Origin of the sequence: Variovorax sp. Sphag1AA (genome assembly GCF_014192575.1) — a bacterium.
Taxonomy (GTDB): domain Bacteria; phylum Pseudomonadota; class Gammaproteobacteria; order Burkholderiales; family Burkholderiaceae_C; genus Variovorax.
In genome coordinates this window covers 1-57,671 of the sequence record NZ_JACHYC010000008.1, presented here as the reverse complement: position 1 = coordinate 57,671, position 57,671 = coordinate 1, and the positions used below count along the sequence as shown (strand labels likewise).

Genomic DNA, 57,671 nt, shown 5'->3' with positions numbered 1-57,671 from the left:
GGGAAGGGGCGAATATTAAATCGTATGCGATGTGGTCGCAAACGATTTGATGCAAATTTCCGAAACCAACCAGTTGACCTGGTCTCTTTCGCTCCCTACCATTCAATACATCGTATGCGATCTAATCGAATGCGATGCACAGCCAACCTATCCATCGGAACTTCACATGACCACCACCAAGATCGAAAAAGTCCTTCTGACCGGCAAGACCCGCACCACGGTCAATCGCACCAAGGCGCGTCCCGCCGGCGAAAACCACCTGGACATTCAGCTGAGCACACCCAACTTTCCCAAGTTGGTCCATTCGTTCCAGGACATCCAGCCGCACCCCACCGCCGAGCAACTCTTCGCGGGTGCTTGGTCCGCCTGTTACATCAGCGCCTTGGCACTCGTGGCCAAGCAGCACAAGATCGAATTGCCGACCTCGACGGCGGTCGACATCGAGGTTGACCTGGGTGTGTCCGGAAGCGCCTACCTGCTCCAGGCGCGGCTCAATGCGTTCCTGCCCGGTCTGGATCAGGCGCTGGCGGAGCAGATCGCTCACGCAGCGGATGAAATCTGCCCTTACTCGAAGGCGACGCGAGGCAATATCGACGTCGCCCTGAACGTCTTGACCTCCTGAGCCTGAGAGGCCGCAGCCGGGGGCGTTCTGCGCTACCCTTTGGCTGCGGCGATCGCGGCTGCAGCCGCAGCAGTGGAGTGAGTCATGGCACAGTCCCCGGGCATTTCCAACGTTCTCTTCTTCATTCCCGACATCGGCGGGTTCACCCGGTTTGTCACAGAGACCGAGATCAGCCACAGCCAGCACATCATTAGCGAACTGCTCGAGTTGCTGGTGGATTCCAACGAGATCGGCCTGGAGGTTTCCGAGTTCGAAGGCGATGCGGTGCTCTTTTTCTGCACTGCGCCTCACACCTTGCAAGAGCTACTGGCGCAGGCCAAGAGGATGTACCTGAACTTTCACATGCATCTGAGAGAGCGTGAAAAGGGGAGGGTCTGCCAATGCGGCGCGTGTACCCGTATGCACCAGCTGACCCTCAAGTTCATCGCGCACAGCGGACCAGCCAGCACCATGGACGTCAAGGGGCATTCGAAATTCATCGGCAGGAGTGTCATCGTCGCGCATCGACTGCTGAAGAACTCGGTATCTGTACCCGAGTACCTGCTGGTCACGCAGGAAGCGCTGGATCAACTGGGCGGCAAGCTTCCGACGCCCGTGACGTTCGAGAGCGGCAGCAATCGCTACGATGATCTCGGTGAGGTCGCGTACCGCCATCATTCGATGACCAGCTATCTGGATGAGTTGACGGCTCCATAGCAGGGCTCAGTTCACTCAGGCACGCTCGAGCAAGTCGGAGTCGACCGGCAGTTTTCGAATCCTGCGACCGGTGGCCGCAAAGATTGTCGCGGCTCTTTGCCCGCAGGCCCGCGCAGATGAACGAGCGCGCCAGGTTGGCTCATTGTTTCTCATCGATCAATGCCGCGTTGTCGGCGAGTGTCTTGGCCCGCAAGGCGCTCTTGCCTACAGTTTCTACATCGGCTTTCATCAGTACGGAGAGGGCAATGTCTGTATCTACCCGGTTCGAGTTGAGGTTTTCATCGCTATTCAACTCAGGCCGCGCCTTCGCATTCGCATGCGACTCGGCAGGCCATGTTGATCTGGATCGACTCTCGGAGCAGGGCCGCCGCAACTACATGTTCGCCACGGAGATGGTGGGCAGGGAGTTCGCGGTCCCGACCGTGCGCGTGGCCTCACCGTCGTGAATCTCTTTCAATCTACAGCTCATCACTATCATGAAACTCGCAGCCCTGTCTGACCAGCGCCCTGACGGCGCACTCGTGGATCTTGCCTCTGTCCCATGCGCCGATCGTGCGGCTTCGTTCGAGGAGGCCGAATCGCATCGCACTTCCGATGAAGATACCGCTTGGGACAATTGGAAGTCTGTGCGCGATCTGGGGGGCTGAGAAACGGCGCCTTCGATAAGGCCACCGCGAATTCGCGCGTTGCGCCATGAACGTGGCGAGGAGGACGCGCGGACCGTGGTGCAGGCCGTTTCAGACTGATTGGGGGAGGGCGGTCAGTCCAGGGTGCATGATGCGCGCATGATCGTCCGACCGCGCCCGAACTGGTTTCGCATGCTCTTTGTCTGGCGGGGCTCGGTGCTGCCGGTGATCCTGCCGCAGTTGATTGCGACCACTGCGTTCGCGATCCTGGTCACGGTGCTGCACGGTGTCGTGTTCGCATGGAAGATCCCGCTCAACTTCGTGCCGTTCTCGCTGATCGGCTTGACGCTCGCCATCTTCCTGGGCTTTCGCAACAGCACGAGCTATGCGCGCTACTGGGAGGCACGCACGCTCTGGGGCACGCTGCTCAACGAAACGCGCGCGCTCGTGCGGCAGGCGCTGACGTTGGTCGATCCACCGTCGGACGTGCCCGTGCTCACTGCGCGGCTGATGGCCTTCGTGCACGCGCTGCGGCACCAGTTGCGCATGACCGATGCGAAGGCCGACTTGGAGCGATTGCTTGCGCCGCAGGACTGCGCCCGCGTGCAGGCTGCACGCTACAAGCCGGCGATCCTGCTGCTCATGACGGGCGAGTGGCTGGCCGAGCGGCTCCGGGCGGGGCAGGTCTCACCTGCGCTCGTGCAGGCCATGGAAGTACCGCTTGGCCGTTTGACCGAAGCCCTGGGCGGCTGCGAGCGCATCGCAAGCACGCCGATCCCGTTCACGTACTCGGTGATCATCCACCGCACGATCTACCTGTATTGCGTGCTGCTGCCGTTCGGGCTGGTCGACGCGATCGGGCCGATGACGCCGGTGATCGTCGCCTTCATTGCTTACACCTTCTTCGCGCTCGAGGCCTTGAGTGCCGAGATCGAGGAGCCCTTCGGCACCGAGCCGAACGACCTCGCGCTCGACGCGATGTCGGCCATGATCGAATCGACGCTGCGCGAGATGATGGGCGAGGCGCTCCCGCCGCGAACCGGGCTGGCGCCCGGCGAGTTCATCCAGACCTAGCGTTTGCCGGCGACGAGACGCAGGCCTGGCATCAGCTCCGCGGCGATCTCGGGGCGATCGAGTGCGTAGTCGAGATTCATGCGCGCGATCTCGACATGCTCTTCGCCCAAGGCTTGTGCGCGAGACCCCTGGCCCCGCTCGATCGCCTGCACCAGCGCGTGGTGTTGGCGATGAGCCTGCTGCATCCACTGCTGGCCTTCTTCCATCGACGACTGCATCGGCAGCATCGCGCTCGGTGACGCGAAGGGCTGCCCCACCAGCAGCTCCATGATTCGCTTGAGCGTCGAGTTGCCGCAGCCGTCGATGATGAGCCGATGGAAGTTGTCGTTCATCTCGACATAGGCCGCGTAGTCGTCCAGCTCCATCTGGGGCTTGTTCACCGCCTTGTCACCGGCATCGAGGCAGTCGTTCAGGTCGCGCAGCAATTGGCGCGGCGCGCCCTCTTCGGCGAGCAGCCGGGCCGCAAAGCCCTCGATGACGCCGCGGACTCGGATCGCGTCGGCGATCTCGCGTGATGTGAAGCGGCGCATCTGGTAGCCGCCGGCGGGCGAGGGCTCGATCAGCCCTTCATGTTCCAGGCTGCCAAGGGCAAGCCGAACCGGCGTGCGTGACGCGCCCATTCGTTCGGCAAGAGGGATCTCTGCAAGACGTTCCCCTGGGACGAACTCGCCCTTGAGGATCATGTCGCGCAGCTGTACCAAGACGCGGGATTGTTGAGAGTCCATGGCTGGGATTGCATGCAATCAAGACGGCTGATTCTAGTCCTGTGGCCGAGGTCGCACGCAAGAAGTCGTTTCTGGCCCGTTTAATGCATGCACATGGACACATGACTAAAGAAAGCGGGTCTGTGCATCAAGAAAGATCGGCCGAAACGTAGGTATTTACCCGCGAAATTGGACGTTTCACCTGCTCAATCCATTGACCTTCATCAACCTTCGGGCGAACAATGAGTACCATTGCATGCAATCGCGTGCAGTCCCCACCAATTTCAGGAGTCCCACATGATCAGCGCTGAAAAGAATGACCTGATGACCCGCGTCGGGCCCGACATGCCGGCGGGCAAGCTGCTTCGCCGCTACTGGCAACCCGTGGCCTTGACCGAAGAGTTGAAGGGTCCGCGCCCCCTCAAGCCGGTGAAGCTCATGGGCCAGGACTTCGTCCTCTTCCGTGACCAGCAAGGCAAGCTCGGCATGCTGGATCGCGACTGTCCCCACCGTGGTGCCGACCTCGCATTCGGCCGTCTCGAAGCCGGTGGTCTGCGTTGCGCGTTCCACGGCTGGCTGTTCGATGCCAGCGGCCAGTGCCTCGAGACGCCGGCTGAACCTGCGGGCAGCAAGCTCTGCACGCGCATTCAGCAGTCGGCCTACCCGGTCGTCGAGAAGAGCGGTGTCATCTTTGCGTACATCGGCGAAGGCGAGCCCCCGGCCTTCCCGGACTTCGACTGCTTCGTCGCGCCCGACAGCCACACCTTTGCATTCAAGGGCCTGTGGGAGTGCAACTGGCTGCAGGCGCTCGAAGTGGGGATGGACCCCGCGCACGCCTCGTTCCTGCACCGCTTCTTTGAAGACGAGGACACCTCCGAGAGCTACGGCAAGCAGTTCCGGGGTGCCTCTGCCGATTCCGAGATGGCGATCACGCAGGTGCTTCGCGAATACGACTGCCCCGAGATCCGAGTCGCGCCTGCACCTTTCGGCATGCAGCTCACCACGCTGCGCAAGCTCTCCGAAGAGCAGACGCATGTGCGCGTCACCAACGTCGTCTTCCCGCAGGCCTTCGTCATTCCGATGAGCAGCGAGATGACCATCTCCCAATGGCATGTGCCCGTGGACGACACGCACTGCTACTGGTATGCGATCTTCACCAGCTTCACCGGTCCGGTCGACAAGCAGCAGATGCGCGAGCAGCGCCTCGGCACGATCGAGTTGCCCGAATACACCTCGCGCAAGAACAAGCGCAACAACTACGGCTACAGCGTCGAGGAGCAGCTGAAGCAGACCTACACCGGCATGGGCGAGGACATCAACGTGCACGACCAATGGGCGTGCGAGTCCATGGGGCCGATCCAGAACCGCACGCGCGAACACCTCGGCACGACGGACAAGGGCATCGTTGCCTACCGCCGCATGCTGCTGGAAGCCATCGACAGCACGATGGCCGGCGACAAGCCGCCGATGCAGCCCAACGCCGAGCAGGCCACCGCGCTCACTGGTCCGCCCTCCATCGATGGCGTGGCGAATGCCGCCAATGTCGAGACGTACTGCAAGGACGCCGACCTCGCGCGGCGCCAGAGCAGCGACTGGGCTTCTGCACGTCTGTCTGCCTGAGCACGACGATCATGGAAAGCTTTGTTGAACACTTCGGCCTCTGGTCCGGCGACCAGCGCAAGCAGGCGAACGAGGTCATCGCGCGCCTCAAGTCAGGGGAGGTGGACGTGGTCCGCTTCGTCTGGCCCGATCAGCACGGCATGCTGCGCGGCAAGACACTGGTCGCGCATGCGGCCCAGGACGCACTGCTGGAAGGGGTCAACCTCACATCGACCCTGCTCGCGAAGGACACATCGCACAAGACCGTCTTTCCGGTGTTCACCGCCGGCGGCGGCTTCGACAACCCCGGTATGCAAGGCGGGGCCGATTTCAAGATCGTGCCGGACCCGGGCACCTATCGTGTGCTTCCGTGGTCGCCGCGCACCGGCTGGGTGCTTTGCGATGCCTTCACCACGGACGGCAAGCCGTGCGTATTCGGCACTCGCCAGATCCTGCAGCGTGCGGTGGGCGAACTTGACGAGCTGGGCCTGGAGTTCGTCGCTGGCCTCGAAGTCGAGTTCCATGTGTTCAAGCTCGACGACCCGAGCCTGCGCCTCGAACATGCAGGACAGCCGGGCGAGCCGCCGCGCGTCTCGTTGCTGACGCAGGGCCATCAGTACCTGACCGAGCTGCGCTATGACCGCGTCGAGCCGCTCATGGAGCTGTTGCGATCGCAACTGATGGCGCTGGGCCTTCCGCTGCTTTCGCTGGAAATCGAGTTCGGCCCCAGCCAGTTCGAGCTGGTGTTCGGTCCGACGGCGGGGCTGGTGCCGGCCGACACGATGGTGTTGCTGCGCAGCGCGATCAAGCAGATCTGCCAGCGCCATGGCTACCACGCGACCTTCATGTGCCGGCCGCGCATCCCCAATGTGATGTCGAGCGGATGGCATTTGCATCAGTCGCTGCGCAACAAGGCGGATGGCCGCAACGCCTTCGTGCCGCAGAACGACGACACGGCGCTGAGCCCGTTGGGCATGCACTACCTGGCAGGCCTCAAGGCGCATGCACGCGGCTCGGCACCGCTGGCCAGTCCCACCATCAATGGGTATCGCCGCTACCGTCCCTTCTCGCTGGCGCCTGATCGCGCCATCTGGGCCCGCGACAACCGTGGCGCGATGCTGCGTGTGCTCGGTGGTGCAGGCCAGAACGCGACGCGCATCGAGAACCGCGTGGGCGAGCCGACGGCCAATCCGTACCTGTACCTCGCCTCGCAGATCTTCTCGGGTCTCGACGGAATGCGAAGGCAGCTCGATCCGGGTCCCTCGGCGGACGCCCCATACGAAACCACTGCCGACCAGCTCCCACGTTCGCTCGCCGACGCGCTCGCCGCACTGCGCGCCGACACCGTGCTGAAGGAGCAACTCGGCACGCGCTTCGTCGACTACTACTGCCACATCAAGGAGGCAGAGATCGCCCGCTTCAACCTCGAAGTCAGCGAGTGGGAACACCGCGAGTACTTCGACATGTTCTGAGTTCGTCATGCCCACGATCAACTACATCCTCAAGGACGGCAGCACGCGCAGCATCGACGCCAAAGTCGGTACCAGCGTGATGGAAACCGCCATCCACCACAACGTGCGCGGCATCGATGCCGAGTGCGGCGGGTGCTGTTCCTGCGCGACCTGCCATGTCTACGTCGAAGACGCGTTCATGGACCGGCTGCCCGCGCCCGATGACATGGAGAACGAGCTGCTCGACGGCGTCGCGTCCGATCGTCTTCCCGGCAGTCGTCTGGGTTGCCAGATCGTCATCACACCGGCGCTCGAAGGGCTCACCGTGCGCATTCCAGAGAGCCAGGTGTGATGAACGCTTCTCCGCTCGTCATCGTCGGGGCGTCCTATGCCGGCACGCAACTGGCTGCCAGCGCACGCGAGCTGGGCTTCGACGCGCCCATCGTGATGCTGGGCGATGAACGTCACGCACCGTATCAGCGTCCGCCGTTGTCCAAGGGGGTGCTAACCGGGAAGACCACCCTTGACTCGCTGCCGCTGCGAGGCGCTGACTTCTTTGACGTCCAGGGTATTGATCTTCGTCTTGGGCATCGGGCGACTGCGTTGAACACCGGGGCGCAGACCCTGACACTCGACGACGGGAGCATCCTGAAATACGGCACGCTCGCCTTGGCGACCGGCGCGCGTTGCAGGCCGCTGCCAGTCACCGGCAGTGACCTTGAAGGTGTATTCAACCTTCGAACGCTGGATGACGCCTTGCGCGTATCCGATGCGCTGTCCAAGGCCACACGGGCCTGCGTGATCGGTGGTGGATTCATCGGCCTCGAAGTCGCGTCGGCACTGGCAGCACGAGGCGCCTCTGTCACCGTTGTCGAAAGCCAGCCACGATTGCTCGCGCGCAGCTTTCCGCCATTGATGTCGGAGTACCTCGCCAACGCGCATCGCCAACGCAATGTCGAACTCGTCCTCGGCCGTGGTGTGCGTGCGTTGTCCGGCGCGTCGGGTCGGGTCGAGCATGTTGAGTTGGACGATGGCCGCCGGATCGACTGCGACATGGTCGTGCTGGGCATCGGCGTTCAGCCCAATGTCGAGTTGGCGCAGCAGGCGGGTGTCGCGTGCGACAACGGCATCCTGACCGACGCGCTGGGTCGCACCAGTGCGCCGAACGTCATCGCTGTGGGCGATGTCGCGAACACTGAAGCACCCACGACCCCGGGAGGCCCCGCGCGCATGCGGCTGGAGTCCATCCAGGCGGCTAACGATGGCGCGCGCGCAGCAGCCAGTGCACTCGCGGGCAAGCCTCAACCTTTCGAAGGCGTGCCGTGGTTCTGGAGCGACCAGCACAACCTCAAGCTGCAGATGGCCGGATTGGCAATGCCCGGCGACGAGGTGATCGCGCGTGGCGACATGCAGACGGACCGCTTCAGTCTTTTCTACCTGCGCGAAGGCGCGGTCGTGGCCGCGCACTCGGTGAACCGGCCGGCGGAACACATGCTGAGCCGAAAGCTGATCGCGCGTCGCGTGCGGATCGATCCGCAGCAACTGAGCGACGAGTCCTTCGACCTCAAGACCCTTTAGAACGATTTCCACCGGCTTGCCGGTCAACCCCCAGGAGTTCCTCGATGAAGATGACCAAGAGAACATTGTTGGGCGCAGCCATCATGGCTTGCGCCGCTGCACACGTCCCCGCCTTTGCGCAGGACGCGCTGCGTATCGGTTTGATCGCCACCTACTCCGGCCCCTATGCCGACTACGGCCGCCAGTTCGACGCGGGCGTTGCTCTGTACCTCAAGGAGCATGGCGGCAAGATCGCAGGCCGGCCCGTCGAGATCATCAAGAAGGACACTGCAGGCCCCGCGCCCGACGCCGCCAAGCGCATCGCGCAGGAGCTGATCGTGCGCGACAAGGTCAGCGTGCTCACGGGTCTGGACTTCAGCCCGAACGCTTATGCCGTCGGCGCGATCGCGACGCAGGCCAAGATCCCGACGATCGTGATGAATGCGGCGTCTTCCGCCATCACGGGCAGCTCGCCGTACATCGCGCGCTTGTCCTTCACGGTGCAACAGGTGACCGATCCGATGGCGCGCTACATGCTCAAGCAGAACGTCAAGGAGGCCTACACGGTGGTGGCCGACTACGCGTCGGGCCAGGATGCAGAGACTGCGTTCAAGAAGGCCTTCACCGCCGGCGGCGGCAAGGTGGTCGGCGAAGTGCGCACGCCGATGAACAACCCCGACTTCTCTGCCTACGTGCAGCGCATCAAGGATGCGAAGCCGCAGGCGGTGTTCTTCTTCTTTCCCTCGGGCGTGATGCCGCCGGCTTTCCTCAAGGTGTGGAAGGAACGCGGCATGGAAGATGCCGGCATCAAGCTCTTCGCGACCGGCGAGGCCACCGACGACAGCTTCATGGAAGTCACGGGCGACGTGGCGCTGGGCCTCGTCACCAGCCACCACTACTCCTATGCGCATCCGAGCGCCAAGAACCAGAAGTTCGTGAAGGACTTCGAGGCGCAGTTTGGTACTTCGCTGCGGCCGAACTACTTCGCGGTGACGGCCTATGACGCCATGGCGGCCATCGACCTGGCGCTCGCCAAGACCAAGGGCGACGTCTCGGGCGACAAGGTGATGCAGGCACTCAAGGGCCTGACGTTCGAGAGCCCGCGCGGCCCCATCGAGATTGATGCCGCCACGCGCGACATCGTTCAGACGGTCTACATCCGCAAGGTCGAGAAGGTGGGCGGCAAACTGGTCAACGTGGAGTTCGACAAGTTCGATCGCGTGAAGGACCCGGCGAAGGAAGCCCAGTAAGTGTCTCGGTAGGCCACGCCATGGGAATTGTTCTGTTCGACGGAGTGGCCTACGGGATGCTCCTGTTTCTGATCGGGGTGGGCTTGTCCATCACGATGGGGCTGATGAACTTCGTCAACCTCGCGCATGGCAGCTTCGCCATGGTGGGCGGCTATGCGGCCAGCGCACTCATGAGCCGCCTGGGGTTGGGCTTCTTCCCCGCGCTGGTTGCTGCCTTCGTGGCGGCGGCCCTTGTAGGTGCGGTGCTGGAGTTCGTCTTCTATCGGCGCCTGTACCGGGCCCATCCGCTGGACCAGGTGCTGCTGTCCATCGGATTGGTGTTCGTCTCCATCGCCGCCTTCACCTGGGGTTTCGGTCCGACGATGCAACCGTTCTCGCTTCCTTCCTACCTGGAAGGGCAACTGGCGATCGGCAGCTTCGCCGTGGGACGCTATCGGCTGTTCCTCATCGTGGCTGGCGTGCTGGTTCTCGCAGGCCTGCTTCTGGGTCTGGGCAAGACACGCTATGGCGCGATGGTGCGCGCGGCGGTGGACAACCAGCGGGTTGCCGGCGGCACGGGCATCCATGTGCAGCGATTGTTCTTTCTCACCTTCTCGCTGGGCTGCGGCCTCGCGGGCCTGGGCGGCGCACTGAGCCTGGGGATGCTGGGCCTGGAGCCGAGCTTTCCGCTCAAGTACCTCGTGTACTTCCTGATCGTGGTGTGCGTCGGCGGTGCGGGGACTATCGCGGGGCCGTTCATCGCGGCACTGCTGGTGGGCATCGTGGACGTCGCAGGCAAGTACTACCTGCCCGAAGCCGGCGCCTTTCTCATCTACGTATTCATGATCGCCATGCTGCTGCTGCGGCCCAACGGCATCGTGCCTCGCAAGGGACTCACGTGAAGAACACATTGACGCTCACGCCGCAACGGCTGCGCACCGTCGAGATCGCCTTCTGGCTTGCGCTGGGCTGCAGCTTCTTCGTGCTGCCCGACCAACTCACGCTGATGAGCCAGATCCTGATCTTCGGCCTGTTCGCGGTCTCTCTGGACATGGCCCTGGGCTACGCGGGCATCCTGACTGTCGGCCATGCGGCGTTCTTCGGCGCGGGTGCCTACGTGGCGGGGCTGCTGGCCAAGCACGGGTGGGGCGAACCGATCAGCGGCTTGCTAGTGGCCCTGCTTGTGTGCGCCGCGCTCGGCTATGCACTCAGCTACCTCGTGGTGCGCGGCGCCGACCTCACGCGGCTGATGATCACCATCGGCGTGTGCGTGCTGCTGGCCGAGCTCGCCAATCGGTTGTCGGGCATTACCGGTGGCACCGATGGGTTGCAGGGCATGGTGGTGTGGCCGGTGCTGGGTCTGTTCGAGTTCGATCTGTTCGGCAAGACCGCATTCGGGTATGCCTTCGTGGCAGTGCTGGTCATGTTCCTCCTGGTGCGCCTCGTCCTGCGATCGCCGTTCGGCCTGGCGCTGCGCGGCATTCACGACAGTCGCAAGCGCATGCTGGCGATCGGCTCACCGGTGGAGGCGCGCCTTCGCATGGCCTATGCCTTCTCTGCAGCCGTGGCCGGTGTCGCCGGCGCATTGCTGGCGCAGACCACGCAGTTCGTCGGCATCGAATCGATCGGCTTCAATCGCTCGGCCGAGGTGCTGATCATCCTGGTGCTCGGCGGAACGGGGCGCCTCTATGGCGGCATGGTCGGGGCCATCGTCTACATGCTGGTGCACGACTGGTTCGCCGACATGAACCCGCAGTACTGGATGTTCTGGCTCGGCATCTTCCTGATCGCCGCGGTCATGCTCGGACGCGGCGGCATCATGGGCGCACTGTCGCGTCGCTTTCGCACCGAGGAGTCCGCACGATGAGCGCCGCGCACGCATTGCAGACGAGTGGCCTGGGCATCAGCTTCGGCGCCTTCCAGGCGGTGGCGGACGTGAACCTCACGCTGGAGCCGGGTGCACGTCAGGCGCTCATCGGCCCCAACGGCGCGGGCAAGACCACGCTGATCAATCTGCTCACGGGCGTGTACCGGCCGACGGCGGGGACGATCCGCATGGGCGACCAGGACATCACCGCGCTGACCTGCGACCAGCGGGCCCGCATGGGACTGGCGCGAACCTTCCAGATCAACACGCTCTTTCCGAGCCTCACGCCGCTGCTGTCGGTGGTGCTGGCCATCAGCGAGCGGGAAGGGCTGGCCGCGACATGGTGGCGGCCCTTGAAGCGCTGCACGCATGTGTTCGACGAAGCGCATGCGCTGCTCGGGCGCCTGCGGCTTGACGATCTGGCGAACGTGCCGGTGGCACAGCTCGCGTATGGCAAACAGCGATTGCTGGAGATCGCACTGGCACTCGCTGCGCGACCTCGCATCCTTCTCCTCGACGAGCCCGCCGCGGGTGTTCCGGAGGACGAGAGCGGTGAACTCTTCGAGGTCATCGCGGACTTGCCGCAAGACATCAGCATCCTCTTCATCGAGCACGACATGAACCTCGTCTTTCGCTTCTCGCGCCGGATCTCGGTGCTGGTGGCCGGCCGCATCCTCACCGAGGGCACGCCGGCCGAGATCGGCAGCGACCCGCGCGTGCGCGAGGTCTACCTGGGCAACACGCATGTCGCCGCGCATGCGCCCGTCGCGAGGGTGGCCTATGCCTGAGATGCTCGACTTCGATCAAGTCACTGCAGGGTACGGAAACGCGGTGGTGCTCGACCGTCTGTGCTTCTCGATCGCACAGGGCCAGAGTCTTGCCGTCCTCGGTCGTAACGGCGTGGGAAAGACCACGTTGCTCGAAACGCTCATGGGCAACACCCGCGTGATGAGCGGCACGATCCGCTGGCGCGGCGATGACATCACGCGCCGGCCTGCGCATCTGCGCGTGCGCGCAGGCCTCGGCTGGGTGCCGCAGGAGCGCGAAGTGTTCCCGTCGCTCACGGTCGAAGAGAACCTCACTGTCGTCGCGCGACCGGGCCCGTGGAACCTCGACCGCGTCTACGACTTCTTCCCGCGCCTGCGCGAGCGCCGCGCTAACTACGGCAACCAGCTCTCCGGCGGCGAGCAGCAGATGCTCGCCATCGGCCGGGCGTTGATGACCAACCCCGCGCTGCTGCTGCTCGATGAACCGATGGAAGGGCTCGCGCCGATCATCGTGGAGGAGCTGGCCCGATCCATCCGGCGCCTCTGCGAAAGCGAAGGTCTGGCATCGATCGTGGTCGAGCAGCATCCGGTGCTGGCGCTGGAGATGACTCATCAGGCGATCGTGCTGGAGCGAGGGACCGTGGTGCATTCGGGGCCGAGTGCCGACCTTGCCGCCGACGTCGCGCTGCTCGATCGACTGCTGGGCGTTGGCATCGAAGAGTTCGCGAGTTGATGCACATGAAGCCGATCGCCGTTTTTCAGCACACCGAAGTCGGGGCGCCAGGCAGCGTGGTCCCCATCCTGCAATCGCTCGGCCACGCGGTGCGCGTGATCCGCATCGTCGACGGTGAACCCGTTCCGGAGAGTGCCGATGACTTCTGTGGCCTTGTCTTCATGGGCGGCTACATGGGCGTTCATGACGACCTGCCGTGGATACCGCGCGAACTGGCGCTGATTCGCGACGCCGATGCGCGTGGCCTGCCCGTGGCCGGGCATTGCCTCGGAAGCCAGCTTGTCGCGCAGGCGCTCGGCGGCAGCGTCGCGCGCCATACCGCGCCCGAGATCGGGTGGCAGCCGTTGAAGACGGGAAGCGATGCGCTCGCACACGAGTGGTGGGGTGAATTCGCTGCGCGTGATGTGCAGACGTTCCAGTGGCACGGCGACACGTTCCAGCCGCCACCGGGGGCACAGCAGATCGCCCGCAGCGATCACTGTTCGAACCAGGCATTCATTCTTCGCGACCGGCACCTGCTGCTGCAGTCGCACTTGGAGATGACGCCCCAGCTCGTCGAGCTTTCACTCGAGCGAAACGGCGAGCAACTCAAGCGGCAGTTCGCCGCGGGCAATCCAGCCGTGAGCGATCCCGTGGATGCGACCAACGATCTCGAGGCTAGGACCGCACGCATGCGAGCGGTTCTCACACGCCTGTACGCGCGCTGGGTTCGCGGCTGCAGCTAGATCGAAGACGCCCGACCTGGTTCGGCCGCGGCGCTGCGCGAAAGTCCGTTGGGCAGGGGCACGGCGCCCAGGCACTCCACAAAGCACTTGGTGGCCGGCGTCAGTCGGGCATTTCGAAGCGTCACGACGCTGACCTCCACCGTAGGCAGACCTTCCTTGAGCTTGAGAGGCTCGAGGTTCCGCGGGCGCAACTCCGGCTCGTACGCTGGTGTGGATGCCAGCATCAGCAGATCCATCTTGCTGGCCAGGTGAATCGCGATGCCGAAGGATTCGCAACCCAGGATTGCGGCCGGCGGCTCCAGCTCGTGCGAGGTGAACAGGCGATGGAACGGCATGCGGTTGAGCGAAGGTACGACCCATCGCTGTCCCTGCAGTTCGCGCAGCGATCGGGCGCCTCTCGCAGGGTGGCCTGCACGGGCCACGATCATGAGTTGCATGACGAAGAGCGGATGCTGCACGAACTCAGCCGGCAGATCGTCGGCCAGCGTGTTGGTCACGATGAAGTCCAGCGTGCCGTTGCGCAACTTCTCCAGGGCAATGGGCGGTGCGTCTTCGGTCAGGCTGATGCGGGCCTCCGGCATTCGCCGCATGAAGGACTCCAGGGCATCGGGCAGCACCGTGAGGCCGATGGTGCTGGTCACGGCCGCCGAGACCTGACCGCCGCGCCCCTCCTTCATGAACGCAAGCTCCTCGCGAGTGCGCCGGATGTCTTGCAGCAGTAGCCGCGCCCGCACCTGCAGCGCCGCGCCCGCCTCGGTCAGTTCCACGCCTTCGACGCTGCGACGCAGCAGCAGGATGTCCAGGTCGTGCTCCAGCTCGCGGATCGTGCGTGTGACCGCCGGTTGGGAGACGAAGAGCGCGCGCGCCGCGGCACGGATGCTCCGATGCTCGGCAACGGCCACGAAGGTGCGTAACTGGTGGAGCTTCATGGGCGCGGAGGGGATAACCAAATAACATCATTGTGCTTGAAATGTTGTCTTTTCCTGATCGATAGAGCCTTCTAGCATCCCCGCACCCCGCTGACCCTTTGCCACCGATCCACACACCGAAGCACCACCATGAGACTGACCAAATTTCTTGCTGCCGTCTTCACCGGCTTGCTGGTGACCTGCAGCGCTGCAGCCGCCGATACGTACCCCTCCCGGACCGTGAGCCTGGTGGTCCCGTATCCCCCCGGAGGCTCTTCCGATGTGATCGCGAGGGTGATCAACGAGCCGCTGTCCAGGCTGCTCGGGCAACCCGTGATCGTCGACAACATCGGGGGCGCGGCAGGCGCGATCGGCGCCCAGAAGATGCTCAACGCGAAGCCCGATGGCTACAGCGTCTTCCAGGGTTCCGTGACGGAGACCATCCTCGTGCCCTTGGCCAATGCAGCCGTGAAGTTCAAGAGCGACGAATTCCGGCCCGTGCAGATGATCGGCGTGGCCCCGATGGTGCTGGTTGCAAGAGCCGACCTGCAGGCCAACGACATGGACGAGTTGATCGCGTTGGCGCGCCGCCAGGCCGCTGCCGGTGCCCCGCTGACCTACGGAAGCACCGGCTTCGGCTCCCTGTTCCATGTGTTGGGCGAGAAGCTTTCCGTTTCGGCCGGCGCGCCGATGGTCCATGTGCCCTACAAGGGTGGCGCTCCTCTCATGCAGGATCTGGCGTCCGGCCAGGTCGATTTCATGCTGGCACCGATCCAGCAGCAGATCCTGGGCATGACCGATGCCGGCCGGATGAAGATCCTCGGCACTCTGGAGCCGCGCGGCACCAAGGGCGCACCGCTTCTCAAGAAATATCCTAGCGTCAACGACGGCGCGCTCGTCAAGGACTTCAGCTACCAGTTCTGGCACGGCTACTTCGTTCGCAAGGACACGCCTGAAGCCATCGTGGAGCGGCTGAACAAGGCGCTCGGCACCGTGCTGCAGGACCCGAAGGTCAGGGCGCAGCTCGAAGAACAGGGGCTCACCGTGGCAGCGCCCGGCACCACCGCGGAAGCGGCGCGTGCCTACGAGGCCGAGATCGCCCGCTACCGGGACATCGCCAAGGTGGTCAAGCTGCAACCGCAGTGAGTACGAAGGCCATGCTGCAGCCCTTTTCCGCGAGCTATGCGATGGCCCGGCATCGCTTTCTCGAAGCCGCACGCGCTCGCCTCGGGGAAGTGCAGAGCTTCGCCATCGACGCCCCGGGCAGCGAGGACGAGGCGCTTTCGCTGGACGCTGCGATCATTCGTCCGGCCGACGCGCGCGCGTTGCTCGTGATCACCTCGGCCACGCATGGCGTCGAGGGCTATTGCGGCTCGGGTTGCCAACTGGCGTTGCTGGGAGATGACGGACTGCTTGCCCACGCGCTGCGGGCCAAGGTCGCTCTCCTGCTGGTGCATGCGCTCAATCCGTACGGGTTCTCGTGGCACAGCCGGACGAACGAAGACAACATCGACCTGAACCGGAATGCGCGCGCATTCGACGCGGCACCACCGCCCAACGAAGGCTACGCGCAGCTGCATCCGCACCTCGTTCCACCGCAATGGCCGCCGGGTGCGCAGCAGCGCGAAGCGGTTGCTGCCTTCATCAGCGCCCATGGGTTCCCCGCCTATCAGGACGCAGTGTCGCGCGGGCAGTACACGCATCCCGACGGCGTGTTCTTCGGCGGCAAAGCGCGTAGCGCGTCACTGAGGCATTTCAGGTCGTTGCTCGAATCGCATGGCCGAGGATTTGCAGACATCGGATGGATCGACATCCATACCGGTCTGGGGCCGTGGGGTCATGGGGAGAAGATCTTCGCCGGTCGAAACGACCTCGAGGAGATCGAGCGCGCACGCCGATGGTGGGGCCTGGACCTGGCGGTGCCTTTCGCCGGCACCTCGGCCTCCGTCGCGATCACCGGCCAGGTTGCATCGCTCATCTACGAAGCCTGTCCCGAGGCGCGCCCGACCTCCATCGCCCTCGAGTTCGGCACCGTGGCGCTCGACGCCATGTTCGAGGCGGTCTGCGGTGAAGCGTGGCTGCGCTCGTACCCGCACGCGCCGACCGAACAAGCCGAGCGCATCCGCGAGGCCATGCGCGCCGCATTCTTCAGCGACAGTCCGATCTGGCAAGGCATGGTGCTCGGCCAGTTCAGGACCACCTTCGTTCAAGCCCTTCAAGGCTTGAGCTTCGCGCCGCGTCAGTAGCGGTATGGGTTGTCCGGGCGGCGGTCGTAGCGGTCCGGCACGCCATCGCGGTCGTAGTCGCGGCGCGCGCCTGGTGGCGGCGGAGCGGGGCGGCTGTAGTAGGCGCCCGGCGGCGGGCCCGCGTCGTAGGGAACAGCCACGCAACCCGAAAGCGCGGTCACGGCGGCAGCGGCGAAGAGGAGTGGTACGAGGACTTTCATGTGCCCAAGGTGCCCTGATCCGCGGCAAGTGGCACTGCCGCGTCCACCCGTCTCCAAGTAGGCGCATGTCGCTAGTTCGGCGGCGCGTGACCGAGCTTCGCGCTCGTCGCTTCGGCCTCGCGCCGTAGCGCCGTCGCGATCACGCCATCGGCCGAGGGATCGAAGCCGCCGGTCGCGCCGAGCGCGGTGATCACCGCGCACACGCGCCCGGTGAAGTCGTAGACCGGCGCAGCGACCGCGCTGATGCCGCGCAGGTAGACATCCCGCACGATCGCGCATCCTGCCGCGCGGACTTCCTTCTGCAACTGTGCGATCGGGTCCGGCGTCGGCAGCATCGCGAGCATCTCGGGCGTTGCTGCCGCGAGTTCTTCTTCGGCGAGCGTCCGCACGCGGGCTTCGTCGAGCAGCCCGAGAAAGACGCGGCCGGTGGCCGACCACACCAGCGACATCACGCTGCCCGCGCGCACATTGACCGTCACCGGCAGGCCGGGCTCTTCGAATCGCATGATGGTCGGCCCCTTGTTGCCCATCAGCGCGACGAAGCAGGTGACTTCGAGTTGCTCGCGCAGGCGCACCAACGCCGGTTCGACGAGACGGATGGGCTCGGCCTGACGCATCGCGGTGAGGCCGATGCGAATGAGTTCGGGGCCGAGGAAGTAGCGCTGCGAGCCGGCGTCCTGATCGACCAGCCCTTCCTGGATCAGGCTCGCGAGATAGCGATGGACCTTGGCCGGACTTTCGTCGAGCTGCGCCGCCAGGGCGCTCAGGCTGGCGCTGCCACCCATGGCCGAGAGGGTCTTCAGAACCGCCATGCCGGTCTCGGCGGACTGCACGCGCTGCCGGCGCTCCAGCACGCGCGGCGGCGCGCTCGTTTCGGTGGATGCGTCGGTCTTGCGGGTCTTTCTCATGGCGCTGGATCGTACTCAGGGGGCAGGGGTCGGTAGAAACCCCAAGTGGTGAATTACGCATAGCGTAGAACAATTACGCAAATTATTCCAAAGGATTCAACCCGATGAAGAAGCTGCTTGTCGCCGCGCTCCTGGCGCTGCCTGTCCTGCCGATGTCCGCCTTCGCCCAGCAGGCGTTCCCGACCAAGTCGGTGCGTTGGGTCGTGCCCTATGCGGCGGGCGGTGGTTCGGACTTCCTTGCGCGAACCATCGGCCAGACATGGTCGACGCAGGCGGGCCAACCGGTGCTGGTGGACAACAAGCCGGGCGGCAACACGGCGCTCGGCGCCTCCGAAGTCGCACGCGCCGCGGCCGACGGCTACACGGTGCTGTCGGCGGACAACGGCACGCTGGTGTTCAACCCGGTGCTCTACAAGTCGCTGAGCTACAACCCGACCAAGGACCTCGCGCCGGTCACGCTGATGGGCCGCTTCCCGATGATCCTGGTCGTCGGCCCCGGCATCCAGGTGAAGGACGCCAAGGACTTCATCGCGCAGGCGAAGGCCAAGTCCGGCGGCTTCAACTACGGCTCGGCCGGCGCGGGCAGCCCGCATCACCTCGCGATGGAATTGCTGAAGTCCGAAGCCGGCATCGAGATGACCCACGCACCCTACCGTGGCGCCGCACCGGCACTGGCCGACGTGGCCGGCGGCCAGATTCCCGCCATGATGGTCGACCTCGCGGCGGGCGCGGCCTTCATCAAGGGCGGCAAGGTCAAGGCGCTCGCGGTGGCGAACGCAACGCGCTTGCCACAGCTGCCGGATGTGCCGACCTTCGCGGAGCTGGGCTACAAGAACGTCGAAGCCGCAGCGCTCGTCGGCATGGTGGTGCCGGCCGGCACGCCGCCCGCGACGATCGCTGCCATCAACAAGCAGGTGGTCGCGGCGATCAACGATCCGGCGGTGCGCAAGCGCCTAATCGACTTCGGCGTCGAGCCGGTCGGCGACACGCCGGCGCAGTTCGCGGCGCTGCTCAAGACCGAATCCGACAAGTGGCAGAAGCTCATCCGCGACTTGAAGATCACGCTGGATTGAGGTGCGCGCGATGAGCTCTGTTGATGTCCCTCGCCGAGCCACCGGCTGTCCTGTGGCGCATGGTGCGCTCTCCGCCGAGCGCACGCCGACCGGCTGCCCGGTGAGTCAGCGCGCGGCCGACTTCGACCCTTTCGAAGATGGCTACCAGCAGGACCCGCCCGAGTACGTGCGCTGGGCGCGCGAGAAGGAGCCGATCTTCTGGAGCCCGAAGCTGGGCTACTGGGTGGTCACGCGCTACGACGACATCAAGGCGATCTTCCGCGACAACATCACCTTCAGCCCCGCCATCGCGCTCGAGAAGATCACGCCGACCGGCGATGAGGCGAACGCGGTGTTGGCTTCCTACGGCTTTGCGTTGAATCGCACGCTGGTCAACGAGGACGAACCCGCGCACATGCCGCGCCGCCGTGCGCTGATGGACCCGTTCACGCCCGAGGAGCTCAAGCACCACGAGCCGATGGTCCGGCAGCTCGCGCGCGAGTATGTCGACCGCTTCATCGAAGACGGCCGCGCGGATCTCGTCGATCAGATGCTGTGGGAAGTCCCGCTCACTGTCGCCCTGCATTTCCTCGGCGTGCCCGAGGAGGACATGGACACGCTGCGCAAGTATTCGATCGCGCACACGGTCAACACCTGGGGTCGGCCGAAACCGGAAGAGCAGGTCGCGGTCGCGCATGCGGTCGGCAACTTCTGGCAGTTCGCCGGCAAGGTTCTCGACAAGATGCGCGAGAACCCGGAAGGCGGCGGCTGGATGCAGTACGGCCTTCGCAAGCAGCGCGAGCTGCCCGAGGTCGTCACCGATTCGTACCTGCACTCGATGATGATGGCCGGCATCGTCGCCGCTCACGAGACCACCGCGAACGCGACTGCGAATGCGATGAAGCTGCTGCTGCAGCACCCCGACGTATGGCGCGAGGTCTGTGAAGACCCGAGCCTGATTCCCAATGCGGTCGAGGAATGCCTGCGACACAACGGCTCGGTGGCCGCATGGCGTCGCATCGTCACGGCCGATACGCAGGTGGGCGGCGTCGATCTGCCGAAGGGATCGAAGCTGCTGATCGTCACCTCGTCGGCCAACCACGACCAGGCGCACTTCGCGGATGCGGACTTCTTCGACATCCGCCGTGACAACGCTAGCGACCATCTCACCTTTGGTTACGGTTCGCACCAGTGCATGGGCAAGAACCTCGCGCGCATGGAGATGCAGATCTTCCTGGAAGAGTTCGCGCGCCGGCTGCCGCACATGCGGCTTGCGGAGCAGCAGTTCAGCTATGTGCCCAATACCTCATTCCGCGGACCCGAGCACCTATGGGTCGAATGGGACGCGGCGCTGAATCCCGAACGCGCGCAGCCTGCGTTGCGAGAACCGGAAGTCCCGGTGCCGGTGCGCGTCGGCGAACCGTCGAAGGGCGCGATCACGCGGCCCGTGGTGGTCGAGCGCGTCACACGAGCGGCCGACGGCATCGTGAGGCTGCGCCTCGTCGCGCCAGACGGCCGGCCGATGCCGCGCTGGACGCCGGGGTCGCACATCGACATCGAATGCGGGCATCCGGATCTGTCGCGGCAGTACTCGCTGTGCGGTGATCCCGACGACGCGAATGCCCTCGAGATCGCGGTGCTGCACGAGCCCGAGGGACGCGGCGGTTCGGCGTGGGTCCATGCGAACGTGAAGGCCGGCGACAAGCTCAAGATCCGCGGGCCGCGCAATCACTTCCATCTCGACGAGTCGGCGAAGAAGGTGATCTTCATCGCGGGCGGCATCGGGATCACGCCGGTGAGCGCGATGGCGCGTCGCGCGAGGGCATTGGGCATCGACTACACGCTGCACTACAGCGGCCGCTCCCGCTCCAGCATGGCGATGCTCGACGAGCTCGCCGCGATGCACAGCGATCGGCTGGTGGTCTATGCGGGCGACGAAGGCCGTCGCAACGATCTTGCAGCGCTGCTCTCCACGCCCGAGCCGGGCACGCAGGTGTATGCCTGCGGCCCGAAGCGCATGCTGACCGCGCTCGAAAGCCAATGCGCCGCATGGCCCGAGGACACGCTGCACATCGAGCATTTCGAATCGACGCTGCGCACGCTCGACCCTTCGCGCGAGCAGGCTTTTGAAGTCGAACTGAAGGACTCCGGCATCGTCGTGCACGTGCCGGCCGACCAGACCCTGTTGAATGCGCTGCGCGGCGCCAACATCGACGTGCAGAGCGATTGCGAGGAAGGCCTGTGCGGCTCCTGCGAGGTGCGAGTGCTGGGCGGGCGGATCGATCACCGCGACGTGGTGCTCACCCGCGCAGAGCGGGATGCCGGCGCCAGGATGATGGCCTGCTGCTCGCGTGCCTGCGGGGGCGAGAAGCTCGTGCTGGAGCTCTGAACGCGTGCCCGGCCCAGCGCGGCCGGGGCCTGCGTCACAGGCTTGTCAGGAATCAGGCAGATGCTGGCGGGAGAATGGAGCCCTTCCCAATTTCCGATGGAGGGCCGGTGGCCGTTGTTGACTATCCCCGCAAACCGACGACCGTCTTCGTGGCGGTCGTCCTTTTGTCTCTTGCGCTTGCTGTCGACCTCGTCTCCTGGCTCATTGCGCTGAACGACCTGCCGGGCGACGGCCAGGTCTACGGGCTGATGGTCGTCGGCGCGGTCATGCTGGTGGTGGCCTACCTGCTCTGGCAGGTTGTCGGACGGGCGCGGTGGGCGGCCATCCTCCTGAGCGTGCTGCTGGTGGTGCTGGAGCTGCCCAATCTCCTTGATCTCGTGACCGGCGGGATTGACCAGCCTGTCGCCGAGGGTGATCTGCTGTTTGAGGGCGTCGAGGCGGTGCTGTGCCTGGTCGGCGTCGCGCTGCTCTGGACGAAGCCAAGTCGCAACTGGTTTTTCCCTCGCGTGCGGCGCGTCAGGAGATAGGCAAGCACATCAGCAGCTTACCGTCAACGCTCGCTATCGTCGCCATAGTCGTTTTTGGTCGCACCAAAACGGGTTTGGCCACAGAATGCCCCTTCGTCCCACGATACAACCCAAGGAGTGGCTCACATGAGTAGCGAAAAGACTGTAGACGATAAGACGGAAGCCAAGTGCCCGTTCAGCAGCCGGGCCAGCGGTGGCACCGGCAACCGCGACTGGTGGCCGCAGCAATTGCGCCTCGACCTGCTTCATCAGCATTCTTCCAAGTCAGATCCGCTAGGCGCGGACTTCGAGTACAGGAAGGCGTTCAAGAGCCTGGACTACGCGGCGCTCAAGAAGGACATCGCCGACCTCATGACTGACTCGCAGGACTGGTGGCCCGCCGACTTCGGCCACTACGGTCCGCTCTTCATCCGCATGGCCTGGCATAGCACGGGCACCTATCGGACCGGCGATGGGCGCGGAGGCGGTGGACGCGGCCAGCAGCGTTTTGCCCCACTCAACAGCTGGCCGGACAACGTCAGCCTCGACAAGGCCCGTCGCCTGCTGTGGCCGATCAAGCAGAAGTACGGCCAGAGCATTTCGTGGGCCGACCTGATGGTCCTCACGGGCAACGTTGCGCTCGAAACGATGGGCTTCAAGACCTTCGGCTTCGGCGGCGGACGCGCCGATGTCTGGGAGCCGGACCAGGACGTGTATTGGGGCCGTGAAACGACATGGCTCGGAGGCGACATCCGCTATTCCAAGGGCTCGCCGGGCGTCGAGAAGGACCGCGGCGTGCTCGTCAAGGACGACGACAGCCAGGTGCCGCACACACGCGATCTGGAGAACCCGCTCGCAGCCGTCCAGATGGGCCTGATCTACGTCAACCCCGAAGGCCCGGACGGCAATCCCGACCCGCTCGCTGCAGCAAAGGACATCCGCGACACCTTCGGCCGGATGGCGATGAACGACGAGGAAACCGTTGCGCTGATCGCGGGCGGCCACACCTTCGGCAAGACCCACGGCGCCGGCCCCGCCAGCAATGTGGGGCACGAGCCCGAAGCGGCCGATCTCGAAGAGCAGGGCCTGGGCTGGAAGAACGCATTCGGCTCCGGCAAGGGCGGCGACACCATCACCAGCGGCCTGGAAGTCACCTGGACCACCACGCCGACAAAGTGGAGCAACAACTTCTTCTGGAACCTGTTCGGCTACGAATACGAGCTGACCAAGAGCCCGGCGGGTGCGCAGCAGTGGGTCGCCAAGGGTGCGGGCGCGACCATCCCGCATGCGCACGATCCGTCCAAGAAGCTGGTGCCAACGATGCTGACGACGGACCTGTCGCTGCGTTTCGATCCGGTCTACGAGAAGATCTCGCGCCGCTTCATGGAGCATCCCGACCAGTTCGCCGACGCCTTCGCGCGCGCATGGTTCAAGCTCACGCACCGCGACATGGGCCCGATCGCCCGCTACCTCGGCCCCGAAGTTCCGGCCGAGCAACTGATCTGGCAAGACCCGGTGCCGAAGGTCGACCACCCGCTGGTCGATGCGAAGGATGTCGCCGCGCTCAAGAAGGACGTGCTGGCCTCCGGACTGACGGTGCCGCAGCTCGTCTCGACCGCATGGGCTTCGGCTTCGACCTTCCGCGGCTCCGACAAGCGCGGTGGCGCGAACGGCGCGCGCATCCGTCTCGCGCCGCAGAAGGATTGGGCCGTCAATCAGCCCGACCAGCTTGCCAAGGTGCTGCAGACGCTGGAAGGCATCCGCGAGAAGTTCAATGGCGCGCAAAGCGGCGGCAAGAAGATCTCGCTGGCTGACCTGATCGTGCTCGCGGGCAATGCTGCAGTCGAGAAGGCAGCGAAGGATGCTGGCCAGGATGTGACGGTGCCGTTCTCCCCCGGCCGCACCGATGCCTCGCAGGAGCAGACCGACGTCGAATCCTTCGGACCGCTGGAGCCAGTGGCCGATGGTTTCCGCAACTACGCGAAGTCGCGGTTTGCGGTGCCGACCGAAGCCATCCTGATCGACAAGGCGCAACTGCTCACGCTGACCGCGCCCGAGATGACGGTGCTCATCGGCGGCCTGCGCGTCCTGGGTGCAAACGCCGGCGGCTCCAAGCACGGCGTCTTCACGCAGAAGCCGGGCACGTTGAGCAACGATTACTTCGTCAACCTGCTCGACATGGGCACCGAGTGGAAACCCACCTCGGACGCCAAGGAGGAGTTCGAAGGCAGCGACCGCAAGGGCGGAAAGGCGAAGTGGACCGCCACACGCGTGGACCTCGTCTTCGGATCGAACTCGCAGCTGCGCGCGATCGCGGAGGTCTACGCAAGCTCGGATGCCAAGAAGAAGTTTGCCGATGACTTCGTGGCCGCCTGGACGAAGGTGATGAACCTGGATCGCTTCGACCTGGCGAGCTGAGTCGCTTCGTCCATTGACCCGTCGTTCAGGCGGGCCGGTTCACGCCGGCCCGCCTGAATTTTTTCCTGCTCCTCGTTCGTGAAGTGCGTGACATGCGCCGGTCATGCCGATGACACGCGCGCTGTCTAGCCTTGCGCCGCGTCTCCCCCGACGCACCTCGCGCGCGCAACGCGCCCCATCTTTTTCAACGAGCAGAAAAAAGTATGACCAACAACTCTCGCCGAAAATTTCTTCAAAGCACCGCCACCTCCGGCATCGCTGCAGCGACGCTAGCTGCATTCCCCCCGAGCATCCGACGCGCACTCGCGATCCCCGCGCATCACGAGACGGGCACCGTCAAGGACGTCAAGCACGTCGTGTTGCTGATGCAGGAGAACCGTTCGTTCGACAGCTACTTCGGCACCTTCAAGGGTGTGCGCGGTTTCGGTGATCGTTTTGCGGTGCCGACCTCGAACGGCAAGAATGTCTTCTATCAGACGTACACCAAGGTCACGCCGACGGCCACCTACGTTCCCTACCATCTCGACGCGAGCAAGGGCAACGCGCAGCGCGCGGGCAGCACGCCGCACACATGGTCCGACTCGCAGGCGGCGTGGGACCACGGCCGCATGGACAAGTGGCCCGATGCGAAGAACCTTCTCTCGCTGGGCTATTACGAGAACGCAGAAGTGCCTTTCCAGCGTGCGCTCGCCGATGCTTTCACGCTGTGCGACCACTATCACTGCGGCATGCACACGGGCACGATCGCGAACCGGCTCTTCTACTGGAGCGGCACCAATGGCCCGAACGGCGTCAGTCCCGTCGATGGCACCAAGGTGAACGTCGCGGCGCTGAACAACCAGTTCAATGGTGGCAACGACATCGGCCCGTCCACGCAGGGCTGGACCTGGACCACCTATGCCGATCGCCTCGAGAAGGCCGGCGTGAAGTGGAAGGTCTACCAGAGCCTGATCGACAACTACGGCTGCAACGAGATGATGGGCTTCCGCCACTGGCGCGCCGCGATCGAGCAGATGCCTGAATCGCGCCGCCCGATCTACGTCGCCTCGACCGATATCACGCAGCCCGTGACCGCCGCGGGTCCGTTCTACGACCCGGTGGTGGACGATGCACTGAGCCCGCTCGCAAAGGGCTTCCACAACACGATGCCGTACGGCTTCCTCGAAACCTTCCGTGACGACATCCAGAACGGCAAGCTGCCGGCGGTGTCGTGGATCATCGCGCCGTCCGCGTACAGCGAGCACCCCGGACCGTCGAGCCCGGCCAAGGGCGGCTGGTATGTGCAGCAGGTGCTGGATGCGCTCACCGCCAACCCCGAGGTCTGGAGCAAGACGGTGCTCCTGATCAACTTCGACGAGAACGACGGCTTCTTCGACCATCTGCCGTCACCCGCAGTGCCTTCGCGCAATGCGGACGGCACGCTCGCAGGCGCCAGCACGCTCTCTGCCGCGGATACCGCTGTGGAGTACCACAACTACGCACCGGCAACCACGAGCCAGCCTGCGATCGACGGTCGTCCTTACGGCCCCGGCCCGCGCGTGCCGCTGTGGGTGGTGTCGCCGTGGAGCCGTGGCGGCTGGGTCAACTCGCAGGTCAGCGATCACACCTCGACGCTGCTCTTCCTCGAGAAGGTGTTCGGCGTGGTCGAGCCGCAGATCGGCGCGCATCGCCGCGCGGTGTGCAGCGATCTCATCAGCGCCTTCAACTTCGAGCGCCCCAATGACGAGCCCTTGCCCACGCTGGCCGGCCGCAAGACCAAGGACGAGGCCGATGCGCTGACGCTGGCGCAGCAGGCGCTGCCCAAGATCAATCCGACCACTGACCTCGTTCTGCCGGTGCAGGCCACCGGCGTGCGTCCGTCGCGCGCGCTGCCGTACGAACTGCACACGAGCGCGCGCGCGGATCTGCTCAATGGCCGCGTGCAAGTGCTGTTCGCGAACAGCGGGCGCGCCGCTGCCGTGTTCCACGTCTACGACAAGCTGCACCTGTCGGACCGTCTGCCGCGTCGCTACGTGGTCGAGCCGGGCAAGCAACTCAGCGACTACTGGGCCGCGATGAGCGACAACGCGGGCCTGTACGACCTGTGGGTGCTGGGCCCGAATGGCTTCCACCGCCAGTTCAAGGGCGACATGAACAAACTGCGCGGCAATGGCGCAGCGGTGCCGGAGATTCGCGTGGGCTACGACCGCCGCCGCGGCGACATCCACCTGCAGGTGCGCAACGATGGCCGTCGCGACTGTGTCTTCACGGTGCGCTCGAACGGCACGTATCCGCGCCCGGACGGCCGCGGCGCTGCCGGCAAGGATGACCATCACGACAACGGCAACCACAACGGTTGGGGAAACGGCAAGGGCAACAACGACCACGACGACCATCGCGACGGCAACGCTGCCATTGCGAGCAACCGTGATGGTTCGTGGACGCTGCGCGCCAAGGGCGGCGACGACGCGAGCGTGCGCTGGAGCCTGGACGACAGCGGCAACTGGTACGACTTCGTCGTCACCTGCGATGCCGACCCGAGCTTCTATCGCCGCTTCGCGGGCCGTGTGGAAACCGGCAGGCACTCGGTGAGCGATCCGGCGATGGGCCTCGCGGATCGCTTCTGAGGAACCGGCAATCGATCGGACAGGATCGCGCGGGCGCGCAGGGCCGCCTCGACCACGAGTGCGGCGTCCTGCGCGCAGTGCTGCAGCATGCGTTCGTCGTCGTCGATGCCCGCGTCCTCGGTCCTGCCGAGCAGCGTCCGGCTGACCTCGAGCGCTGCGGATGCAACGGCCAGGCACATGTGCAGGCCTGCATCCGTTCGCTGGTCGGCGGCGATCGAGCGCGCCGCAACAAGACTCTGCTCGTTGCAATCGCTCGCGATACCCACGAGGCGCGAATGACGCGCGCCTTCGACGATCTGTGCATCGAACAGTTCCAGCATCACGTTGTCGACGGCGCATCGTGCGCGTTTGATCTTGTCTGCGACAGGGCTCATGGGCGTTGGCTTGGCGGAAAACGAGTCGCGAATCTAGTGAGCGAAAGAGGAAAAATCGGGGAGCGTGCTCCCCAATCTTTCCCAGATTGACGCGCAGCATTCGCGGGATGCACGCATCTTCTGTTTCGTACTGCGGGCCCCGCCTGCATCTCTCGTTTCATTCCCCCCAAGTCCTGGAAGCCGCCGCCGAATGAGGCGCGCCATCCTGGCCTTGGCGTCGACGCTCCTTGCATCGACGACCTGGGCCATCGAACCATTCACCGTCAAGGACATCCGCGTCGAAGGCCTTCAGCGTGTCGAGGTCGGCACGATCTTCGCGACGCTGCCGGTGCACGTCGGCGACACCTACACCGATGAGACCGGCGCGAACGCCATCCGCGCGCTTTTCGATCTGGGGCTGTTCAAGGACGCCCGCATCGATGTGGTCAACAACGTGCTCGTTGTCATCGTGGAGGAGCGCCCCACAGTGGCCGACGTCGACTTTGTCGGCGCGAAGGAATTCGACAAGGCGGCCCTGGTCAAGGCGCTGCGCGAGGTCGGTCTTGCCGACGGGCGGCCCTTCGACAAGGCGCTCGCGGATCGCGCTGAACAAGAACTCAAGCGGCAGTATGTGAGCCGCAGTCTCTACAACGCGCAGATCGTCACCACCGTGACGCCCATCGAACGCAATCGCGTGAACCTCACGTTCACGGTGACCGAAGGCGAGGTGGCTCACATTCGCGAAGTGCGCATCGTGGGCAACAAGGCATTCAGCGAGAAGACGCTCGTGAACCTGTTCGACCAGGACAGCGGCACGATGCTGAGCTGGTACACCAAGTCGAATCAGTACTCGCGCGCGAAGCTCAACGCGGACCTCGAAACGCTGCGCTCCTACTACCTTACGCGCGGTTACCTCGAGTTCAACATCGACTCCACGCAGGTGGCGATTTCGCCGGACCGTCAGGACCTCACCATCACGGTCAACATCTCGGAAGGCGAGAAGTTCGTCGTGTCGGGCGTGAAACTGGCGGGCAACTATTTCGGACGTGACGAAGAGTTCAAGTCACTCGTGCAGATCCGCGCCGGCGAGCCGTACAACGCCGAGGACGTCAATGCGACCGTGAAGGCGTTCACCGACTACTTCGGCAGCTTCGGCTATGCGTTCGCGCAAGTGCAGCCGGTGCCGGAGATCGATCGCGAGAAAGGTCGTGTGAACCTCACGCTGAAGTCCGAGCCGTCACGCCGCGTGTCGGTGCGGCGCGTGGTCGTGTCCGGCAACGATCGCACGCGGGACGAAGTCATCCGCCGCGAGTTCCGGCAGTTTGAAGCATCCTGGTATGACGGCGACAAGATCAAGCTCTCGCGCGATCGCGTGGACCGGCTGGGCTACTTCAGCGATGTCGATGTGCAAACGCAGGAGGTGTCCGGCGCGCCCGACCAGGTCGACGTGCTGGTCACTGTGAAAGAAAAGCCCACGGGCAGCCTGCAGCTCGGGGCCGGCTATTCGACGACCGACAAGGTGTCGCTGACCTTCGGCATCACGCAGGAGAACCTCTTCGGCTCAGGGAACTACCTCGGGCTGCAGGTCAACACGAGTTCGTACAACAAATCGATCTCGCTGACCGCGACCGATCCGTACTTCACGAAAGACGGCATCTCGCGAACCCTGAGCCTCTATCACACGACTACGCGGCCCTACTACTCGGCCGACGGCAACTACAAGCTTACGAACGATGGCGGCGCGATCCGCTTCGGCGTGCCCTTCAACGAGTTGAACACGGTGTACTTCGGGCTGGGCCTGGAGCGCTACAGCTTCTCGCCCGGCACCAACGGGTCATACACGCTTGTCGATGGCTCATACGTCTACACCGCGACGCCGCAGGCCTACCTGGACTACTTCGAGTGCTCGGGCACGGTGCCGAGCGTGGTTTGTGCGAAAGGTAACGTGATCGGCGTGCCGTTCACCATCGGCTGGTCGCGTGACGATCGCGACAGTGCACTGGTGCCGACGCGCGGGCGGCTGCAGTCGGCCAACCTCGAAGTGGGCGTGGGCTCCGAACTGCGCTACCTGAAGAGCCAGTACAGCTATCAGCAGTACGTGCCGCTGTCGAAGCAGTACACGCTGTCTTTCAACGGACAGCTGGGCTATGCCACGCCATACGGCAACACGACGTTCCCGATCTTCAAGAACTTCTATGCCGGCGGTCTCGGATCGATCCGTGGCTTCGAGCAGAACTCGCTCGGGCCGACGGACGCGGTCACGGGTGGGGCGCTTGGCGGCACGAAGAAGGCCATCTTCAACATGGAGCTCAGCACGCCTTTCCCGGGTGCAGGCAACGATCGTTCGCTGCGGCTCTATGGCTTCTTCGATGCGGGCAATGTGTTCTCCGATCGCACCGCGTCGATGACCGATGCGCAGTGGACTGCGCAGAACAAGCTGCGCTCGTCGATGGGCATCGGCATCAGCTGGATCTCACCGCTGGGCCCGCTGCGGCTTGCGTATGCGCTGCCGATCACCTATCAGAAGCTGGATGAGGCGAACGGCATCGCGGCCGACCGCCTGCAGCGCATCCAGTTCCAGATCGGTACGTCGTTCTGAGTCGAGACTACTGAAGATCCGCCGCGATCACCTGCACGATGCGCAACGCATCGGCGGGTGCCACCGTGGCATTGGCGCGGCCGATGACCGTCACAGCGCTCGTGTCGTTGTCGCTGCGCACCTGGATGCCGAGCTTGAGCGGCGCGGCCACCGGGCCCGGATGAACGAAGTCGATCAGCTTCGCGAAGGCGCCGGGCTCTTTGCCAAGGTTCGGCGGCACGTAGCGGACGAAGTAGGTGCCTTCGCTGCGGTTGCGGTCTTCGACCGTGAAGCCGGTGCGGTCCAGCGCGAGGCCGACGTGCCGCCAGGCGAGGTCGAAGTTCTCGGCCAGTTGCAGCGTCGGCTGTCCTTTTGGGTCAATGATCTGCGGGCCGCGCTTCGGTGCGACGGGGGCTTGAGCCGCGGTGGTTGTAGCGGCGCCAGGAACTTCGCCAAGGCGGGCCATCATGCGGCGCAGCCATTCGGCCTCGAGCTCGGCATCGGCCGGCTGTGTGAGCCAGGCGGTGTGGGCATCGCGCGATGTGTCGGCGACCTCGCGCATCCCGCGATGGCTGACGTAGATTTCCGTGCCGCCGGGGACCTGTTCCAGCCGGGTCCGGAAACGGTCCATCTCCGCCGTGCCTTGCGACAACTCGGGCGTCGAAGCGAGAGAGGCGACCGCATCGCGGACCAGACCCGTCGAGACCTTGGCGTGGCTTTCTGCCCAGTCCGTCTCCATGATGCGCCGCTCCGGTTGGTCGGTGTCGAGCACGAAGCCGTTGTCCTGCCAGAACTTGCGCAGCGGCTCCCAGAGCTGCTCCGGCGTGCGGCCGACCACGAGCCAGCGGTGGCGGCCCTCGCTTTCCATGCGCACGTCGCCGATCGCATCGGGTGCGGTGGAAGGTGCGGTCGTCTGCGGTCGTGCGGCGTGATAGTCGCTGGCGGAAGCCACCCGGGGCGAGGCGATGCCGCCCTGGGTGCTCATGAGCTGCGTGACATCGGGCGGCGTGGCCAGCGAACTGGCCTTGGCCTTGTTGGTGCTCTGGTAGCGGAGGTTGTCGTCCTGGGGGGTACTGCATGCGGCCAGGCCCAGGCTGATGGCGCACAGGGCGAGGCGGGAAGGTGTGAAACTCATCGGATCTTTCGGGAATCGGACCCCCGAAAAAGGGGTCGCGCGCACGCGATCCTGACCAATGAATCGGGAGAAAGCTGGGAGAGTTGTTTCGTCTTCAACCGAAACGAAGCGCAATCACGCCCGCCACGAGCACCGCGGTGCCCGCTGCCCGATGGCGTCCGAACGCCTCGCGCAGCCAGAGCGTGCCGATAACCGCCGCAAAGAGCACCGAGGTTTCGCGCAGTGCCGCGACCGCAGCGACAGGTGCACGCGTCATGGCCCAGAGCGCAATACCGTAGCTGCCGACGGAGGCCAGCATGCCGATGCACGCGATCTTCCAGCGCCCGGCCATGTACGCCAGCGCGGCGCGTCCCTGTCCGGCGCCGCGTCGACGCCACATCACCAGCAGCATGTAGGGAATGCCGTCGAAGAGGAAAAGCGCCGCGAGATAGGCCGCTGGGTTGCCCGACGCGCGTACGCCGAGGCCATCCACGATGGTGTAGACCGCGATGATCGCGGCGTTGCTCAGCGCGTAGCGCACCGCCTTGCCGCGATGCCCATCGGCTGCGTGCAGGCTCGCGGGCGAAAGGCCGAGCAGGATCACGCCTGTGCAGATGGCCGCGACGCCGCCCCACGCGACGGGAGAGATCGCTTCGCCGATCACCGCATGGCTGCTGAGAGCAACGAGCAGTGGGGCGCAGCCACGCATCAGCGGATAGGTGAGGCTGAGATCCCCGTGCTTGTAGGCGCCCGCGAGCGCGATGTAGTAGCCGATATGGACCAGCGTCGAGGTGATGATGTAGGGCCACGCCGCCGGCGGGGGCAGGCCGGTGATGGACAGCAGCGGCACCGCGACGACGAAGCCCAGGCTGTGAATGAGCGCGGTATCAAGCGACTTGTCGGGTGCGGACTTGATCAGCGCATTCCAGCTCGCATGCAGCAGTGCGCCGAACAGCACCGCCAGCACGATGGGGCCGGTGAGTGTCACGCGGCTGCGCCTGTCATGCAGCGCTGGGCTCGGGTCAGGTAGTGCGCGAGATCGGGCGTGGCGTGGTTGCTCTTCTTGGCCTTGTCGTCCCACAGACGCAGGCGGACCGCATCTTCGGCGTGTGGGCGGCCGATGAATTCGCTTGCCTCTTCAGCAGAGAACACGCCGCCTTGCAGCACCAGGCTGCGCTTGGAGTCGTCTGACAGAGCCGCCCAGTACGCGGGTCGCGTTGCGCACAGATAGCGCTTGGCGTCCACGTGCCATCGGATCGCATCGAGCACGCGATCGGAGAACACGCCGCGCAGAAAAGGCAGGGCAAAGAACTGGTGCAGGTCGTCGATGCCGCGCAGCGACGGCGTCTCGCCCTGATCGTTCAGCAGGTGGCCGAGATCGTGCAGCAAGGCGGCGGTGACGAGTTCGTCGTCCGCGCCGTCCTCTTCGGCGAGGTGCGCGCTTTGCAATGCGTGTTCGAGCTGGCTGACCGGTTCGCCGCTGTACTGGGCGTCACCCTTCTTGCGGAACAGGGATTCGATGTCGTCGAGCGTGAGTGCCACGGCGTTCGCTTTCAGGCCAGTGCAGGTTGACGCGATGCCGCGGTCGAGGTGGCGGCGGATTCGGCGAGCTTCTGTTCGTGATTGCGCAAGGTGCGGTCGCGGCTGTTCATCACGTGCTGGAACATCGCCTGCCCGGCGGCGTCCGCGTCGCCAGCGGCAATTGCCTTCACGATCTGCCGATGCTCGCGCGAATAGATCGCCATCGATTCCTTGGTGAGGTTCTGCCGGCGGAAGAGGGACAGCTCGTTGACCAGCTTGCGGTAGGTCGCGAGCAGCTTGTCGTTGCCAGCGAGTTCGAGCAGGCGGTCGTGGAACTTGAGATTGAAGCGGTGGTAGTCCTGCGCGTTCTCGGTCTTCACTGCCTGATCCATCGCATCGACCAGCTGGCGCAATTCCTTGACCTGCGTGGTGTTGAGCGATTGCGCGAGCTTGCGGCCGACGTAGAGATCCATCGCCGCGCGCACCTCGAAGATCTGCATCGCCTCGTCGATCGGTATGTCGCGCACGAAGACGCCGCGGTTCTTCTCGGTGCGCACGAGACCTGCTTCTTCCAGCATCCGGAAGGCTTCTCGAATGGGCCCTCGAGAAACCCCGAGCTGGTCGGCGAGTGTGGACTCGGTGAGCTTCGCACCAGAAGGGAGATCGCCCGCGAGGATCAAGCGTTCGATTTCGGTTTGCACCAGGTTCGCGAGCGAGTTGCACTGAAGCTGGGCGATGGCGGGGTGAGGAGAAATCTTCTTGCCGGGCATGGGTAAAAACTGTACGTTGCCGGGTGCAGATTGTCTACGATCTGCAATCGACGATAGACAAAGCTAAGCGACTGGCCCCGATTTTGCTACGCGGATATGTCACGAGGATGACTTCTTCGCCCGGCACATTTCGGCCCACCTTTTGTTCGAGGAGCTCGCACATGCACTACGCAAAAACTATCGTGGCCGCGCTGATCGGCCTGACCTGCGCAACCGGCGCACTGGCCCAGAAGACCCAACTGACCGTCTACACCGCACTGGAAACGGACCAGCTCAAGGCCTATCAGGAAGCTTTCAACAAGGTCAATCCGAACATCGACATCAAGTGGGTGCGTGATTCGACTGGCGTGATCACCGCCAAGCTGCTGGCCGAAAAGGCGAACCCGCAGGCGGACGTCATCTGGGGCGTGGCTGCGTCGAGCCTGGCGCTCTTCGAGAAGAACGGCATGCTGGAGCCGTATGCGCCTCTGAATCTCGACGCGATCATGCCGCAGTACCGCGACAAGAAGTCGCCGCCGGCATGGTGGGGCATGGACGTGTTCGGCGCGACGGTGTGCTTCAACACCGTCGAGGCCAAGAAGAAGAACATCCCGGTGCCGACCACCTGGAAAGACCTGCTCAAGCCCGAGTACAAGGGCCAGATCGTGATGCCGAACCCGGCTTCGTCCGGCACCGGCTACTTCGACGTGGCGGCCTGGCTGCAGATGTGGGGCGACGAGAACGGCAAGGGCGGCGGCTGGAAGTACATGGATGCGCTGCACGAGAACATCGCGCAGTACACGCACTCCGGCTCCAAGCCCTGCAACATGGCCGCCGCGGGCGAGTACGTCGCAGGCATCTCCTTCGAATACCGCGGCCACACCAACAAGGCCAAGGGCGCGCCGATCGAACTCGTCTTCCCGAAGGAAGGCCTCGGCTGGGACCTCGAAGGCTTCGCGATCTACAAGGGCACGAAGAAGGAAGAGGCTGCGAAGAAGCTCGCTGACTGGGCTTCGTCCAAGGACGCGATGCTGCTGTACGGCAAGAACTTCGCGATCACGGCGCAGCCCGGCGTGGCGCCCAAGCTCGCAAACATCCCGGATGACTACGAAGCGCGCTTGATCAAGATGGACTTCGAGAAGTCGGCAGTGAACCGCGAGCGCATCCTCGCCGAATGGACGAAGCGCTACGACTCCAAGAGCGAGGCGAAGAAGTGAGGCTCGTACCGGCGCGCGCCTTCGGCGTGGAGCGCAGCGCCGGTACGCCGGCGCTCTCTGCGTTCCAGTCAGGAGCCAGGATGGACCCGAACGACACCTATCTGCGCATCGAGGGCGTGCACAAGCGCTTTGGCGCTTTCACGGCGCTGGAGCACATCGACCTCGCGATCCGTCGCGGCGAGTTCGTCTGCTTCCTCGGCCCGTCGGGCTGCGGCAAGACGACGCTGCTGCGCATCATCGCGGGGCTCGAAGTGCAGAGCAGCGGCCGGCTCTGGCAGGACGGCCGCGACATCTCGCTGCTGCCGCCGCCGGATCGCGACTACGGGATCGTGTTCCAGTCCTATGCGCTCTTTCCCAACCTGACGATTGCCGAGAACGTGGGCTACGGGCTGGTAAATCGGCACGAGCCCAGGGCGCAGGTCAAGGCGCGCGTGGAAGAACTGCTGAACCTCGTCGGCCTGCCCGGCAGCGGCGGCAAGTACCCGGCGCAGATGTCCGGCGGCCAGCAGCAGCGCGTGGCGCTTGCACGTGCGCTCGCGACGTCGCCGGGGCTGCTGTTGCTGGACGAACCGCTCTCTGCACTCGACGCGATCGTGCGCGTGCATCTGCGCAACGAGATCCATGCGTTGCAACGCGAGTTGGGCGTGACCACCATCATGGTCACGCACGACCAGGAAGAGGCGCTCTCGGTGGCCGATCGACTCGTGGTGATGAACCACGGTGTGATCGAACAGGTCGGCACGCCCATGGAGGTGTATCGCGAACCGGCGTCGCCGTTCGTGGCCGGATTCGTCGGCAAGGTGAACCGTCTGCCCGCGGTGGCTGAAGGCGATCGTTCATTCGCTTGCGGAAAGATGAAGCTGCGCTGCGAAGACGGGCAGGGTGCGGCCTACAAGGCCGGCCAGGAAGTGATGCTCTACCTGCGCCCAGAGGACCGTTTGATGCTCAGTCCCGGCGCGGACCATCCCGACCGCTGCTCGGGCATGGTGAAGCGGATCGAGTTCCTCGGCGGCAACTGCCTCGCGGAAGTCGATGCCGAGTGCCTCCCCGGCATGCCGCTGCAACTGCAGTTCTCGCTTAACCAGATGGACGAGTTCAACGTGCGTGAAGGCCATCGCCTGGACTTCGCGCTGCGCACCGACCGGCTGCGCGTCTTCCCGCGAAACGGGGCCTGAGATGGCTGCGGTTCTTCACGAGGCGCGCGCGGCGCGTCTGCACGTGCACTGGAGCGAACGCGCGGCGCATGTCGCGCTGCTGGTGGTCGCTGCGTTTCTGCTCATCGGGCTGGTCTTTCCGCTGGGGGCGATCCTCTCGCAGGCGGTGCAGGGCAATGAGGCTCGCACCGGCTGGGCGAACTTCGCGTCGTATCTGTCTTCCCCGGCGCTGCTGAACAGCCTCTGGAACAGCGTGTGGGTATCGATGATGGTGACGCTGGTCGTCATCCCGCTCGCCTTTGCCTTTGCCTACGCACTCACGCGAAGCTGCATGCCGGCCAAGGGGCTGCTGCGCAGCATCACGCTGCTGCCGCTGCTCGCGCCTTCCCTGCTGTCGGCCATCTCGCTGATCTACTGGTTCGGCAACCAGGGCGTGGCCAAGGAGTTCTGGCGGGCGCTCGGCTTCCCGGGCATCTACGGGCCGTCGGGCATTGTGCTGGCTGAATGCTTCGCGACCTTTCCGCATGCGCTGATGATCCTCGTCACTGCGTTGTCGCTGGCCGATGCACGGCTGTACGAAGCTGCAGATGCGATGGGCACCTCGACCGTCCGGCGCTTCTTCACGATCACGCTGCCGGGTGCGAAGTACGGGTTGATCTCCGCTGCGCTGGTGGTGTTCACGCTCGTCATCACCGACTTCGGCATTCCGAAGGTGGTGGGCGGCAACTTCAACGTGCTGGCGACCGACGTGTTCAAGCTGGTGATCGGCCAGCAGGACTTCCAGCGTGGCGCGGTGGTCGCGCTGCTGCTGCTTGCGCCCGCGGCCATCACCTTCGCGGTCGATCATTTCGTGCAGCGCAAGCAGACCGCGATGCTGACCGCGCGCGCGGTGGCCTACGTGCCCCGGCCATCACGCGGCTTCGATGCGGCGATGACCGGCTTCTGCCTCTTCGTCTGCGCGCTGATGATTGCGATGTTCGGGATGGCCGTGTTCGCGTCGTTCGTCACTCTGTGGCCCTACAACCTGACGCCGAGCCTGACCCACTACATCGCAGGCATCGTGGACGCGGAGCTTGGTGATTCGGTCATCAACAGCCTGAAGCTGGCTGCCGGTACCGCAGTGTTCGGCACGGCAGTGGTGTTTGTCGGGGCCTATCTGCTGGAGAAGACGCGCGGCATGGATTGGGCGCGCCCTATCGTGCGGCTGATGGCCATGCTGCCGATGGCTGTGCCGGGACTGGTGCTGGGACTCGGCTACATCTTCTTCTTCAATGCGCCGGGCAATCCGCTCAATGGGCTGTACCAGACGATGGCGATCCTCATCCTCTGCACCGTCGTGCACTTCTACACCACGGGGCATCTGACCATGGTGACGGCACTGAAGGCGATCGATGCGGAATTCGAGGCGGTGTCGGCGTCCCTGAAGGTGCCGTTCCACGTCACGCTGCGGCGCGTGACGCTGCCGATCTGCCTGCCGGTGCTGCTCGACGTGTCGCGCTACTTCTTTATCAATGCGATGACCACGATCTCGGCGGTCGTCTTCCTCTATTCGCCGGACACCAAGCTGGCTTCGGTAGCCATTCTCAATCTCGACGAGGCGGGCGAGATCGGCGCAGCCGCTGCGATGGCGGTGCTGATCGCCGCCACTTCGACGGTCGTCACGCTGCTCTACCTGCTCGCGGGACGCTGGGTGGAGCGCCGCACACAGGCATGGCGGCAACGCTGAGCCACTTCCAGAAAGACATGAGCAACACAACGAACTTCGATCTGATCGTCGTCGGCGCCGGCATCGTCGGCCTGGCGCATGCGTACACCGCCGTCCAGCGCGGCCTCAAGGTGTGCGTGGTGGACAAGGACGCCGCATGCATCGGCGCGTCCATCCGCAACTTCGGCTTCGTCACGGTGACCGGGCAGGGCGCGGGCGACACCTGGCGGCGTGCACGCCGCGCGCGCGAAGTCTGGGGCGACGTCGCGCCCCAGACGGGCATCGACGTCATTCATCGCGGGCTCTACCTCACGGCATTTCGCCCGAAGGCGCTGACCGTGCTCGAAGAGTTCATGGGCACGGCCATGGCCGAAGGCTGCGAGCTGCTGGGCATCGACGAAGCTGCGCGCCGAGCGCCGACGCTCCGGCTGGACGGCGCGCAGGCAGTGCTCTACAGCCCGCATGAAGCGCGAGTCGAATCGCGCACTGCAATCGGCCTGCTCGCCAAGTGGCTCGCCGAGGCCAAAGGCGTGACTTTCCGCTTCGGCGAACAAGTGCTTGAAGTTGCGACGCCGCGGGTTCGCACCTCGCGCGCCACGCTGCATGCGGATCGCGTCGCGGTGTGCACGAACATCGAACTCGGCGGGCTCTTTGCCGAGCGCCTCGCGACGCATCGACTGCGCCTCTGCCAGCTCCACATGCTGCGCGTGCGGCCGCCGGAAGGCTTCCGGCTGCCAGGGTCGGTGATGGCCGACCTGAGCCTGGTGCGATACCTTGGCTACAGCGAGCTGCCTGCAGCCAAGGCGTTGCGCGCGCAGCTGGAAGCCGAAGAGGGCGAATCGCTCGCCAACGGCATCCACCTGATCGTGGTCCAGAGTGCCGACGGCTCGTTGGTGGTCGGCGATTCGCACCATTACGGTCCCGTGGTCGAGCCCTTTGCGGACGCGCGGGTCGACGACCTCATCCTGCGCCACATGCAGGAGACGCTGAATCTGCCCGACTACACCGTGACCCATCGCTGGGTCGGCACCTATCCCTCATCACCGACGACCGACTGCCTCATCGATGCGCCCGACGCCGCAACGCGCCTCGTGATCGTGACCAGCGGCACCGGCGCCAGCACTGCCTTCGGCATCGCCGAGGAAGTCTTCGCCGGCTGGTAGCCAGTACTGCACACCATGAACCAACATCAAGACAAACTCCAGGCCGTCGTCTTCGACTGGGCCGGCACCATCATCGACTTCGGTTCCTGCGCACCGATGGGCGCCTTCGTGCGCCTCTTCGAGAAGTTCGGCATCGAGATCAGCATTGCAGAAGCGCGCGGACCGATGGGCCTCGCCAAGTGGGACCACATCAAGGCGCTGAGCGAACTGCCGCGCGTCGCCGCGCAGTGGGAGGCGAAGAACGGCAAGGCCTTCACCCATGCGGACATCGATCATCTGTATGACGTCTTCACGCCGATGAATGCAGCGGTCGTGCCGGACTTCTGCGATTTCATTCCCGGCGCGCTGGACGCGGTGAAGGCGGCGCGTGCACGCGGCCTGAAGATCGGATCGACCACCGGGTACAACCGGCCGATCATGGACGTGGTCACGAAGATCGCGGCCGACGGGGGCTATGTGCCGGACAACCTCGTGTGCGCCGGCGATCTCGTTGCAGGCCGGCCGACGCCGCTCATGATGTATCGCACTTTCGCCGACATCGGGGTGTGGCCGCCATACACGGTCGTCAAGGTCGACGACACCGGCGTCGGCGTGCAGGAAGGCATCAACGCGGGGACCTGGTCCATCGGCCTGTCGATCAGCGGCAACGCCGCCGGCCTCACGCTCGCCGGGTGGCAAGCGCTCGATGCCGCGGGCCAGCAAGTGGTGCGCGATCGCGCGACTGCCGAACTGAAAGCCGCCGGTGCGCACTACGTGATCGACAGCGTGGCCGACCTGATGCCGGTGCTCGACGACATCGACGCACGCCTGGCTCGCGGCGAAAGGCCCTGAGGGCGCTTTCGGAGGCCGCCGATCGTCGGGTAATCTCGCGCGCTTCAATCGACATGAAGGAGGCAACGCGATGTACATCGAACAAGGCGGGGAAGGCCCGGACCTGCTGGTCATGCTTCACGGCCTGGGCGCCACGGCGGCGGTGTGGTCGCCGATGTGCGCGCAGGCCGGCGCGCGCTGGCGCGGTCGATGGATCGCGATGGACCTGCCGGGCCATGGCGAATCCGGCACTCAGGACTCCTACGCAATCGGTCAGTACGCTGCGAGCGTTGCGCGCGCGGTGTTGCCGCATGTCGATCCCGCAGGCCGGCTGGTGGTGCTCGGGCATTCGCTCGGTGGCGTGATCGCGCTCGCACTTGCGACGGGCTGGTTCGGCGTGGTGCCGCATCGGGTCTTCGGCGCGGGCATCAAGGTCGCGTGGACCGAAGACGAGTTGCGCGGCATGGAGGCGCTCGCCTCTCGACCTGCGAAGAAGTTCGCTGCAGAGGAAGAGGCCTGGGACCGCTACCTCAAGGTCTCCGGCCTCGTCGGCCTCGTTGACGCCCAATCACCGGTCGCGCGACGCGGCGTGCAGCAGGACGCCGACGGCTGGCGCCTCGCGATGAACCCGCGTGCGCACGGCGTGGGCAAGCCGCCGACGGCAGAGTTGTTCAGGCTGGCGCGTTGCCCAGTGCATCTCGGTCGCGCTGCCAACGATGCGCTGGTGACGATGGATCAACTCCGTGCGATCGATGCCGACGCGTCGGACCTCGGTCCCTGCGGCCACAACGTGATGGTCGAGGCGCCGACGCGGGTATGGGACTGGGTCGCGGCGCGCGAAGGCGCCACGACGTAGTCAGCGGGTCGGACGATTCAGCCGGTTCGCGTCAGCCGATTCCTACGTCGCTGTACCGTCGAGTGGGGCACGCGCCAAAGCCCCAAGAACCCCCGTTGCGAACTCAACACGCATGCGTGATAGTGCCAGTTGGCATCCTGCGGCCGGGATAAAGGCCGCCGGACGCAGACGCTGTCCGAAGCCCTCCATTGCTGAAGAGACAGGCAGTCCGCGATGTCTCTCCGCACTCAAAGGTGGTTCAGCATGCAAGCGGTTGAAAAGATTCCGTTCGTGGCCTCGGTGGATGAGCTCGAGCTGCTTCTCGAAGCGTTGACCCGTCTCCGCAAGGGCGACTCCAAGGCGCGTTTGCCGATGCACTGGACCGGCATCTCCGGCAAGGTGGCCGAGGTCTTCAACGACGTGGTCGAGCAGAACGCCGCACTCGCTTCCGAGCTCGTTCGCCTGCGCAAGGTGGTGGGGCGCGAAGGCAAGCTCAAGCAGCGCGCGGTGATGGCGGAGACACGCGGCTTCTGGGGCGAATCGATCGAATGCGTGAACGCGCTGATCGATGACCTCGTGCACCCGACGACCGAAGTCGCACGTGTGATCGGCGCTGTCGCGCAGGGCGATCTGTCGAAGAGCATGGCGCTCGATGTCGATGGCCGTGAGCTCGAAGGCGAGTTCCTGCGGACCGCGAAGACCATCAACAAGATGGTGGAGCAGCTCGGCGATTTCTCCGCCGAAGTGACGCGCGTGGCGCGCGAAGTGGGCACCGAAGGAAAGCTGGGCGGGCAGGCCAAGGTCAAGGGCGTTGCGGGCACGTGGAAGGACCTGACCGACTCCGTGAACTCGATGGCCGGCAACCTCACGGACCAGGTGCGGAACATCGCGGACGTGACCACTGCAGTGGCGAAGGGCGATCTCTCGAAGAAGATCGATGTGGACGTGAAGGGCGAGTTCCTCACGCTCAAGAACACGATCAACACGATGGTGGACCAGCTCCGCTCCTTTGCGTCGGAGGTGACGCGGGTGGCGCGCGAGGTGGGCACCGAAGGCTCGCTAGGCGGCCAGGCACGCGTCGAAGGCGTGTCCGGCACCTGGAAGGACTTGACCGATTCGGTCAACTCGATGGCCGGCAATCTCACCAGCCAGGTGCGCAACATCGCGGACGTGACGAAGGCCGTTGCGGCGGGCGATCTCTCCAAGAAGATCACGGTCGACGTGAAGGGCGAGATCCTCGAGTTGAAGAACACGGTCAACACGATGGTGGACCAGCTTCGCTCGTTCGCTGCCGAAGTGACGCGCGTGGCGCGCGAAGTGGGCACCGAAGGCAAGCTGGGCGGTCAGGCCGATGTGCAGGGTGTGGCCGGTACCTGGAAGGACCTCACCGAATCGGTGAACTTCATGGCGGGCAATCTCACTTCGCAGGTACGCAATATCGCGGAAGTGACCACGGCCGTGGCGGCGGGCGATCTCTCCAAGAAGATCACGGTGGACGTGAAGGGCGAGATCTCCGAACTGAAGAACACGATCAACAGCATGGTCGACCAGCTCCGGTCGTTCGCGGCCGAAGTGACGCGCGTGGCGCGCGAAGTGGGCACCGAGGGCAAGCTGGGCGGGCAGGCCGACGTGCAGGGGGTGGCGGGCACCTGGAAGGACTTGACGAATTCGGTCAACTCCATGGCCTCGAACCTCACGAGCCAGGTGCGCAACATCGCGGATGTGACGAAGGCGGTGGCTGCGGGCGACCTCTCCAAGAAGATCACGGTGGACGTGAAGGGCGAGATCCTTGAACTGAAGGCAACCATCAACACGATGGTGGACACGCTCAATTCATTCGCGGCCGAAGTGACGCGGGTGGCGCGCGAAGTGGGCACCGAAGGCAAGCTGGGCGGCCAGGCCGACGTGCAGGGCGTGGCCGGCACCTGGAAGGACCTCACCGAATCGGTGAACTTCATGGCCGGCAACCTCACCTCGCAGGTGCGCAACGTGGCTGAAGTGACGACGGCCGTGGCGGCCGGCGACCTCGGCAAGAAGATCACGGTGGATGCCAAGGGCGAGGTGCTCGAACTCAAGAACACCATCAACACGATGGTGGATCAGCTCTCATCCTTCGCCGCCGAAGTGACGCGCGTGGCACGCGAAGTGGGCACCGAAGGCAAGCTGGGCGGTCAGGCCGACGTGCAGGGCGTCGCCGGCACATGGAAGGACCTCACCGAATCGGTGAACTCGATGGCGTCGAACCTCACCTCGCAGGTTCGCAACATCGCGGACGTGACGAAGGCGGTTGCTGCGGGCGACCTCTCCAAGAAGATCACGGTGGACGTGAAGGGCGAGATCCTCGAACTGAAGAACACCGTCAACACGATGGTGGACACGCTCAACTCCTTCGCCGCCGAAGTCACGCGTGTGGCGCGTGAGGTGGGCACGGAAGGCAAGCTGGGTGGGCAGGCCGACGTGCAGGGTGTGGCGGGTACCTGGAAGGACCTCACCGATTCGGTGAACCTGATGGCGTCGAACCTCACCTCGCAGGTGCGCAACATTGCGGACGTGACCAAGGCCGTTGCCGCGGGCGACCTCTCCAAGAAGATCACGGTCGATGTGAAAGGCGAGATCCTCGAACTGAAGGCGACGATCAACACCATGGTGGACCAGCTCTCGTCCTTCGCCGCCGAAGTGACGCGCGTGGCGCGCGAGGTCGGCACCGAAGGCCGGCTCGGCGGCCAGGCGGAGGTCAAGGGCGTGTCGGGCACCTGGAAGGACCTCACCGATAACGTGAACTTCATGGCGGGCAATCTGACGGGTCAGGTGCGCGGTATCGCAAAGGTGGTGACCGCGGTTGCGGACGGCGACCTCAAGCAGAAGCTGACGGTGGAGGCGAAGGGCGAAATCGCCGCGCTGGCAGAGACCATCAACAACATGACCGACACGCTCGCGACCTTCGCCGACCAGGTGACCACCGTCGCGCGGGAAGTGGGGGTCGAAGGCAAGCTCGGCGGACAGGCCAAGGTGCCCGGCGCGGCCGGTACCTGGAAGGGGCTGACCGAGAACGTCAACCAGCTCGCTGCGAACCTCACCACGCAGGTGCGCGCGATCGCCGAAGTGGCGACGGCGGTGACGCAGGGCAACCTCACGCGGTCGATTGCGGTCGAGGCGCAGGGCGAAGTGGCCGCGCTCAAGGACACGATCAACGAGATGATCCGCAACCTGCGCGACAACATCCAGAAGAACACCGAGCAGGACTGGCTCAAGACCAACCTCGCGAAGTTCAGCCGCATGCTGCAGGGGCAGAAGGACCTGCTGACGGTCGGCCAGCTCATCCTGTCCGAGCTCGCACCGGTGGTCGGTGCGCAGCAGGCCGAGTTCTACGTGCTCACCAATGTGGGCGGCACGCCCAAGCTCAAGCTGTTCGCGAGCTATGCCTCGGGCGGACAGGACGCGCATGGCAAGGAGATCGAACTGGGACAGGGCCTGGTGGGCCAATGCGCGGTCGAGAAGTCGAAGATCCTGTTGACCAATGTCGCCAATCCGGCCTTCCGCATCGCGACCGGCCTCAGCGAGAGTGCGGCGATGGACGTGATCGTGCTGCCGATCGTTTTTGAAGGCGAGGTACGCGGCGTGATGGAGCTCGCATCGCTGGAGCGCTTCAACCCCTCGCACCAGGCCTTCCTCGACCAGCTGACCGAATCGATCGGCATCGTGATCAACACGATCGCCGCCAACATGCGGACCGAGGACTTGCTCACGCAATCCCAGTCGCTCGCCGAAGAGCTGCAAAGCCGGCAGCTCGAACTGCAACAGACCAACGAGGAGCTGCAGGAGAAGGCGCGCCTGCTGGTGCACCAGAACCAGGAAGTGGAGCGCAAGAACCGCGAGGTCGAGCAGGCCCGGCAGGCGCTGGAGGAAAAGGCCGAGCAGCTCGCGCTTACCTCGAAGTACAAGTCCGAGTTCCTCGCGAACATGTCGCACGAGCTGCGCACGCCACTCAACAGCCTGTTGATCCTGTCCGACCAGCTCTGCAAGAACACGGGCGGCAACCTCACGACCAAGCAGGTGGAGTTCGCGAAGACGATCCACCTGTCGGGCAATGACCTGCTGATGCTCATCAACGACATCCTCGACCTGTCGAAGATCGAGTCGGGCACCGTCGCGGTCGAAGTGAGCGAACTTCGGCTCGACGACCTGCAGCGTTCGGTCGAACGCAGCTTCCGTCATGTGGCCGAGTCGCGCCACGTGGGCTTCGAGATCGTCGCGCCGCAGCCGCTGCCCGAGACCCTGGTCACCGATGCGAAGCGGCTGCAGCAGATCATCAAGAACCTGCTCTCCAACGCCTTCAAGTTCACCCATCAAGGCGCGGTGTCGCTGTCGGTCTCGACGGTAGACAGTGGCTGGTCGCGCGACAACGAGGAGCTCAACCGCGCAAGCAGCGTGGTGGCGTTCGCGGTGTCGGACACCGGCATCGGCATCTCCGCCGACAAGCAGCAGATCATCTTCGAGGCCTTCCAGCAGGCGGACGGATCGACATCGCGCAAGTACGGCGGCACCGGTCTCGGCCTGGCGATCAGTCGCGAGCTGGCGCGACTGCTCGGCGGCGAGATCCGGCTGAAGAGCGTGCCGTCGCAGGGCAGCACCTTCACGCTCTATCTGCCGCAGAACTACAGCCCGTCGCGCAGCGTGCGCACCAGCCGCAGCGCGCCCGCCGAGCCGGAGACGCTGCCGCGCGCCGAACGTGAGCAGGTGGAAATGCGCAGGCGCATCGACACGGAACCGGTCGTGACCGCCAGGGAACCGGCGAACGATGCGCATGACTTCGAGGTCAATGTCGCCGATGACGATCGCGGCAACATCCTCCCGGGTGACCGGGTCGCGCTGATCGTGGAGAACGACCTCGCGTTCTCGAAGATGCTGCTGCAGTCGGCGCGCCGCGCAGGCTTCAAGGGGCTGGTGAGCGCGAGCGGCGCAGATGCGCTGGGGCTCACCCGGGACTACCGGCCGGTGGTCATCACGCTCGACATCTTCCTGCCGGATATGGAGGGCTGGCGCATCCTGGAGCGGCTGAAGGCCGATCTCGCCACGCGGCACATCCCGGTGCTGGTGGTCTCCACTGACGATTCGCGCGAACGCGCACTCGGATCGGGCGCGGTCGGCTTCCTCGCGAAGCCGCTGCAGTCCATCGACATGGTCGATACGGCGCTGGCGGATCTTCGCGAATTCCTCCGCTCGGGCACTCGCCGGATGGTCCTCGCGATGAAGCCCTCGGACCTGCGTGACAGCTATGTGGCTGCACTGGGCGGCGACGTGCAGGTAGTGATGGCAGATTCCATCGGCCGACTGCGGCAAGAGCTGGTGCGCAGCGATGTGGATTGCCTGGTCACCGATGGTTCGGTGGTGGACTTCCATCGTGGTGACATGGCGGAGTTCGCCGAGGATCGCTCGCCTGCACGGCAGTTGCCGGTGATTCTGTTCAACCCCGAAGGCGGCACGCTGCCAGGCTGGGAGCCAGGGCCCAACGTGCCGGCCCTGTGCGTTGCGCAATCGCTTGACCGGCTGATCGACGCGACCACCTTCTTCCTGCATCGCGGCATTGCAGTGATGTCGGAGGCCGAGAGAGCCGCGGTGGATGCGATCAGCGACACCGCGCGTACGCTCGCGGGCAAGAAGGTGCTGATCGTCGACGACGACATCCGCAACATCTTCGCGCTGGCTGCGGTGCTCGACGAGCAGGGCATGTCGATCGTCTCGGCGGAGAACGGCCGCGACGCGATCCGGCAGGTCCAGGACGATCCGGACATCGACGTGGTGCTGATGGACATCATGATGCCGGAGATGGACGGCATGGAGACCATGCGCGCGCTGCGCAAGTTGCCGCGCGGCAAGCACCTGCCGCTGATCGCGGTGACCGCGAAGGCCATGAAGGGTGACCGCGAGAAGTGCATCGAGGCCGGCGCCTGGGACTATCTCTCGAAGCCGGTGGAGACTGCCCACCTGCTGGTCGTGCTGCGAGGCTGGCTGTGCCACTAGACCCTTCGAACGGCGCGATGGTGCCGTCGCCCGACGATGCGGCGGAGCCGGTCGACATCCTCATCGTGGACGACCTGCCGGAGAAACTGCTCGTCTTCCGCACGGTGCTGGAGGAACTCGGCCAGAACCTCGTGGCAGTGCGTTCGGGCGCGGAGGCGCTGCGCGAGATCCTGAAGCGCGAGTTCGCCGTAATCCTGCTCGACGTCAACATGCCGGACCTGGACGGCTTCGAGACCGCGGCACTGATCCGCAAGCACCGGCGGTCGGCCTACACGCCGATCATCTTCATCACCTCCTACTGGGACGAGGTGCAAAGCGCGCGGGGCTACTCGCTCGGCGCGGTCGACTTCATCATCTCGCCGGTAGTGCCGGAGGTGCTGCGCAGCAAGGTCGGCGTGTTCGTGTCGCTCTACCAGATGAAGCGGCAGGTGCAGCTGCAGGCGGACAACCGCGCCGCGGTGATGGCGGCCGAAGCCGCGCGCCGCGTCGCGGAAGAGAACGACCGGCGCTCCGCCTTCCTCGCGCATGCGAGCCGCACGCTTGGTGGGACGCTGGAGATCGACCGGGCGATGGCTCAGTTGGTCGAACTGCTGGTGCCGGCATTCGGTTGCAGGGCGGTGGTGCGGCTGATCGATGCGGAATCGGAGGTTGATGGCTGGTGCCTAGCCGAAGAGGTCGATGGCGGCGTGCGCGTGCGTACGGATACAGACTCGGACGCCGTGCTGGAGCCTGCGGTCGAAGCGATGCTCCGGAAGGTCATCGCCTCTGGCCACGCCATCGAAGTCGATGCGGCGCGCGAAGGGCGTGCCGATCTGCAGTGGGCATGGATGGCCGCGGTGCCGTTCGTGGCCGGTGAACGCTGTCTGGGCGCACTCTGGGTCGCGCTCGACGAAGGTCGCGCCTGGCCGCGTGCCATCGCTGCCGGCATGCTGGGCGAGGTGGCCGCGCGTGCGTCGGTGGCCTTCGAGAATGCGCGCCTCTATGGTCTGCTGCAGCGGGAGATCGTCGAGCGGCAGCTGGCCCAGCAGGAACTGCAACTGGCCAGCCGCAGAAAGGACGAGTTCCTCGCGATGATGTCGCACGAGTTGCGCAATCCGCTCGCGTCCATCGTCACGGCGATCGAGGTGATTCGCCGGATCGCGCCGAACGAAGGCAAGCTCACCTGGGCGATCGATGTCGCGAGCCGCCAGTCGCGCCAGATGACGCGGCTCATCGAGGAGCTGCTGGATGTCTCGCGCATCAGCGAGGGAAAGATCGTCCTCAAGTACGAAGGCTTCGAACTGCGGCATCTCGTCGCGCAGAGCGTCGAGACGGTGCGCGCGGCGGTGGAGCGGCACCGGCAGACGCTGAGCGTGCATGTTCCGGAAGAGCCGCTGTGGCTTCGCGGCGACGTGGCGCGGCTCACGCAGGTCATCTCGAACCTGCTGCACAACGCATCCAAGTACAGCCCGGACGGCAAGGCCATCGCGCTGCATGCACGGCGCGAGGGCGACGAGATCGTGATCACCGTGCACGACCAGGGCATGGGCATCGAGGCCGAGCTGCTGCCGCGCATCTTCGATCTCTTTGCACAAGGCCAGCGCGGGCTGGACCGCGCACAGGGCGGGCTCGGCGTGGGACTCACGCTGGCGCGGCGGCTCACGCATCTGCATGGCGGCGACATCGAAGCATTCAGCGAGGGCAAGGACCGGGGCTCCGTCTTCAAGGTGCGATTGCCGTGCGCGAAGGAAGAACTGGCGATCGAAACCGGCATCGCAACGGGGCCAGTTCCACAGGCGACGCGTCGCAAGGTGCTGCTGGTCGACGACAACCTCGATGCCGCTGCAGGCATCGAGGCGCTTTTGCGCATCGAGGGCCATGAGGTCCGCGTGGCGCTCGACGGCGAACAGGGCCTTTCGGTTTTCGTCGACTTCGAGCCCGCGGTCGTGATCCTCGATATCGGCCTGCCCAAGGTCGACGGCTACGAGGTCGCGCGGCGCATGCGTAGCATGGCGCAGGGGCAAGGCGTCCTGATGATCGCGCTCACCGGTTACGGACAAGCCGAGGACCGACAGGCGGCGCTCGATGCGGGATTCGACAGGCACTTCGTCAAGCCTGCCGATGCGCAGCTGCTGCTGGCGTGCATTCGCGAATGGGGGCGCGTCGTCGCATCAGTCGCAGGTGTGGCGGAGTTCGATACCCAAAAGTTCACGCAGACGCTAGATACCTGAGCTTGCGCGTGGTCCCACCGCCCGATCGGCGGTGCCGCACTAAGAACATTCGGCGCGATCAAGAGCCCCTTCGCGCCGAGCCTTCCTCTAAGCTTCCGCCCGCCCTGAAATCGTCGTCTTGATGGCGGTGATTTCAGGATTCGCGCCGTTGTCACGCGGTCGCGCCGGTCCTGGAATCGGGCAGGGAAGTGAAATCAGAAAAGGGAGTGTGTTTTGAGAAATCGATTGAACGCTGCACGTGAGTGCGGCCGAGTAATTGGCGCTGCGCTGATCCTGGCGTTTTCCATATTGCATGGTTCGGCCAGCCATGCGGCTGATGTCAGATGGCCGGCGATGCATATTATTTCCTTCGACGCTGACCCAATCATTTTGCGCGAGAAGTCGTGGCCGCCCGAAATCATGGGCTCCTCTGGGCCCGAAGTCTGTGCGCAAATGAATGCTCATGCTGACAGACTCTGGATAGCTGGCACGACCTGGAGCTTTTGCCCCGCGCAGATTTCGTGCCAGTTCTCCGATGAGGCATGCAATCCGGATACCGGATGGAACTGGACAATCGGTGCTTATTGCTCGCCCGTACCGCTGATGAAGCCCAGGCCTTCAGGGGCGTCACGAATCACCCTTGACTACACAAATCCAAGCCAAGCGATGTGTGTTTGCCCCGAGGGAACCAAGCCGGAACCGGAGAGCGGCTCGTGTATCAAGAGGAAGCCGATTGTGGTTGGGTTCTTCAATGGGGTGTGGAATACGGATAAGCAGGCGGGCGCCGGACTTCAATCGCTAGAGGAACTCATTGGGCCAACATACCAAGGCACCAAACTGCAGTATGAAAGCTTCTACAACCAGACAGGTACGGGTAACGGCAGCACTGCTTTGCAAGACATCGCCGAAGTCTTCATCCAGCGCGGCAAGGAACTCGATGGCGTGCTCAACAACCGCTGGGAGCACTACTGGGAGTTGCTCGCCGGCAAGCATGCAGAAGGCGACTCGCTGACGGCCCGTCTGCTCAATGGATTGGGCAATGGGGCGTCAGCTCTGGCCGGGCTGTTCGATGCGACCTTCAATGCCACGCTCGGCCAGATGTTCAGCGGCTATTCGCAGATGCTCAGCAAACCGCCCACCGCCGCAGACGTGGCGGGCCAGCTTCAAAAGCTCCGGGACTTGGCCGACGAGGACTATTCCTTCGTCCTCATCGCGCATTCACAGGGAAATCTTTTCGTCAACAGCGCCTATGACGGGCTTCGTAGCAGCCACCCGGGCACCGCGGCCGATGTCGTCCATGTAGCCCCGGCTTCGCCCACCTTGCGCGGTGAGCACCTGCTGGCCGATATCGATCTGGTCATCAATGGGCTGCGCGTGCAGGGCATCAACTCCGTGGCGTCGAACAACGTCAACCTGCCGATCAGCAAAAGCGATCTGAGCGGCCACACCTTGGTCGGGACCTATCTCGATACGGCGCGCGCTGCGCGGGAAAAGATCAACGGAATGGTGCAGGCCGTGCTCGGCAAGCTCTAGGTTCAATACAGGGAGAAGAATCAAATGACATCTTTCAAATCGTTTATCGGTGGTGTTCTCTTGGCCACAGCGCTTGTAGCCTGCGGTGGTGGCAGTGGCGGCGGTTCTGGATTCTTCGGGACGGGCGAGGGGGCCTCCACGTCCCCAGCCGGCAGTTCGTCCGAACCGCCGTCTAGCGCGTCATCCGGCTCATCGCCCGTCGCGGCGGGCAATCTGACGCTCGCTCAGCAGATTGAACTGCTGGAACGAAAGGGTGGCTACCCGGCATTGGATCGCTCGTCCGACATCGCAGGGCCTGACGCCAACAAGAACGGCGTGCGCGACGACATCGAGGCTTGGATCAATACGCTCAATGTGACCGAGCCGCAGCGCAAGGCACTTATGCAGGATGCGCGCGCTACGCAGGGGACTCTGCTTGTTGACTTGACGGACAAAGCGGCCGTGCAGCGTGTCGGCGAAGGTCTGATGGCTTCCAACCACTGCGGCTCAATCAGATTCAAGCCGTTCGCCGAATTCATTGGGCCCAGTCAGAAGATCGAAGCCATGACCGCGAACACGCGCCAACGAGCGGCACGTTATATGCAATACAACAAGGCGCGTTCGGGCAGCAGCACGACTCTCCCGAACTACGACACCTGCGAGCTTTAGGTGCTTGTGTTCGGAAAGTAGCTCATTGGCGGGCAGGGTAGGCGCCCGGGGTTGCACCAAGGCATTCTTCCTCGTTGCCAAACCGCGGCCCCCCACCCCACAATGCGCCGGCCACATCAACGAAGGACGAACGAATGATCTCTCGCTTCCTGGCGCTTCTGCCGCTGTTGTTGACCTCCTTGCTCCTGGGTGCGTGCGCAAACCCTCCAGGCACGACGCCCAAGGACACGCTGGCCCGCATCAGCCAGACGCAGACGATCAAGCTGGGGTTCCGGGAGGATGCAAAGCCATTCGCCTTCAGGGGGCCTGACGGGGCGCCCACCGGATATTCCGTGGAGCTCTGCAAGCGCGTCGCGAATTCCCTGAAGACGCAACTCAATCTTGCCAAGCTGGACGTGCAGTGGGTGCCGGTGACCGTCGCCTCTCGCATTCCGGCGGTGGTCGATGGCACCGTCGACCTCGAATGCGGAAGCACCTCGCGCACGCTCGGGCGTGAGCGGCAGGTCGACTTCAGCAACACCATCTGGGTCGAGGGCGCGTCGTATGTGTCGCTGTCTTCCAAGCCGATCGCGCGCGCGGTCGACCTCAACGGAAAGCGCGTGGGAGTGATTCCCGGGTCGACCACGGAGAAGGTACTCAGGGGCCTCTCGGATCGCGGCATCGTGCCGGTCTTCGTCACGGTCCAGACGCATACCGACGGCATCGCTGCGGTGCGCGACGGCCGCGCCGATGCGTATGCGACGGATCGCCTCATCCTCGTGGGCGAAGTGCTGGGCGGGCCGGCGGGCACCACGCTGCGCCTGAGCGACGACTACCTCTCGATGGAGACCTATTCGCTGATGATGCGCCGCGACCCGGACATGCGCCTTGCAGTGAACCGGGCACTCTCGGAGGTCTACCGCAGCGGCGAGATCGTGAACGTGTTCCGCCAGACCTTCGCGCCCGGCACCGTGCCTTCGCCGTTGATCGAGGCGGTGTACCTGCTGAACGCGCTGCCGGAGTGAGGGTGGACCTAGCCGGGGCTGCCTGCCGCGATCGCATCGCGTAGTTGCGCCTCGTAGGCCCGCTTGTACGCAGGCCGCGCTTCTCCGCGTGCGACATAGGCGGACAGGTTCGGATATTCGTCCAGGATGCCCGAAGGCCGCGACCTGAGCAGCACCGACACCATCATGAGGTCGCCCGCGCTGAAGGCTCCGTCGAGCCAGTCGGCGTCGCCCAGATGCGCCGAGAGCTGCGCCAGCCGCGCGCGGACGCGATCTTTGACCAGAGGCATGCGCGCCTCGCTCCATGGCTTGTCGCCCTCCAGGATCTTTGCGGTCGAGAGTTCGAGGATCGGCGGCTCCACCGTGTTGAGAGCGGCAAACAGCCAGGTGATCGCGCGTGCCCGTGCGCTGGGGTCGTCCGGCAGCAGGCCGGCATGTCGCGAGGCGATATGGAACACGATCGCTCCGCTCTCGAACAGCACGAGATCGCCTTCCTCGTAAGTGGGGATCTGGCCGAAAGGGTGCAGCGCGAGATGGGCGGGCTCTTTCATCGCAGCGAACGAAACATGCCGGACCTCGAAAGGAATGCCCGCTTCCTCGAGCGCCCAGCGGACGCGTGTGTCGCGCGCCAGGCCTTTGCCGCCATCAGGTGAGCGTTCGAATGCGGTGATGGTCACAGTCATGCTGAGGTCTCCGGCAGGAAGGGTCACACATCCGGATGATGACGCAGATCGAGGTCGGTGCTACGTTGCGCATGCGTCCGGTTGTCGACAAGACATGACGAGGAGGGCAACATGCGCAAGCTCCAGCGCTGGTTGTTGGCATGGGTCATCCTGCTTGCGAGCTTCCTCGTGCTTGCCCATTCAGATCCCTTCGCGCTCGGCGGTTGCCATACACGGGCCGAGCTGTTTGCCAGGGTAGGGCCGCATCTAGAGCACGTGTTGTCGATGTGGGGAAGCTCGGAACTGTCCGCGTACGAACACGACTACGAGTTCGCGATGATGGTTCGCGTGATCGACGGCGTTCGTTCGCCGGTCATCCTTCAGGCGAGGCAACCGGCCGTGGCAATGCGACCGACCGTGTTCTGCGCTTGGCTGAGGTCGATTGCCGCGCCTTCCTCCCTGGCCCATATGAAGCCTGGGAATCCGCCGGCGGTCGATGTGCTGCTGTTGCCGAACGCCAACGAGGCGCTGGCCCGCGCGCATTGCCGCGAGGCCATCGATCGCCATTTCGAGCGCTGGGGCGATCGGCTCGCCCCGCATGGCGGAGGCTACGTCCCGAACCTCGACGCCTACCTCATCGCGGAAGGTGCAAAGGGGCGAACGCCGGCGCAGATGCAGCAGTCCCTCGACGAGCAACGCGAAGCACTCGTTGCCGAGGCGACGAGCGGGCGAAGCCTCTTGTGCGACAGCTATCCGTCGCTCAAGGAAAGGCTCTTGAAGATGGGTTTCAGACTGGTGGCCGCATTTCATGCGGACCAGCTGCGGTTCGATGGATCGGTGGGCCACCATGATCAATCCATTGCATTGTTTCTGACCAGTGGTACGCCGGCAGCATGGAGGCTGTACAGGGTCGAAGGGCACGGGACTGCGATCCACCAGGCTTCGGGTGGCGAGTTTCACGTGGGCGGTGCGCAGTACCTGCCGGCGACCGGGGCCCGAAGGTAGCGTGGAGATGCCGGCGTTCAGCCGGCCCACGGACTGTGATTTAGCGTGTACTCGCCGAGCGTGCTCTGCCCACTGTTGGCATGCGCGATCAACCGCACCGTCAACACATGCGCGGGCAATCCGCGCACGATCGCGATCTTCGGCACCATGAGGATCTGGCCGCTCGCAGGGTCGAAGGGGATGTCTTCCGCGCGGTACTCGGCATCTTGAGCGAACGAAAGACGCAGCACTGCATCGATGCGTTCGACACCCGCCAGCGGTGCCTCGATGCGGGCCACCAGCACTTCGTCCTCCGGCGCGGCGCTGCAGTTGACACTGCCGTTGTGCGCAAGGCGATATTCGCGCACGCGCCGCCCCTCATCGACCAGCCGCTGCACGAAGGCCCCGCTCACGAAGGCATGCACCAGCCCAAGGTCGAACGCGCGGCGCACCGCATCGCCGAGGGCGACGAGGTCGTCCAGCGTACGGCCGCAGGGGTCGCAGCCGAGCAGGTGCAGGTCGATAGCGTCGGTTTGCGTTTCATCCGTCTCGCCGAGCCAGTAGGCCAGGAGCGTCTGCTCGTCGAGGTGCGGGGCATTCATGCAGTGAGCTCCCGGCCACCTTCCACGCATCGGCGCAATTGCGCGATGCCTCGATGGCGGATCACTCGGACGTTGCCGGCGGTGAGCCCCAGTTCGCCCGCGACCTCATCGGCAGCTTTCTCGTCGTAGAAGCTCATGAGGAGCACGCTGCGCTCGCGTTCGCGCAGCGCATCGAGGCAGCGGGCGACGCGCTCGTGGTCGCGGCGCGGCGCGATGGCGATCTCCGGCGTGGCCAGCATCTCGCCGTGGCGCTCCAGCAGGCTTTCCCGGCGCGATTCCTTCCGATGCATCGCGAGCACCAGCGTGCGGCAGCTTCCGAAGATGAAGGACACCACCCGCTCGGGCTCGCGGACGCGGCCGGTGCGGAGCTGATCGAGCACGAGCAGCATCACCTGCTGCATCAGGTCGTCCGCTGCCGAGGCATCGCGCAGGTGGCGAAGCCCGTATCGGCGCACGCGCGGGGCGAGATGGCGGTAGAGCGCCGCTTCGGCCTCGACGTCCCGCGCCGCGCCTGCGCCCGCAATGCGCAGGGCGAGCCTGACCTCGGCCTCGGTTTCCGCGGATTCCGCTCGCACGGCGTTCGACATGGGGCCGAGCTTAGCGACGCGCACGCGGAATTTCCAGATGGCTGTAACGACAGGGCGCGTCACGACACAACCTGCGGTCATTCACCCCACGGACACAAGGAGACCCGCATGATCACCAACGCCGCCGCCGGCACCAATGTGCAGGAAATCGCCACCGGCATCTTTCGCATCAACACGCCCGTGCCGCTGCCCGACGGCCAGCTCTTCAGCTTCAACCAGTACCTGGTGGTGGATGACGAGCCCTTGCTCTTTCACACCGGGCCGCGCCAGCTCTTCCCGCTGGTGAGCGAGGCGATCGCGCGCGCGATGCCGATCGAGCGGCTGCGCTACATCGGCCTGTCGCATGTGGAAGCCGACGAGTGCGGCGCGATGAACCTGCTGCTGGCGGTTGCGCCGCAGGCGGTGCCGCTCTGCGGTCAGGTCGCGGCGATGGTCTCGATGACCGATCTGGCCGACCGGCCGCCGCGCGCGATGGCCGATGGCGAGGAGCTCGACCTGGGCAGCCACACGATCCGCTGGTTCGACATGCCCCATGTGCCGCACGGCTGGGAATGCGGGCTGATGATGGACACCCGCACGCGCACGCTGTTCTGCGGCGATCTCTTCACGCAAGGCGGGCCGAGCGAGAAGGCGCTGACCAGCGCCGACATCCTTGGCCCGAGCGAGGCGTTCCGGCTGCAGATGGACTATTTCGCGCACGCCCCGCAGACGGCGGAGCGGCTGGCGGCACTGGCCGCGCAGTCACCGCGCGTGATGGCGGTGATGCACGGAAGCGCCTGGGAGGGGGATGGTGCCGCGCTGCTGCGGCACCTGGGGGAGGCGCTCAGTGCTCCTTCGGCAGGTTCAGGCTCTGCAGCACAGGCAGCCAGCGCTCGGACTCGGTCTTGACGAACTTTGAAAGCTCTTCCGGCGTGCTGCCGCGCGGCTCCATGCCGATGGTGCGGGCGCGGGCCACGAATTCAGGATCGGCGATCACCTGGTTGACGGCCTTGTTCAGGCGGTCGATCGCTGCCCTCGGTGTGCCGGCCGGTACCGAGAACGAATACCAGAGCGTCGCTTCGAGGTCGTAGCCCTGTTCCTTGAAGGTGGGCGCATCGGGCACCTGCGACAGGCGCTTGGAATCCATCACGCCAAGCACGCGCAGCTTGCCGGACTTGATGTAGGGCAGCGACCCGGTGATCGAAGTGCCATGGATGTCGATCTGGTCACCCAGCAGCGCCTGCAGGGCGGGTGCGTCGCCGTTGAACGGAATGTGCGTCGCGGTGATGCCGGCGTTCTTCTCGAACACCATCGGCGCGAGGTTAGTCAGGATGGCCGCGCCGGGCGATCCGCGGTTGATCTTGCCGGGGTTCTTCTTCGCGTACTCGACCATCTCCTTGATGTTCTTGTACGGCAGGTCGGTGCGGCCCACGATGATGGCCGGCTGGTAGGCGATCTGCGTGACCGGCGCGAAGTCCTTCTGCGGGTCATAGGGCAGCTTGTCGTACAGGACGGCGTTGCTCGCGAGCGTTCCCATCGACGAGACCAGCACCGTCTGCCCGTCCGGCTTGGCGCGCGCCACGTAGTCGGCGGCGATGATGCCGCTCGCACCGGGCTTGTTCTCGATGATGACGTTCATCCCGTGCTTGCTCAGCTCCTGGGCGAGGATGCGGCAGTACTGGTCGGTGCCGCCGCCGGCGGCGAAGGGAACGACGATGCGGGTGACCTGCTGCTGAGCCAGCGCAGACCCGACGGCACAGGCCCCGATCACGAGGCCCGCGATGAATTTCCGGTAGCTCACTTTGTCTCCTGTTTCCGGTCCGGTGTCGGACTCGCTGAATCCAGTCTAGTTCGCATGCCGGGCGTGGGATCTGCAAGGAGTGAAAAGATGCTTTCCGCGTCCTGCACAACGCGAGGGCCGGGCTAGGTCGGAGCCTGCTCGTCCCGCAGCGCCTCCGCCACGAAATCCACGAAAGCCCGCACCTTCAGCGGCAACACCTGGCTCTGTCGGAACACCGCGAAGATGCCGTTCGAAAACGCCCGCACCGCAAATCGATAGTCCGGCAGCAGCCGCACGAGCGAGCCGTCCTGCAGGTTGCTGCGCACCGTGGGCTCCGACAGCAGCGCAACGCCCATGCCGCCCAACGCGGCCAGGCGTAGCAGTTCGCCGTTGTTGGCGCTCAGCACGCCCTGGATGGGCAACTCCTGTTGCTCGCCGTTCTCGTCGACGTACTTCCACGAGATCGCCTCGTGCTCCCTCCGGTATGTCAGGCAGCGCACGTCCGGCAGGTCCCGTGGGTGCTTGATGCGCGAGTAGGTCTTGACGAACGCGGGGCTGGCGACCAGCACTTCATCGCTCGACAGGAGCCGCTTGATGACGAACCCGGAGTCGTTCGATTCGCCGGTGCGGATGTCGACGTCGAAGTCGTGCTCGACGAGATTGACCGGGTGCTCCGACAGTTCGATCTCCACGCGGATGTCCGGGTAGCGCTGCGCGAAGCGCGGCAGGAGCGGTGCCACCACACGCAGGCCGATATGGGTGCGCGAATGCACGCGCAGGCGTCCCTCGGGCCGCTGGCGTGCATTGCGGGCCGCCTGCTCGGCCTCGGCCATGGCCTCCAGCACGCCTTCGGCACGCTCCAGGAAAGCCTGGCCGGCTTCGGTCATCTTAAGGTTGCGGCTGGTGCGATCGACCAGTTGCACGCCCAATTCCTCTTCGAGCGCACTGATGCGACGCGAGATCGTGGCCGGCGACAGGCTGAGGCTGCGGGCGGCCGCCGAGAGGCTGCCCTTCCTCTGCGTGGTGACGAAGATCCTCAGCGAATCGAGGGCCTTCATTGCTTGGAGAGGCCGCCACTGCCATAGGGACGCGTGAGCAGTTCCAGCACATGGCCGTCGGGATCGTCCCAGTAGACGCCTCGACCGCCGTCGTTGTGGTTGATGTGGCCCACGTGCTCGTGGCGCGGATCAGCCCAGTAGGAAAGGCCACGAGCGCGGATGCGGTCGAAGATCACGTCGAACTCGTCCTCGCTCACGAGAAATGCGAAGTGCTGGACGGGGAATTCGCCCTCGTCGCGGATGTAGTCGAGCGTCACGCCGTTGTCCACCGTCACGCCCTGGAAGGGGCCGAAGGGCACCGGCGCGCCGAAGCCCAGGATCTCGGACAGGAAGGTGGCGGACGCCAGCGGATCGCGGGCCGAGACGATGGTGTGGTTGAGCTGGATCATGGTGGTAGCTGGATCGACCTCGCTGCGACATCGTGATCGACGCATTTTGATTGAGTGCTATCGACCCGGCGCGCAAAATTGACGTCTCCCCCGAATCCGGTCATTTCTAAACTGGAGTCGGGCGGCTTCCGGCTTCGTTCTCTGACCTCTTTTTGACGAACTCACTCGGGGTCA

At 64.8% G+C, this 57,671-nt stretch carries 50 protein-coding genes; 34 read left to right on the top strand and 16 right to left on the bottom strand.

The features are described 5' to 3' along the window. The first annotated feature begins 166 nt into the window (after positions 1-166). Together FHW64_RS28320 and FHW64_RS28315 are read left to right on the top strand one after the other, a co-directional pair. Entirely contained in the window at positions 167-622 is a 456-nt protein-coding gene (locus FHW64_RS28320) for an Ohr family peroxiredoxin (protein WP_184532077.1), read from the top strand. Positions 623-706: 84 nt separating this feature from the next. Beyond that, entirely contained in the window at positions 707-1,318 is a 612-nt protein-coding gene (locus FHW64_RS28315; RefSeq protein WP_184531589.1) for a DUF2652 domain-containing protein, read from the top strand. A 139-nt stretch (positions 1,319-1,457) separates the two neighbouring features. Here the strand turns inward: FHW64_RS28315 and FHW64_RS28310 are convergent, their stop codons facing one another. Then, positions 1,458-1,610, bottom strand: a complete 153-nt coding sequence (locus tag FHW64_RS28310; RefSeq protein ID WP_184531588.1) for a hypothetical protein — start codon at positions 1,608-1,610, stop codon at positions 1,458-1,460. Positions 1,611-2,103: 493 nt separating this feature from the next. On the opposite strand from FHW64_RS28310, the gene FHW64_RS28305 reads away from it, so the two are divergent. Continuing rightward, positions 2,104-3,018: a bestrophin family protein gene (locus FHW64_RS28305; protein WP_184531587.1), complete on the top strand. Its 915-nt coding sequence runs from the start codon at positions 2,104-2,106 to the stop codon at positions 3,016-3,018. On the opposite strand, the gene FHW64_RS28300 is transcribed toward FHW64_RS28305, so the two are convergent. Next, positions 3,015-3,743: a GntR family transcriptional regulator gene (locus FHW64_RS28300; protein ID WP_184531586.1), complete on the bottom strand. Its 729-nt coding sequence runs from the start codon at positions 3,741-3,743 to the stop codon at positions 3,015-3,017. The genes FHW64_RS28305 and FHW64_RS28300 overlap by 4 nt on opposite strands. A gap of 276 nt (positions 3,744-4,019) precedes the next feature. Between FHW64_RS28300 and FHW64_RS28295 the strand changes: the two genes are divergently transcribed. The 10 genes from FHW64_RS28295 to FHW64_RS28250 are packed head-to-tail and all read left to right on the top strand — an operon-like array spanning position 4,020 to position 13,650. Continuing rightward, entirely contained in the window at positions 4,020-5,342 is a 1,323-nt protein-coding gene (locus tag FHW64_RS28295) for an aromatic ring-hydroxylating dioxygenase subunit alpha (RefSeq protein ID WP_184531585.1), read from the top strand. Between the two features lie 11 nt (positions 5,343-5,353). After that, positions 5,354-6,793: a glutamine synthetase family protein gene (locus FHW64_RS28290; RefSeq protein WP_184531584.1), complete on the top strand. Its 1,440-nt coding sequence runs from the start codon at positions 5,354-5,356 to the stop codon at positions 6,791-6,793. 7 nt (positions 6,794-6,800) lie between these two features. Continuing rightward, positions 6,801-7,124 (top strand): 2Fe-2S iron-sulfur cluster-binding protein, encoded by a 324-nt coding sequence (locus tag FHW64_RS28285; RefSeq protein ID WP_184531583.1) that lies wholly within the window; start codon positions 6,801-6,803, stop codon positions 7,122-7,124. Beyond that, a complete protein-coding gene (locus tag FHW64_RS28280) occupies positions 7,124-8,350 on the top strand; it encodes an NAD(P)/FAD-dependent oxidoreductase (RefSeq protein WP_184531582.1) in 1,227 nt (408 codons plus the stop codon). The genes FHW64_RS28285 and FHW64_RS28280 overlap by 1 nt, the downstream gene beginning before the upstream one ends. A gap of 44 nt (positions 8,351-8,394) precedes the next feature. Continuing rightward, positions 8,395-9,579: an ABC transporter substrate-binding protein gene (locus tag FHW64_RS28275; RefSeq protein ID WP_184531581.1), complete on the top strand. Its 1,185-nt coding sequence runs from the start codon at positions 8,395-8,397 to the stop codon at positions 9,577-9,579. 20 nt (positions 9,580-9,599) lie between these two features. Next, a complete protein-coding gene (locus tag FHW64_RS28270) occupies positions 9,600-10,460 on the top strand; it encodes a branched-chain amino acid ABC transporter permease (protein WP_184531580.1) in 861 nt (286 codons plus the stop codon). Then, the gene (locus FHW64_RS28265) at positions 10,457-11,425 is read left to right on the top strand and encodes a branched-chain amino acid ABC transporter permease (RefSeq protein WP_311733382.1); all 969 of its coding nucleotides are present in this window, start codon (positions 10,457-10,459) and stop codon (positions 11,423-11,425) included. Before FHW64_RS28270 ends, FHW64_RS28265 begins: the two co-directional genes overlap by 4 nt. Next, positions 11,422-12,213, top strand: coding sequence for an ABC transporter ATP-binding protein (locus tag FHW64_RS28260; RefSeq protein WP_184531579.1), 792 nt, complete (start codon positions 11,422-11,424; stop codon positions 12,211-12,213). The genes FHW64_RS28265 and FHW64_RS28260 overlap by 4 nt, the downstream gene beginning before the upstream one ends. Further along, positions 12,206-12,925 carry an ABC transporter ATP-binding protein gene (locus FHW64_RS28255; protein ID WP_184531578.1) on the top strand — a complete coding sequence of 240 codons (720 nt, stop codon included), beginning with the start codon at positions 12,206-12,208 and terminating at the stop codon, positions 12,923-12,925. Before FHW64_RS28260 ends, FHW64_RS28255 begins: the two co-directional genes overlap by 8 nt. Before the next feature lie 5 nt (positions 12,926-12,930). Beyond that, positions 12,931-13,650, top strand: coding sequence for a type 1 glutamine amidotransferase (locus FHW64_RS28250; RefSeq protein WP_184531577.1), 720 nt, complete (start codon positions 12,931-12,933; stop codon positions 13,648-13,650). Here FHW64_RS28250 and FHW64_RS28245 read toward each other — a convergent pair. Continuing rightward, entirely contained in the window at positions 13,647-14,579 is a 933-nt protein-coding gene (locus FHW64_RS28245; protein ID WP_184531576.1) for a LysR substrate-binding domain-containing protein, read from the bottom strand. The two genes, FHW64_RS28250 and FHW64_RS28245, sit on opposite strands and share 4 nt — an antisense overlap. Positions 14,580-14,708: 129 nt before the next feature. Here FHW64_RS28245 and FHW64_RS28240 point away from each other — a divergent pair, with 129 nt between their 5' ends. After that, positions 14,709-15,704: a tripartite tricarboxylate transporter substrate binding protein gene (locus tag FHW64_RS28240; protein ID WP_184531575.1), complete on the top strand. Its 996-nt coding sequence runs from the start codon at positions 14,709-14,711 to the stop codon at positions 15,702-15,704. Continuing rightward, positions 15,701-16,804 carry a M14 family metallopeptidase gene (locus FHW64_RS28235; protein WP_311733381.1) on the top strand — a complete coding sequence of 368 codons (1,104 nt, stop codon included), beginning with the start codon at positions 15,701-15,703 and terminating at the stop codon, positions 16,802-16,804. Before FHW64_RS28240 ends, FHW64_RS28235 begins: the two co-directional genes overlap by 4 nt. On the opposite strand, the gene FHW64_RS28230 is transcribed toward FHW64_RS28235, so the two are convergent. Continuing rightward, positions 16,798-17,004: a hypothetical protein gene (locus tag FHW64_RS28230; protein ID WP_184531574.1), complete on the bottom strand. Its 207-nt coding sequence runs from the start codon at positions 17,002-17,004 to the stop codon at positions 16,798-16,800. The two genes, FHW64_RS28235 and FHW64_RS28230, sit on opposite strands and share 7 nt — an antisense overlap. A 71-nt stretch (positions 17,005-17,075) precedes the next feature. Beyond that, positions 17,076-17,912: an IclR family transcriptional regulator gene (locus tag FHW64_RS28225; protein WP_184531573.1), complete on the bottom strand. Its 837-nt coding sequence runs from the start codon at positions 17,910-17,912 to the stop codon at positions 17,076-17,078. Between the two features lie 104 nt (positions 17,913-18,016). Between FHW64_RS28225 and FHW64_RS28220 the strand changes: the two genes are divergently transcribed. From FHW64_RS28220 to FHW64_RS28200, 5 genes are all read left to right on the top strand, one after another. Next, on the top strand, positions 18,017-18,985 hold the full coding sequence (locus FHW64_RS28220) for a tripartite tricarboxylate transporter substrate binding protein (RefSeq protein WP_184531572.1): 969 nt from the start codon (positions 18,017-18,019) through the stop codon (positions 18,983-18,985). 10 nt (positions 18,986-18,995) lie between these two features. Next, positions 18,996-21,353, top strand: coding sequence for a cytochrome P450/oxidoreductase (locus tag FHW64_RS28215; RefSeq protein WP_184531571.1), 2,358 nt, complete (start codon positions 18,996-18,998; stop codon positions 21,351-21,353). A 107-nt stretch (positions 21,354-21,460) separates the two neighbouring features. Continuing rightward, positions 21,461-21,880: a hypothetical protein gene (locus FHW64_RS28210; protein WP_184531570.1), complete on the top strand. Its 420-nt coding sequence runs from the start codon at positions 21,461-21,463 to the stop codon at positions 21,878-21,880. 126 nt (positions 21,881-22,006) lie between these two features. Next, positions 22,007-24,277: a catalase/peroxidase HPI gene (gene katG, locus FHW64_RS28205; protein ID WP_184531569.1), complete on the top strand. Its 2,271-nt coding sequence runs from the start codon at positions 22,007-22,009 to the stop codon at positions 24,275-24,277. A 203-nt stretch (positions 24,278-24,480) separates the two neighbouring features. Then, positions 24,481-26,883 (top strand): phosphocholine-specific phospholipase C, encoded by a 2,403-nt coding sequence (locus FHW64_RS28200; protein ID WP_184531568.1) that lies wholly within the window; start codon positions 24,481-24,483, stop codon positions 26,881-26,883. Here FHW64_RS28200 and FHW64_RS28195 read toward each other — a convergent pair. Then, on the bottom strand, positions 26,802-27,257 hold the full coding sequence (locus FHW64_RS28195; RefSeq protein WP_184531567.1) for a hypothetical protein: 456 nt from the start codon (positions 27,255-27,257) through the stop codon (positions 26,802-26,804). The genes FHW64_RS28200 and FHW64_RS28195 overlap by 82 nt on opposite strands. Before the next feature lie 190 nt (positions 27,258-27,447). Between FHW64_RS28195 and bamA the strand changes: the two genes are divergently transcribed. After that, complete coding sequence (bamA, locus tag FHW64_RS28190; protein ID WP_184531566.1) at positions 27,448-29,835, top strand: outer membrane protein assembly factor BamA; 2,388 nt, start codon at positions 27,448-27,450, stop codon at positions 29,833-29,835. A gap of 7 nt (positions 29,836-29,842) precedes the next feature. Here the strand turns inward: bamA and bamC are convergent, their stop codons facing one another. From bamC to FHW64_RS28170, 4 genes are all read right to left on the bottom strand, one after another. Beyond that, complete coding sequence (gene bamC / locus FHW64_RS28185) at positions 29,843-30,949, bottom strand: outer membrane protein assembly factor BamC (RefSeq protein ID WP_184531565.1); 1,107 nt, start codon at positions 30,947-30,949, stop codon at positions 29,843-29,845. A 94-nt stretch (positions 30,950-31,043) separates the two neighbouring features. After that, complete coding sequence (locus FHW64_RS28180) at positions 31,044-31,916, bottom strand: EamA family transporter (protein WP_184531564.1); 873 nt, start codon at positions 31,914-31,916, stop codon at positions 31,044-31,046. Next, entirely contained in the window at positions 31,913-32,470 is a 558-nt protein-coding gene (locus FHW64_RS28175) for a phosphonate degradation HD-domain oxygenase (RefSeq protein ID WP_184531563.1), read from the bottom strand. The genes FHW64_RS28180 and FHW64_RS28175 overlap by 4 nt, the downstream gene beginning before the upstream one ends. A gap of 11 nt (positions 32,471-32,481) precedes the next feature. Beyond that, positions 32,482-33,219, bottom strand: a complete 738-nt coding sequence (locus FHW64_RS28170) for a phosphonate utilization associated transcriptional regulator (protein ID WP_184531562.1) — start codon at positions 33,217-33,219, stop codon at positions 32,482-32,484. A 161-nt stretch (positions 33,220-33,380) separates the two neighbouring features. On the opposite strand from FHW64_RS28170, the gene FHW64_RS28165 reads away from it, so the two are divergent. From FHW64_RS28165 to FHW64_RS28115, 11 genes are all read left to right on the top strand, one after another. Next, on the top strand, positions 33,381-34,415 hold the full coding sequence (locus tag FHW64_RS28165) for a putative 2-aminoethylphosphonate ABC transporter substrate-binding protein (RefSeq protein WP_184531561.1): 1,035 nt from the start codon (positions 33,381-33,383) through the stop codon (positions 34,413-34,415). A gap of 80 nt (positions 34,416-34,495) precedes the next feature. Next, positions 34,496-35,590 carry a putative 2-aminoethylphosphonate ABC transporter ATP-binding protein gene (locus FHW64_RS28160; protein ID WP_184532070.1) on the top strand — a complete coding sequence of 365 codons (1,095 nt, stop codon included), beginning with the start codon at positions 34,496-34,498 and terminating at the stop codon, positions 35,588-35,590. A 1-nt stretch (position 35,591) separates the two neighbouring features. Next, the gene (locus FHW64_RS28155; RefSeq protein WP_184531560.1) at positions 35,592-37,295 is read left to right on the top strand and encodes a putative 2-aminoethylphosphonate ABC transporter permease subunit; all 1,704 of its coding nucleotides are present in this window, start codon (positions 35,592-35,594) and stop codon (positions 37,293-37,295) included. Positions 37,296-37,312: 17 nt separating this feature from the next. Further along, positions 37,313-38,437, top strand: coding sequence for a TIGR03364 family FAD-dependent oxidoreductase (locus FHW64_RS28150; protein ID WP_184531559.1), 1,125 nt, complete (start codon positions 37,313-37,315; stop codon positions 38,435-38,437). A gap of 15 nt (positions 38,438-38,452) precedes the next feature. Next, positions 38,453-39,268 carry a phosphonoacetaldehyde hydrolase gene (gene phnX, locus FHW64_RS28145; protein WP_184531558.1) on the top strand — a complete coding sequence of 272 codons (816 nt, stop codon included), beginning with the start codon at positions 38,453-38,455 and terminating at the stop codon, positions 39,266-39,268. A gap of 70 nt (positions 39,269-39,338) precedes the next feature. Beyond that, complete coding sequence (locus FHW64_RS28140) at positions 39,339-40,103, top strand: alpha/beta fold hydrolase (protein ID WP_184531557.1); 765 nt, start codon at positions 39,339-39,341, stop codon at positions 40,101-40,103. 243 nt (positions 40,104-40,346) lie between these two features. Continuing rightward, complete coding sequence (locus tag FHW64_RS28135; RefSeq protein ID WP_184531556.1) at positions 40,347-46,103, top strand: HAMP domain-containing protein; 5,757 nt, start codon at positions 40,347-40,349, stop codon at positions 46,101-46,103. Further along, the gene (locus FHW64_RS28130) at positions 46,094-48,313 is read left to right on the top strand and encodes a response regulator (protein WP_311733380.1); all 2,220 of its coding nucleotides are present in this window, start codon (positions 46,094-46,096) and stop codon (positions 48,311-48,313) included. The genes FHW64_RS28135 and FHW64_RS28130 overlap by 10 nt, the downstream gene beginning before the upstream one ends. A 225-nt stretch (positions 48,314-48,538) precedes the next feature. Next, a complete protein-coding gene (locus FHW64_RS28125) occupies positions 48,539-49,825 on the top strand; it encodes a hypothetical protein (RefSeq protein WP_184531554.1) in 1,287 nt (428 codons plus the stop codon). 24 nt (positions 49,826-49,849) lie between these two features. Continuing rightward, positions 49,850-50,473, top strand: coding sequence for a hypothetical protein (locus FHW64_RS28120; RefSeq protein WP_184531553.1), 624 nt, complete (start codon positions 49,850-49,852; stop codon positions 50,471-50,473). 134 nt (positions 50,474-50,607) lie between these two features. Next, positions 50,608-51,477 carry an amino acid ABC transporter substrate-binding protein gene (locus FHW64_RS28115; RefSeq protein WP_184531552.1) on the top strand — a complete coding sequence of 290 codons (870 nt, stop codon included), beginning with the start codon at positions 50,608-50,610 and terminating at the stop codon, positions 51,475-51,477. An 8-nt stretch (positions 51,478-51,485) separates the two neighbouring features. Here the strand turns inward: FHW64_RS28115 and FHW64_RS28110 are convergent, their stop codons facing one another. Continuing rightward, a complete protein-coding gene (locus tag FHW64_RS28110) occupies positions 51,486-52,139 on the bottom strand; it encodes a glutathione S-transferase family protein (RefSeq protein ID WP_184531551.1) in 654 nt (217 codons plus the stop codon). A 111-nt stretch (positions 52,140-52,250) separates the two neighbouring features. On the opposite strand from FHW64_RS28110, the gene FHW64_RS28105 reads away from it, so the two are divergent. Beyond that, the gene (locus FHW64_RS28105) at positions 52,251-53,123 is read left to right on the top strand and encodes a hypothetical protein (RefSeq protein WP_184531550.1); all 873 of its coding nucleotides are present in this window, start codon (positions 52,251-52,253) and stop codon (positions 53,121-53,123) included. Positions 53,124-53,140: 17 nt separating this feature from the next. Here the strand turns inward: FHW64_RS28105 and FHW64_RS28100 are convergent, their stop codons facing one another. Together FHW64_RS28100 and FHW64_RS28095 are read right to left on the bottom strand one after the other, a co-directional pair. Next, positions 53,141-53,704 carry a hypothetical protein gene (locus tag FHW64_RS28100; RefSeq protein WP_184531549.1) on the bottom strand — a complete coding sequence of 188 codons (564 nt, stop codon included), beginning with the start codon at positions 53,702-53,704 and terminating at the stop codon, positions 53,141-53,143. Beyond that, positions 53,701-54,315, bottom strand: a complete 615-nt coding sequence (locus FHW64_RS28095) for an RNA polymerase sigma factor (RefSeq protein WP_184531548.1) — start codon at positions 54,313-54,315, stop codon at positions 53,701-53,703. The genes FHW64_RS28100 and FHW64_RS28095 overlap by 4 nt, the downstream gene beginning before the upstream one ends. 84 nt (positions 54,316-54,399) lie before the next feature. On the opposite strand from FHW64_RS28095, the gene FHW64_RS28090 reads away from it, so the two are divergent. Then, complete coding sequence (locus tag FHW64_RS28090) at positions 54,400-55,179, top strand: MBL fold metallo-hydrolase (protein WP_184531547.1); 780 nt, start codon at positions 54,400-54,402, stop codon at positions 55,177-55,179. Here the strand turns inward: FHW64_RS28090 and FHW64_RS28085 are convergent. The 3 genes from FHW64_RS28085 to FHW64_RS28075 all read right to left on the bottom strand — a co-directional run bounded on the left by FHW64_RS28085 (position 55,115) and on the right by FHW64_RS28075 (position 57,497). Next, complete coding sequence (locus FHW64_RS28085; RefSeq protein ID WP_184531546.1) at positions 55,115-56,071, bottom strand: tripartite tricarboxylate transporter substrate binding protein; 957 nt, start codon at positions 56,069-56,071, stop codon at positions 55,115-55,117. The two genes, FHW64_RS28090 and FHW64_RS28085, sit on opposite strands and share 65 nt — an antisense overlap. A 122-nt stretch (positions 56,072-56,193) precedes the next feature. Further along, positions 56,194-57,108 carry a LysR family transcriptional regulator gene (locus tag FHW64_RS28080; protein WP_184531545.1) on the bottom strand — a complete coding sequence of 305 codons (915 nt, stop codon included), beginning with the start codon at positions 57,106-57,108 and terminating at the stop codon, positions 56,194-56,196. After that, the gene (locus FHW64_RS28075) at positions 57,105-57,497 is read right to left on the bottom strand and encodes a VOC family protein (protein ID WP_184531544.1); all 393 of its coding nucleotides are present in this window, start codon (positions 57,495-57,497) and stop codon (positions 57,105-57,107) included. The genes FHW64_RS28080 and FHW64_RS28075 overlap by 4 nt, the downstream gene beginning before the upstream one ends. Between the last annotated feature and the right edge of the window lie 174 nt (positions 57,498-57,671).

Bases quoted from the DNA above. Each gene is read 5' to 3' on its own strand.
- FHW64_RS28275 (WP_184531581.1), top strand. From the start codon at position 8,395: ATGAAGATGACCAAGAGAACATTGTTGGGCGCAGCCATCATGGCTTGC.
- FHW64_RS28090 (WP_184531547.1), top strand. From the start codon at position 54,400: ATGATCACCAACGCCGCCGCCGGCACCAATGTGCAGGAAATCGCCACC.
- FHW64_RS28225 (WP_184531573.1), bottom strand. From the start codon at position 17,912: ATGAGAAAGACCCGCAAGACCGACGCATCCACCGAAACGAGCGCGCCG.
- FHW64_RS28240 (WP_184531575.1), top strand. From the start codon at position 14,709: ATGAGACTGACCAAATTTCTTGCTGCCGTCTTCACCGGCTTGCTGGTG.
- FHW64_RS28280 (WP_184531582.1), top strand. From the start codon at position 7,124: ATGAACGCTTCTCCGCTCGTCATCGTCGGGGCGTCCTATGCCGGCACG.
- FHW64_RS28200 (WP_184531568.1), top strand. From the start codon at position 24,481: ATGACCAACAACTCTCGCCGAAAATTTCTTCAAAGCACCGCCACCTCC.
- FHW64_RS28110 (WP_184531551.1), bottom strand. From the start codon at position 52,139: ATGACTGTGACCATCACCGCATTCGAACGCTCACCTGATGGCGGCAAA.
- FHW64_RS28285 (WP_184531583.1), top strand. From the start codon at position 6,801: ATGCCCACGATCAACTACATCCTCAAGGACGGCAGCACGCGCAGCATC.
- FHW64_RS28140 (WP_184531557.1), top strand. From the start codon at position 39,339: ATGTACATCGAACAAGGCGGGGAAGGCCCGGACCTGCTGGTCATGCTT.
- FHW64_RS28260 (WP_184531579.1), top strand. From the start codon at position 11,422: ATGAGCGCCGCGCACGCATTGCAGACGAGTGGCCTGGGCATCAGCTTC.
- katG (WP_184531569.1), top strand. From the start codon at position 22,007: ATGAGTAGCGAAAAGACTGTAGACGATAAGACGGAAGCCAAGTGCCCG.
- FHW64_RS28105 (WP_184531550.1), top strand. From the start codon at position 52,251: ATGCGCAAGCTCCAGCGCTGGTTGTTGGCATGGGTCATCCTGCTTGCG.
- FHW64_RS28245 (WP_184531576.1), bottom strand. From the start codon at position 14,579: ATGAAGCTCCACCAGTTACGCACCTTCGTGGCCGTTGCCGAGCATCGG.
- FHW64_RS28290 (WP_184531584.1), top strand. From the start codon at position 5,354: ATGGAAAGCTTTGTTGAACACTTCGGCCTCTGGTCCGGCGACCAGCGC.
- FHW64_RS28120 (WP_184531553.1), top strand. From the start codon at position 49,850: ATGACATCTTTCAAATCGTTTATCGGTGGTGTTCTCTTGGCCACAGCG.
- FHW64_RS28255 (WP_184531578.1), top strand. From the start codon at position 12,206: ATGCCTGAGATGCTCGACTTCGATCAAGTCACTGCAGGGTACGGAAAC.
- FHW64_RS28195 (WP_184531567.1), bottom strand. From the start codon at position 27,257: ATGAGCCCTGTCGCAGACAAGATCAAACGCGCACGATGCGCCGTCGAC.
- FHW64_RS28100 (WP_184531549.1), bottom strand. From the start codon at position 53,704: ATGAATGCCCCGCACCTCGACGAGCAGACGCTCCTGGCCTACTGGCTC.
- FHW64_RS28080 (WP_184531545.1), bottom strand. From the start codon at position 57,108: ATGAAGGCCCTCGATTCGCTGAGGATCTTCGTCACCACGCAGAGGAAG.
- FHW64_RS28300 (WP_184531586.1), bottom strand. From the start codon at position 3,743: ATGGACTCTCAACAATCCCGCGTCTTGGTACAGCTGCGCGACATGATC.
- FHW64_RS28115 (WP_184531552.1), top strand. From the start codon at position 50,608: ATGATCTCTCGCTTCCTGGCGCTTCTGCCGCTGTTGTTGACCTCCTTG.
- FHW64_RS28150 (WP_184531559.1), top strand. From the start codon at position 37,313: ATGAGCAACACAACGAACTTCGATCTGATCGTCGTCGGCGCCGGCATC.
- FHW64_RS28295 (WP_184531585.1), top strand. From the start codon at position 4,020: ATGATCAGCGCTGAAAAGAATGACCTGATGACCCGCGTCGGGCCCGAC.
- FHW64_RS28135 (WP_184531556.1), top strand. From the start codon at position 40,347: ATGCAAGCGGTTGAAAAGATTCCGTTCGTGGCCTCGGTGGATGAGCTC.
- FHW64_RS28315 (WP_184531589.1), top strand. From the start codon at position 707: ATGGCACAGTCCCCGGGCATTTCCAACGTTCTCTTCTTCATTCCCGAC.
- FHW64_RS28230 (WP_184531574.1), bottom strand. From the start codon at position 17,004: ATGAAAGTCCTCGTACCACTCCTCTTCGCCGCTGCCGCCGTGACCGCG.
- FHW64_RS28170 (WP_184531562.1), bottom strand. From the start codon at position 33,219: ATGCCCGGCAAGAAGATTTCTCCTCACCCCGCCATCGCCCAGCTTCAG.
- FHW64_RS28270 (WP_184531580.1), top strand. From the start codon at position 9,600: ATGGGAATTGTTCTGTTCGACGGAGTGGCCTACGGGATGCTCCTGTTT.
- FHW64_RS28250 (WP_184531577.1), top strand. From the start codon at position 12,931: ATGAAGCCGATCGCCGTTTTTCAGCACACCGAAGTCGGGGCGCCAGGC.
- FHW64_RS28165 (WP_184531561.1), top strand. From the start codon at position 33,381: ATGCACTACGCAAAAACTATCGTGGCCGCGCTGATCGGCCTGACCTGC.
- FHW64_RS28215 (WP_184531571.1), top strand. From the start codon at position 18,996: ATGAGCTCTGTTGATGTCCCTCGCCGAGCCACCGGCTGTCCTGTGGCG.
- FHW64_RS28320 (WP_184532077.1), top strand. From the start codon at position 167: ATGACCACCACCAAGATCGAAAAAGTCCTTCTGACCGGCAAGACCCGC.
- phnX (WP_184531558.1), top strand. From the start codon at position 38,453: ATGAACCAACATCAAGACAAACTCCAGGCCGTCGTCTTCGACTGGGCC.
- bamA (WP_184531566.1), top strand. From the start codon at position 27,448: ATGAGGCGCGCCATCCTGGCCTTGGCGTCGACGCTCCTTGCATCGACG.
- FHW64_RS28075 (WP_184531544.1), bottom strand. From the start codon at position 57,497: ATGATCCAGCTCAACCACACCATCGTCTCGGCCCGCGATCCGCTGGCG.
- FHW64_RS28220 (WP_184531572.1), top strand. From the start codon at position 18,017: ATGAAGAAGCTGCTTGTCGCCGCGCTCCTGGCGCTGCCTGTCCTGCCG.
- FHW64_RS28155 (WP_184531560.1), top strand. From the start codon at position 35,592: ATGGCTGCGGTTCTTCACGAGGCGCGCGCGGCGCGTCTGCACGTGCAC.
- bamC (WP_184531565.1), bottom strand. From the start codon at position 30,949: ATGAGTTTCACACCTTCCCGCCTCGCCCTGTGCGCCATCAGCCTGGGC.
- FHW64_RS28305 (WP_184531587.1), top strand. From the start codon at position 2,104: ATGATCGTCCGACCGCGCCCGAACTGGTTTCGCATGCTCTTTGTCTGG.
- FHW64_RS28160 (WP_184532070.1), top strand. From the start codon at position 34,496: ATGGACCCGAACGACACCTATCTGCGCATCGAGGGCGTGCACAAGCGC.